The following is a 57,671-nucleotide window of genomic DNA, read 5'->3' on the forward strand; positions in this document are numbered from 1 at the left end:
GCGCGACGGCCAAGTGCTATGGCAGAACGAATTCCTCAGCGGCGAGGCGAACATGTGCCACAGCCTCGCCAACCTCGAATATCACCACTTCAAATACCGCCAGTTCCTGCGCCCGGGCGATGTGCACATTCACTTCTTCGGCACCGCGACCCTGTCGTTCGCCGATGGCATTCGCACCCAGCCGGGCGACGTGTTCGAGATCAGCCAGGCCGAATTCGGCGCACCGCTGATCAACGGCATCGCCCCGGCAGCAGCGGCTTTTCAACCGGACAGCATCGGCACCCTTTAAGGAGCTCCCATGACTCAGATTCTCGGCCACAACTACATCGGCGGTCAGCGCAGTGCGGCGGGCGACGTGAAACTGCACAGCGTCGACGCCACCACCGGCGAACAGCTGCCTTACGCTTTCATCCAGGCCACGCAGCAGGAAGTTGATGCCGCCGCGCAAGCGGCTGCCGCTGCGTACCCGGCGTATCGCAGCCTCAGCGCCGAACGCCGCGCGCAGTTTCTCGATGCGATTGCCGATGAACTGGATGCGCTGGGCGATAATTTCGTCGCCGTGGTCTGCCGCGAAACCGCGCTGCCAGCGGGGCGCATTCAGGGCGAGCGCGGGCGCACCAGCGGGCAGATGCGTCTGTTCGCCAAAGTCCTGCGTCGCGGTGATTTCTACGGCGCGCGGATCGACCTGCCGCTGCCGGATCGTCAGCCATTGCCGCGACCGGATCTGCGCCAATACCGCATCGGCCTCGGCCCGGTTGCGGTGTTCGGTGCAAGCAACTTTCCGCTGGCGTTTTCCACGGCGGGCGGTGATACGGCTTCGGCGCTGGCCGCCGGGTGCCCGGTGGTGTTCAAGGCGCACAGCGGTCACATGGCTACAGCAGAACTGGTCGCCGATGCACTGATTCGCGCCGCGGAAAAAACCGCGATGCCGGCTGGCGTGTTCAACATGATCTACGGCGGTGGCGTCGGCGAATGGCTGGTCAAGCATCCGGCGATTCAGGCGGTGGGCTTCACCGGTTCGTTGAAGGGGGGGCGGGCGCTGTGCGACATGGCCGCAGCGCGGCCGCAACCGATTCCGGTGTTCGCCGAGATGTCGAGCATCAACCCGGTGATCGTCCTGCCACAGGCACTCGCCGAACGTTCGGAAACCGTTGCTCGTGACCTGACTGCCTCGGTGGTGCAGGGCTGCGGTCAGTTTTGCACCAATCCCGGTCTGGTCATTGGTATTCGCTCGGCGCAATTCAGCTCCTTCGTGCAGCAAGTCGCCGGGCTGATCGGCGATCAACCGGCGCAGACCATGCTCAACGCCGGCACCCTCGGCAGCTACGGTAAAGGCGTGCAGAAGCTGTTGGCGCATCCCGGCATCGAACATCTGGCGGGTAACCCTCAGCAGGGCAATCAGGCACAACCGCAATTGTTCAAGGCAGATGTCAGCCTGTTGATCGGTGGTGATGAGGTGCTTCAGGAAGAAGTCTTCGGCCCGACCACAGTGATTGTCGAGGTGGCGGACAAGGCCGAGCTCAGCGCGGCGTTGCAGGGCCTGCACGGGCAACTGACGGCGACGATTATCGGCGAGCAGGCGGACTTCGAACGCTTCCCGGAACTGACGCCGTTGCTCGAGCAGAAGGTCGGACGGATCCTGCTCAATGGTTACCCGACCGGTGTCGAAGTGTGCGATTCGATGGTGCACGGTGGGCCGTATCCGGCGACGTCCGATGCGCGCGGAACGTCGGTGGGGACCCTGGCGATCGATCGTTTCCTGCGCCCGGTGTGCTTCCAGAACTATCCCGACAGCTTGTTGCCGGAACCGCTGAAGAATGGCAATCCATTGCGCATCCAGCGCCTGGTCGACGGCAAGCCATCGCGCGACGCGTTGTAACTGACAGTCAATATCCCTGTGGGAGCGAGCCTGCTCGCGAATGCATTCTTTCAGTCAGCCTTTCATGGCCTGACACACCGCATTCGCGAGCAGGCTCGCTCCCACAAAGGTTCCCATAAGGCCTCTGCAGCACATTGAGCTATCATTGGCCCTTTCCCCCTAAGAAAGACTGTTTGCCATGACTGCCCAAACCCTTCTCAACGTCCTCGAACACTGCGATATGGTCGAAATCGATGGCTTGCACGCCTTCGAATTCGCCCTCGACGAAGACGACAACCTGCACATCGAATGCATGGATGGCCGAGCGGCCAAGCATTGGGAATTCACGCCGGCGCAGGTCGCAGCAGCAACTTTTGATAACGACCTGCAGAGCTGGTTGATCGTTGGTGATTCTGGCGAACACCGCCTGGTCTGCCTCGATGCCTTCGGCGGCAGCGACGACGAGGACGAAACCGATGAGCATGCGTAAATTCTGGCCGCTGCTGATGGCCGGCAGCGTCGGTGCGATGGGCCTTTCCACGGCCTCTGCCGAAAGCTTCCAGTTGCTGGTGGGCTCCTACACTGCGGGGACCAGCCAGGGCATCTATCGAATGAATTTCGACAGCTCCACCGGGCAGATCGACGCCAAGCCGCTGCAAGTGGTGAAAAGCGAAAATCCGTCGTGGCTGACCCTGTCCAAAGACCAGCATCGGCTGTTCGTGGTCAACGAAAACGGCCCCGGCCAGAAGGACCCGGTCGGCCGCGTCAGCAGCTATTCGATCGATCCCAAGACCCACGCCCTGACCCTGATCAATCAGGTGCAGAGCCTGGGCAACGAGCCGACCCATTCGAGCCTGAGCGGCGATGCCAGCCATCTGTTCGTCAGCAACTATTCGGTGGTGGAAGATCCGGGCGGCACCCTCGCGGTGTTGCCGGTCGGTGCTGACGGCAAGCTCAAACCGGTGGTGCAGATGAGTGCGCACCCGGCGAGCCGGGTCAATCCCGAGCGTCAGGCGTCCAACCACGTGCATTCGACGGTGTCCTCACCGGACGGCCGCTACGTGTTCTCCAACGACCTCGGGGCGGACAAGGTCTTCATCTACCAGTTCGACCCGAAGGCCAACCCGGACCTGCCGCTGACCCCGGCGAAAACCCCTTCGGTATCGTTGCCGGCCGGCAGCGGGCCGCGCCATCTGTTGTTCAGTGCTGACGGCAAGCATGCCTGGCTGACCATGGAAATGAGCGCGCAGGTTGCGGTGTTCGACTACCACGACGGCGTGCTGACCCAGACGCAAATGGTCGATCTGGCGGCGGGTCAGTCAACATCGGACAAAGCCGCCGCCGCGCTGCATGCGTCGGCCGATGGCAAGTTCCTCTACGTCAGCAACCGAGGCACCGCCAATCAGCTGCTGGTGTTCAGCATCGATCCGGCGACCGGCCAGCTCAAAGAGCTGCAAAAACGTTCAGTGGAGGGCGATCACCCGCGTGAGTTCAGCCTCGATCCGAGTGGTAAATTCCTGCTGATCGCCAACCAGAAGAGCAACGAAATTGTCGTCGTCGAGCGCGATGCCAAGACCGGTCTGCTCGGCAAAACCGTACAAAAACTGCCGATGGACGCCCCCAGCGACCTCAAGTTTCTAGTGCGACAATAAGCCACAGGCCCCGATTTACGGGGCCTGTCTCTTTGTATTAATCGCGCTGATATCCGGTAATGCTACAAAGCATTTCAAGCGATCAACCCTCGAGCGTTAAGTTTGCTTCACGGCCCAACCGGGCAAAGCAAGCCAACCGAACACGAGGGTTACCGCCATGAACTTCAATCTCTTCTCCGTCATCGCCGCTTCCGCCATCTCCGCCACCGTGGTTCTGCCAGCCAGCGCCAACGTTGAAATCAACAGCAAAAAATCCCACACCCAGAGCTATACCCAGAAATACCTGCAACAGAGCGCCAACTTCTACGCCGCGCTGGATCACAAAGCCCAACACTGAAATGCCCGACTTGCGCGACTCCCTGTAGGAGCTGCCGAAGGCTGCGATCTTTTGATCTTGTTTTGAAAAGCAAAATCAAAAGATCGCAGCCTTCGGCAGCTCCTACACGTGTGCGTGTGTTTTTCGCAGCCTGATAGGTTTCTTGAACCGCGCAAATAGACCGGCTAAATAATCAACGAAGCTGATGTTCACTATGGAAAACCCTGAGTGGTTGCTTCGGCTTTTTTGATCGATCCTGACGGCACTGAAACATGCCCACGGAGAACATCATGGCCAGTTCCATCATTACCTCAGCCAAGCGCGGCGCCTACCTGGCCATCGGTCTTTACCTGGCCCTGGTGTTGTTCGTCAGCATCGCCGCGCAGACTCAACACCACTTCGACGCGCCGATCCAGGTCGCACACCCCGGCATCCAGTTCGAACACCGCGCAGACAGCGTGCTGGCCGATCGGGCGGAACTCGCAGGGGTAGGCGGAGCATGAAAGGCTACAGACTCTGGGTCATCGCCGGTCTGGCACTGATGACCAATGGCGCTGCGTTACTCGGCTTCGGTCAGGGTTCGGTCGGCGCACTGGCACGGGCCATAGAGGCCAATCACACCATCGCGCACAACATCGAACGGGCAAATACCCTGGGGCTGATGGCCGGCAATCCACCGGTAAAAGTCTCGGCCGATTTTCTCGGCCCCTTCGAAGTGGATTGCATGGCACTCGGCATGTGCAACGCACTCGCCTAAACACCACGAACCACTGTGGCGAGGGGATTCATCCCCGATGGGCCGCGAAGCGGCCCCAGACCCGGCAAACCGGATTGTTCTGATACACCGAGGTTTCTGATTTCAGGGCAGCTTCGCCGCCCATCGGGGATGAATCCCCTCGCCACAAGGTGTTCGGTAGCAGGAATTCGGGGTTACTTCTTCATGATCGCCGTAAACAGCTCGGATTCGAGCAAGCGCTGCAACCACGCTTGCAACCGCAGATAAGGCGTCTGCGCAAACCACTCGCGATCCACATGCGCAAACTGCCGCACGAACGGCAGCAACGCCACATCCGCCAGACTCAAGTGATCGGTCAGCAAGTAATCACGATCGGTCAGCAACTCCTCCAGCCGCTGCAAAAACAACGCCCCTTCAGCCCGATAAACCTCCATCGGCTGCTCGGGATAACGCTCGGCGTATTTGTAGCGATTCAAATGCACCTTGAATGCCTGATCGTTGGCTTCGATCAACTCGGCAATCCGTGGATCACCCCCCAGTAACCAACCCTGCGGATCATGCTGCGCCAACGCCCAGCGCATGATCTCCAGGCTCTCGTCGATTACCCGGCCATTCGCATCCAGCACTGGCACCGTGCCCTTGGGCGAGATCGCCAGCATCTCGGCGGGTTTGGCCTTGAGGCTGACCTCGACGATCTCCACCGGCACCCCCGAATAGCGCAGGGCCATCCGCGCGCGCATTGCATACGGGCAGCGGCGGAACGAGTACAGCGTGTTCATTTCACCTCCAGCGTGCTCAAGCCGTTGCCCTGGCGTTGTACCTGAATCTGCACCGGAATCCGTTCGTGCATTTCCTGCACGTGGGAAATCACCGCGACCTTGCGCCCCTGCGCCTGCAAGCCGTCGAGGGCGTCCATCGCCAGTTGCAGGGATTCCGGATCAAGGCTGCCGAAGCCTTCGTCGATAAACAGCGATTCGATCTTCAGCGTGCTTGAGGCCATCGATGCCAGTCCCAGCGCCAGCGCCAGCGACACCAGGAACGTTTCGCCGCCGGACAGCGAATGCACCGAGCGCAATTCATCACCCATCTCGGTGTCCATCACCAGCAGGCCGAGCATGCTGCCGCCGCGTTTCAAGCGATAGCGTTTGACCAGTTGGCGCAACTGCACGTTGGCGTGATGCACCAGCAGGTCGAGGTTGTAGGCCTGGGCGATCTTGCGGAAGGTGTCGCCGGTGGCCGAGCCGATCAACGCATTCAGCCGCGCCCAGCGCTGATACTCGGCATAGGCGTCGGCGATCTGCTGCGCCAGCGCCTGATTGGCGTTTTGCCGGCGCTGATCTTCAGCCTGTTCAGCGCGCAGTTCGGCGCATTGCTGCTCGCTGAGGTTGAACTGGTGTTGCAGCTCGGCGAGGGCGCTGGCCAGTTGCTCGGCGTCGAGATTGCCATTGTGCTGCGCCTGATGTTCGGCCAGACGCTGGTCACGCTCCTGCAGCAGCACCTTGGCCTGTTCAATGGTTTTTTCGTTGTGCTGCAAGCGCTGGCGCAGTTCGCTGACCTGAGCGTCATCGACGCGCAGCAGGTCTTCGAGGCCGCCGTCATCCAGCTCCGGATGACGCGCGCGCCAGTCGGCAATCTTCTGCGTCAACTCGTGGTCTTCGCTGTGCAGCGCCTGCAAGCGTTCTTGCTGAGCCTTGAGTTCGGCGCCAATCTGCACCCGTTGCGTACGCACGTCCTGCAGTTCCTGCGCCGTGCTGGTTTCGGCGTTGCGCGCCTGCTCCACGGTCTGTTCCAGTTGCTGCTGCCAGTGCTCGGCGCTGTGGTGCTCGCCCAGCAGTTGCGCGAGTTGCGCCTGACAGGCCTGTTGCTGCTCGGCCAGCGCGCTGAACTGCTGCTCGGCGCTTTGCAGCTGCTGGACGCGGCCGAGCTGGCGGTCCTGTTCTTTCTCCAGCGTCTGCTGGCGTTGTTGCTGTTCGGCCAATTCTTCCTTTTGCTGCTCGACCTGCGCCAGGCGCTCGGCAATCTGCCGATCCAGCTGCATGAAGGTCGCTGCTGGTTCGATGCGCAAGGCTTCCAGGGTCTCGGCCGGCAGCAGGCTGGCGAACGCGGTGAGTTCTTCGTCGAGGCGCTGACGGTCGCTGCTCAGTTCGCGTTGTTGGTTGCTCAGGTGCTGCGCCGCTTGCTGATGCGCGGTTTCGGCATTGCGCAGTTGCTGGGTCAGGCGCGCTGCGTCCTGCTGCAGGGTGAGCAGGGCGCTCTGGCGTTGTTCGTCCTGAATGATGCTCTGGTTCAACTGATCGTTTTGCCGGGTCAGCCAGGCGTCGCGCTTGTCGGCGTCCTGATTGAGTAACTGAGCGGCCAGTGGATGCGCCTGCAGGCTCGGCGCCAGTGCCTCAAGCTGAGCATTCAATTGTTCCTGCTGTTGCAGCAGCTCCTTCTGCCGGGCGATCACGCCACCGACTTCGGCGCGCAGCTCGGTGAGTTTTTCCTTGAGCTGATCCACCGCTTGCTGGGCGCGGGCCTGCTCGGATTCATCATGACGACCGAGGCTTTGCAGCAGCGCTTCCGGCTGATGATACGGGTGCTCGTTGCTGCCGCAGACCGGGCACGGCTGATCGTCCTGCAACTGTGCGCGCAGTTCTTCGACACTGGCGCTGCGGGCCAGACGCTGGCGTTCGAGCAGTTCGCGGGTGACGTTGAGGGTTTGTTCGGCGACGCTGAGCTCGGCTTTGCTTTTCACCCCGTCCTGGGTCAGGCGTTCGCGTTCCTGTTGCGCATCGAGCAGGCGTTGTTGCAACTCGGCGCCGCGTTTTTCCAGCTCTTGCTGGCTGGCCCAGAGCCGCGTCAGGTCTTCGATGGCGCGCAGCTGTTTGCGATTGTCCTGCAGCAGATTGCCGAGAATGCCGATCTGCTCGGCGACCGCATCCGGCTCGGCGCCGGCCTCTTTGAACAGCACTTCCAGTTGCTGCTTTTGCGTGGCCAGCGCTTCGGCGCTGTGCGCGGCGTTCTGTTCGAGGCTGGCGAGTTCGGCCTGACCTTTGTTCAAGCGATTGCCGATCAGCATCAGCTGTTGCAGGCGATCGCGGTAGGCATTCCACGCATCGCTCAGCGGCGCCAGATCGGCGCTCTGTTCCAGCTCGGCGGCGATTTTCTGCAGGCGTTCAGCGACCTCGGCCTGTTTCGCCTGCAACGCTTGAATGGCGCTCTGGCCTTGGGTGCACGCCTGTTCGGCAGACTGTCGGGCCTCGGCGCTGAGGGCGGTGTCCTTGGCAAGGCGGGCGAGGGTGCTTTGCTCTTCGAAAGCCTGACGCAGCAACGGCGCACTTTCGCTGTGCCGCTGCTGGGCGTCGCTCAGGGCGACTTTCGCCGCATCGAGCGCCTGTTCCAGTTGCGTCTGGCGTTCGCCGAGTTCGCCGTGTTGCTGGGTGTGCGCGGCAATCTGCGCCGCCAGCGGCGTCAGTTGCGCGTCGAGTTCAGACTTGCGCGCGAACTGATGACGTTGCGGCGCGAGTTGTTCCAGGCGCGTCAGCTTCAGGCGTTCGCCGGTTAGAGCTTCCCACTGTTGCTGCGCACTGTGCAGTTGTTCGGCAGCCGCTTGTTGCGCGTCCTGCAACTGGCGCAAATCCTTGAGCCAGCTGTGCTGCTGCTCCAGTTGCTTGAGCTGCGCCTGCTGCAACTTCAACTGTTGCTGGGCGGCGTTGAAGCGTTCGTCCAGTTCGGCCCGCGCCTCGGGCGCCAGCGGAGTGACGCCGGTGGCCTGATCCTGCAGCAGCTTGTGCGCTTCGCGGGCCTCTTTGGTCTTGTCGAATGCGCGGCGGCCGAGGCGGGTGTAGAGCGCGGTGTCGGTGAGTTTTTCCAGCAGTTCGCTGCGGTCGTTGTCGTCAGCCTTGAGGAACGCGCTGAACTCGCTCTGGGCCAGCAGCACGGCGCGGGTGAACTGTTCGAAGTTCAGGCCCAGTGCGGCTTCCAGTTGCGTTTTGTACTCACCTTTCTGGCTGGCGAGCAGTTGATCCTGATCAATATCACGCAGGCTCTGTCGGCTGGCCTGCAACTTGCCGCCCGCCTTCTCGCGGGCGCGGTTGGCTTCCCAGCGCGCGCGATAACGCCGGCCATCGACGCCGACAAAATCCACCTCGGCATAACCTTCACCGGTGCCACGGCGCAGCAAGGTGCGTGGGTCGCCGGTGGCGATTTCGCCGTCGGCGTCCGGGACTTTAGCGTCACGGCCAGTGTTGTTCAGACGCGGCACCGCGCCGAATAAAGCCAAGCACAAAGCGTCGAGCAGGGTGCTTTTGCCGGCCCCGGTCGGGCCAGTGATCGCAAACAGGCCAGCGCTGGCCAACGGCTCAGCAGTGAAATCAATTTCGAACGGCCCGGCCAGCGAGGCGAGGTTTTTCAGGCGAATGGCGAGAATCTTCATGGCTGCTCGCCCTCCAGTTGTACGTCCTGCAGCAGTTCGGCGAAGTCCTTGAGCGTCTGTTCGTCGACCTCGTTGCCATAGTTGTCGAGCCAAGCGCGGCTGAACAATTCCTGCGGGGTGAGTTGGTCGAGTTCGATCAGCGCGGTGCCGTCCTCAACGCCGTCAGCGCCCCGGTTGCCGGCGTACTCGGCGGCGATCCGCACCAGGCGCACGGCTTTGCCTTGCAGGGCGCTTTCCACTTGGTGGCGCAGGTCGGGCTGCGGTTCGTCGAGGGTCACGCGGACTTCCAGCCACGGCTGGCGCTGGGTTTCGGCGAGCAGATCGATGTTCGGCAGGTCCGCCAGTTGCAGCAGAATCTCGGCCAGCGGCGCCGGGCCGATCCGTTGCAGGTTGACCGAGCGCGGGATCAGTTTCGGCTCGACGCTGACCAGGGTTTCACCGTCGAGCGTGATGTCGAGAATCTGGTGCTGATAACCGATCTCCGAGAACGACAACGGAATCGGCGAGCCGCTGTAGCGGATGCGTTCTTCACCGTTGACCTTCTGCGGCTTGTGCAAGTGGCCGAGGGCAACATAGCTGATGCTCGGCCCGAACAGGCTGGCGGGCAGGGCTTCGGCATTGCCGATAATCAGGCTGCGCTCGGAGTCTTCCGAGACCGAACCGCCGGCCATGTGCGCGTGACTGATGGCGACCAGCGCCTGACCCGGTTGGCGCTTGGCATTGGCGGCTTCGATCAGCCATTCATGTACCTGACCGATGCCGCGCAAATAGTTGTCGCCCAGATGTGCACCGGTCACCTCTGCCGGGCGCAGGAACGGCAGCGCCAGACACCACGCGGCGATTTCGCCTTTGGCATTCGGCAGCGGCAGCAGCAGACGTTCGGCATCGAGTTGGCCGTCATCCAGCCACAACACCCGACCCAGCGCATGGGTGCGCAAACGGCGCATCAATGGCGCGGGCAGCTCGATGCGCGAGCCGGAATCGTGGTTGCCGGCGATCATCACGATGGTCAGCAATGGCTGCTGCTCGTGAGCGCTGACGATGAAGTTGTAGAGGCGTTCCTGGGCTTTGACCGGCGGATTGACCGTGTCGAAGATGTCCCCGGCAATCAGCAGCACATCCGGCTGCGCCAGTTGCAATTGGCGCAGCAGCCATTCGAGAAAGCACGCATGCTCGAAATCGCGCTCCTGGCCGTGCAGGTTTTGCCCAAGGTGCCAGTCGGAGGTGTGAAACAGACGCAAGGTGGACTCCGCTACATATAAAGAGGTGATGGCCGCGTGGAAATGAGCGGCGGCGAAAGAGAGGGGAGTTTACTGGCAAATGGGGGGGCTTGCCCAAAGGCTTGAAAATCAAAAGATCGCAGCCTGCGGCAGCTCCTACACATATCTCTGTAGGAGCTGCCGCAGGCTGCGATCTTTTGCTTTTTACTTCGGATAAAGCGGCGGCAACCCGCTGTCACCGACCGGGTCCTGCACCCGCTCCGCCGCTGGAATCGTGCGGATCGCCCGCCACAAATCCTCACCCTGCCAATGCTGCCCCGTTTCGCTGTACAGCGCACCGTTGAGCCCATCCAACGCATCTGACAACGGCACAAACCGCGCCGCCATATCCGCCAGCGTCTCCGGTTGCTGCCGCGCCCACGCATCCAGCGCCTGCCGCGTCGCTTGCGGGTCATTCGCCTGGCTCGCCCGTTTGATGTCATCCAGCAACGTGCGTGGGCTCGGGCCGGTTTGTGCGGCGCGGTGGATTGCCGGTTGCCAGCGCGCACGCCACCACAGGCCGAAGCCGAGGAGGGTGGTGCAGGCGAGGATCAGGGTGCTGAGTTTCCACCACCACAGCACATCGTTATCGACGACGCTCGGTTGCAGGTTGCCGGCCGGGGTGTCGACCTGCAGGCTCGGGTTGTTCGCCACTTGCAGGGTGCGCGCCGGCAGGCTGGTGTGTTCCAGGTGATCTTCGAAGGTGTTCCACCAGACCACGTCGACCGTTGGCAACTCGATGCTGCCGCTGCGGCTGGGCACCAATGCTTCGCGTTCTTCACGGCTGCCGATCAGCCCGCGCTCACCGCTCTGGTTGCTCAGCACCGGTTGATCCGGGTAGCGACGCAGGCCGCTGACCTCGGTGGCGGGCAGGGCGGGCAATTGTGAGCTGGCCAAGCCTTCGACTTTCAGGGTCAGGCTGCGGGTCAGGGAGTCGCCGACCTGGGTGTTATCCGGCTCCGGGTTCCAGCTTTCGCTCAGGCTCAGGCTGCGCGCGGGCAGCCACGGCGCATCGGCCGGGTAGGTCAGTGGTTTCGGTTTGACCGTCAGCGGGATTTCGGCGGAGTTGACGTGCAGCAGCTTGCCCGGTTTCGGCCCCTGTGCGGTGGCGTCCTGGCTGGGCTGGGTGTCGACCAGCGTGGCGCTAAAGGTTTGCGGGGCGATGGTCAGCAGGCCGCTGTGCTGCGGATAGATCGCGTAGCGCATCTCGATCACGCCATGGCGCACGCCGTTGATGTCTTTCTCGTAGGTGCGTGTGTCGCCCAGTTGCTCGATCCGCGCATCGTTGATTTGCAACGGGGTCAGGCTGCTGTCGTCGTACAGCGACACCGAGTGGTAGATGCGCAGGGTCAGGATCGCCTGCGCCTGCACGTACACGCTGGTCTGGTCGAGGCTGGCCTCGATGAACACCGGGGCCGGGTTGTTTTTCTCTTCGCGGGTGTCGCTCTCGACCACTTGCAAGGTGATCGGCTGACTCTGCACATCACCCAGTTGCAGCGCCGGGATGACCACGCTGCCGTTCTCTTTTGGCAGCAGGGTGATGATCCAACGCGTGGTGGCGCGGTTGTCGCCACTGAGGGTGTTCAACTGGTTGACCTGGCGGGTACCGCGCACCTCGAACAAAGGGTCCAGCGGGGTCAGGTCGGGTTTGCCGAACTGCGTGACGTCGTTGGTTTCGAGGGTGAGTTCGACCGTCTCGCCGGAGTTCAGGCGACTGCGATCCACGCTGGCCGTCAGCTCGGCCGCGTGGGCGGTGGCCGTGCAGATCAGCAGGGGCAGCAACAGAGCGGTGAAACGGGTCATCGAGTTTTTTCCTGATCCTGATGTTGTTGCTGTTCGTACCAGAATTTGCGTCGCAGCAATTCCCCGGGATTGTCCGGAATCTTGCCCAGCCATTGTTCCAGTGCCTGACGTTGCTCGCCTTCGAGGTTGTCCTCGCTCGGGCGCAGCGTCGGCACGGTGTCCGTTTCTTCCGCCTCATCAATGCCCGGGATTTCGTTGGGGCCTGGCTGCGGCGGGGTGGTCGGCGGCGGTTCGCTGGCCGACTCGGCCGGTTGCGCCTCGCTCTGGGTTTCACTGTTGGCCGTCGGTGGCGGTGCGGTCGCGGGTGGCGGTTCATCGCCGGGCAGGCTTTGTTCGCTGGGCTTGCTTTCCGGCTCGGCGGGCGGCGGGTTTTTTTTCTGCTTCAGCAGGTTTTCCACCAGGGCCTTGTTGGTCAGCGCCGGGCGCAGGTCCGGTTGCAGTTCCAGCGCTTGTTCATAGGCATCGATGGCCGCTTCCAGCTCGCCGCTTTTCGCCAAAGCGTTGCCACGATTGTAGTGGGCGCGGGCGTCGCTGCCCTCGGCAAAACGCTGAGCGGCGCCACTGTAATCGCCGGCCTCGTACAACGCCACCCCTTGCCACTGGTGATCTGCAAAGTGTTGGGCCGCTTCGGCCGGGCGTTTCTGCTTGAGCAAGTGCAGGCCCTGTTGGTCAGGGCGCAGCCACAGGTCTTCGAAGTCAAAAGCGTAGCTCGGCTGCGGCAGGCACAGCAGCAGCGGCAGGCAGAACAACCAGCCACGCCGTCCGGCGCAGGCAGCCAGCAGCAACAGCGGCAACAATAGCCAGTAACCCTGATCCGCCCAGGTGTCGAGGCGCACGGTCTGGCCATCGTCGCGCAGGCTGCGCGGGCCGTCGAGCAGGCCGAGCGCACGCAGGTCGGTTTCGTCCAGCCGCGCGCTGTGGTATTCGCCGCCGACGCTGGCGAGAAACGCGCCGAGGCTCGGACTGTCGAGTTGCGGCACGCGGATCGCGCCTTGTTCGTCCTTGAGGAAACTGCCGTCCTCCTGGGCAATCGGCGCACCTTCGGCGGTGCCGACGCCGAGCATCAGCAGTTGCGCCGATTGCTGACCGAGGGCGCGGCGAATGCCTTGGCGTTCTTCTTCCGTCAGCGAGGAGCCGATCAGCAGAATCCGCCCCTGACCGAGCGCGCCTTGCTTGAGCAACGCCAGCGCCTTGTTCACGCCGAGGTCGGCGCGGTGGCCGCTTTCCGGCATCAGCGACGGCTTGAGGGCGTCGAGCAGATTGCGACTGGTCGCCAGGTCATCCGACAGCGGCACCAGCGTGTGCGCGCTGCCGGCGTAGACGACGATCGCGGTCTGCGCATCGCTGCGTGCCTGCAACAGGTCGAACAGCTTGCGCCGGGCCTGTTCCAGTCGGGTGGGCGGTGAGTCGGTTGCGAGCATTTCCGGGGTCAGCTCCAGCACTACCACCAACGGGTCGGCAGGTTTCTGGCTGGTCTGTTCGACGCGCTCCCAGCTCGGCCCGAGCAGCGCGACGAGGGTCAGCAGCCAGGCGACGCCGAGGGCGACCCACGGCAGCTTGCTGTCGCGGCCGTTGCCGCCGCTGAGCAGCGTTGCGTGGAACGCCGGCGGCAGAATCATCTGCCAGCGCCCGGCGCGTTTCTGTCGGTGCCAGAGTTGCCAGAGCAGCCAGCCCATCAGCGGCAGCAACAACAGCCACCACGGGCGAAACCAGTGCGGCCAGAGCGCGATCATCGGCGCCTCCGCAGACGCAGGCGTTTGAGACGCTCACGCCAGTCAGGCAGCGGACTTTGCAGATACAGCTCCTTGGTGAACAGGCGTTGCAGCGGGTTGTCCGGCCACAACTCGCGGACGACCAGCAACAGGCTCAGCAACAAGGCCAACGCCAGCGGCCATTGATACAAGGCTTGCGCCGGGCGCGCCTGGGTCGGTTGCTGGGTCACCGGTTCGAGTTGATCGAGGGTGTCCTTGATCGCTTGCAGCTCCTTGCCGTCGTGAGCACGGAAATATTGACCGCCGGTGGCAGCTGCAATCGCTTTGAGTGCCGGTTCGTCGAGGTCAAGGCTCGGATTGACCCCGAGCAGGCCGGTGCTGCCGCTGTCTTCCGGGTCGGCACCGATGCCGATCGGGTAGATTTTCACCCCTTCGCTGGCCGCGAGTCGGGCTGCAGTCAGCGGATCGATTTCGCCGCCGTTGTTGGCACCGTCGGTGACCAGAATCAACACCCGGCTTTGCGCCGGACGCATGCGCAGGCGTTTCAGTGCGAGGCCGATTGCATCGCCAATCGCGGTGTTTTTGCCGGCGATGCCGATGCGCGCTTCATCGAGCCAGACGCGCACGGTGTGGCGGTCGAACGTCAGCGGTGCCTGCAGATAGGCCTGACTGCCGAACAGAATCAAACCCACCCGGTCGCCGTCGCGGCTTTCAAGAAAGTCGCCGAGCAGGTGCTGGACCAGCGACAAGCGGCTGACGTCCTCGTCCTGCCACTGCATGTCGGGGAAATCCATCGAGCCGGACACGTCCACTGCCACCAGCAGATCACGCCCGCTGGCGGCAATCGGCAGTGGTTCGCCGAGCCATTGCGGGCGTGCGGCGGCGCTCAACAGCAACAGCCACAGCAACAGGAACGGTGCTTGCTGGCGCCACGCCGGCAGGTTGGCCCGGGCGCGTCGACGAGCAAGGCCTTCGAGATCGGAAAGGAAACTCACGCGTAATGCCGGCTCGCCGCTGTCGGCCACCGGCAGCACCAGGCGCATCAGCCATGGCAGCGGCAGCAGGACAAAGATCCACGGCCAGGCGAACTCAAACATGTTTGCGAATCCAGGTTTCAACGGCTTGGGTCAGGCCGGCAATGGCTTTGTCGTCGAGTTTGCATTCGGGTTTGTAGGCGCCTTCGACCAGCACCATCCAGCGCGTCAGGCCGGCGGCCGGGCAGCGGTTGTCGAGAAACGCCAGCCATTTGCGGCCATTGAGCGTGTGGCTCTGACTGTAGGGGTAATGGTTGCGGCACAGGCGTTTGAGCAAGCCGTTGAGCTGCTGCAGCCAGGCCCCGGCCGGTGCGCCGTCGTAGGGTTTGGGCATTTGTGCCAGTTCGGCCAGCGCAGCGATGCGCACCGGATCCAGCGGCTGTTCGGCGCGCACGATCGGGCGTTTGCGGGTCGGAATGAAGCGGCGCAAACGCCACGCAGCGAAGCCGAGCAGCGGCAGCAATAACAGCAGCAGCCACCAACCCGGCGCCGGTGGCCAGAAATCGATTGGCGGCGGGGAGATCAGCGGTTGCAGTTGCTCGAGGCCGTTCATCGGCTGCTTCCCGGGCGCTGCGGATTGAGGAACTCGCGCATCTGCTCGACCATTTCACTTTGCGTGCTCAATGGCATCAGCAGCACCCGCAGTTTTTGCGCGAGCAATTCCCAATGGGCGATGCGGGCTTCGGCCTGAGCGCGATAGGTCTGGCGCAGGTCGAAATTCAGCGTGTCGAGTTCCAGTTGGGCGCCGCGCTCCGCGAACCTCAAAAGTCCGGCGGCAGGCAGCGCATGATCCAGCGGATCGGACAGCGGTAACAGCAACAGATCGCAATGACGCGACAGCAGGCTCAGTTGCTGCTCGGCGCTGTCGGTCAGCGCCCGCTCATCGCAGATCACGATGACCAGACTGCCCGGGCGCAACACTTCCCGCGCCCGGCGCAGGGCCACGCCGAGGGAGTCACGGTCCGGCTCGCGTTCGCTGTGCAGCGACTGGTTGACCTTCACCAGACGGTTGAGCAACTGCAACAGGCTCTGTTTGCTGCGACGCGGTTTGATTTCGTAATGCTCGTTGTCGCCGAACACCAGCCCGCCAACGCGGTCGTTATGGCCGAGCGCGGCCCAACCGATCAGCGCCGCCGCTTGCGCCGCCAGCACCGATTTGAACATCAGCCCGGAGCCGAAAAACAGCCGCGTGCTTTGCTCGACCATGATGAAAATCGGCCGTTCGCGTTCTTCATGGAACAGCTTGGTGTGCGGCTCCTGGGTGCGCGCGGTCACGCGCCAGTCGATGGTGCGCACGTCGTCGCCGGCCTGATAGACCCGCACCTGATCGAAGTCGACCCCGCGCCCGCGGAATTTCGAGTGATGCAGGCCGATCAGCGGGCTGCGCTGGCTCGGTGTGGAAAACAGCTGCACTTCGCGCACACGGTGGCGCATCTCGATCAGGTCGGTGAGGCTGATGCGGATGCCCGGTTCGGACGGCAGGGGGGCGTTCATGGGGGTCAAGCGACGGCTACGACGTCGAGAATCCGCTGCACCACCCGGTCCTGATCGATGCCGGCGGCTTCGGCTTCAAACGACAGAATGATGCGGTGACGCAACACGTCAAACAGCACCGCCTGAATGTCTTCGGGGCTGACGAAGTCGCGCCCGGCCAGCCAGGCGTGGGCACGGGCGCAGCGGTCGAGGGCGATGGAGCCGCGCGGGCTGGCGCCATAGGCGATCCACTCGGCCATTTCCGGATCGAACTTGGCCGGCGTGCGCGTGGCCATGACCAGCTGCACCAGGTATTCCTCCACGGCGTCGGCCATGTACAGACCGAGGATTTCCTTGCGTGCGGCGAAGATCGCCTGCTGGCTGACCCGGCGCTCGGGCTTGGTCTCGCCATTCAGCGCTTCGCCACGCGCCTGCTGGAGGATGCGGCGTTCGACGGCGGCGTCCGGGAAACCGATTTTGACGTGCATTAGGAAACGGTCGAGCTGCGCTTCCGGCAGGGGATAGGTGCCTTCCTGCTCGATCGGGTTCTGCGTGGCCATCACCAGAAACAGCGGCGACAACTCATAGGTGCTGCGCCCGACGCTGACCTGGCGTTCGGCCATGGCTTCGAGCAGCGCCGATTGCACCTTGGCCGGGGCGCGGTTGATTTCGTCCGCCAGCACCAGGTTGTGGAAGATCGGCCCTTGCTGGAACACGAAACTGCCGGTTTCCGGGCGATAGATCTCCGTGCCGGTGATGTCGGCGGGCAGCAGGTCCGGGGTGAACTGGATGCGATGGAACTGGGCTTCGATGCCCTCGGCGAGTTCTTTGATCGCTTTGGTCTTGGCCAGACCCGGAGCGCCCTCGACCAGCATGTGGCCGTCGGCGAGCAGGGCGATGAGCAGGCGCTCGATGAGTTTTTCCTGGCCGAGAATCTGCGTTGAAAGAAAGGTTCGCAGCGCCAGCAGCGCTTCACGATGTTCCATCGGTGACTGTTCCTGGAAAGGGTGGCCGCAGGCGTTCGGATAACGCCGGGGCTGGGGGCGTTACTTTAATCCATCGAGGGGGGTGGCGACTAACGGCATTTTGCGCAAAGTGCGGGAAATGACTGGGGGATTTGTTGGAATTTTGTAGCGGGAGAAAGATGCAGTGTTCTTTCGGGCCTCTTCGCGAGCAGGCTCGCTCCCACATTTGAACGGCGTACACCCGTCAATGTGGGAGCGAGCCTGCTCGCGAAAGGGCCCGCACGGATAACATCAAATCTGGCTGATATAGGTGCCAGTCCCGTCCAGAATGTTCTTCAGGGTTTCTTCGACTTCAGCCATATCCACCATATCCGGGTTGAAGCTGATCTCCAGCACATCATCCCCATTCAGCGCATCGGCATCCGCCGCCGCAATCTCGATCTTCAGCAGGGTCTTGCTCAGGGTGACTTTCACCCCGTCGAGGGTCGAAGGCTCGCCGTCCAGGGTGATTTCCAGCTCGTCCTCGTCCGGATAACGGCTCATCAGAAACATATCGCCCTTGTCGCTGTGGCAGCAGAGCATGGCCATGTTGTCTTCTTCGTCGTCGCACGGGTTGACGATCAGTAGGGCGGTGGTCATTTGCATGGGGAATTCCTGCCTCGGCGGGCGTGTTGGTCGCAATTGGGCGCGATTCTGCCAGCCCTCGGGAATTTCTGCATGTGAGAGTGTCAGAGGATGTGTCGTGAACGCGACACAGGTCAATGGTCGCTTCTGGCACAGATGTACCGTAAATACGGGCATTCAGGCCGCCGGTTTCCGCCATGACTGCTAGTGTTTATCGGTGCCAAATCCTTTGTTTACGTGCCAATGACCGAATATGTCGCAGCACCGCAAGCAGACACATTGTCGCACCCATTAAGCTGCGCAACGGATGAGCACCCGTAAAGGCATTGTCGGCAGCCCCGACAGTCGTTTTTGCAGATGCCCATTCAATGGAAGGTGAATGTGACCTGAGTGTCTCGTCCAGCTTCACCCACCTGTCCCCCTGTTTCCTCTGCCCGAGAATCAGGAACAGGGCGACACAAGCCCCGAAAGGGGTGTTGCACGCGACGCTTTCCATCAATAACAAGCTTAAGCGGAGTACCACAGATGGCGTTCTTCACCGCAGCCAGCAAAGCCGACTTCCAGCACCAACTGCAAGCGGCACTGGCGCAGCACATCAGTGAACAGGCACTGCCACAAGTGGCGCTGTTCGCTGAACAATTCTTCGGCATCATTTCTCTGGACGAGCTGACCCAACGTCGCCTCTCCGACCTCGCTGGCTGTACTCTTTCCGCGTGGCGCCTGCTTGAGCGCTTCGATCACGCGCAACCGCAAGTGCGCGTCTACAACCCCGATTACGAGCGTCATGGCTGGCAGTCGACCCACACCGCGGTCGAAGTGCTGCACCATGACCTGCCGTTCCTGGTCGACTCGGTCCGCACCGAGCTGAACCGTCGCGGCTACAGCATCCACACCCTGCAGACCACCGTGCTCAGCGTACGCCGTGGCAGCAAGGGCGAGTTGCTGGAAATCCTGCCAAAAGGCAGCACCGGCGAAGGCGTGCTGCACGAGTCGCTGATGTACCTGGAAATCGACCGCTGCGCCAACGCGGCCGAACTGAATGTGCTGAGCAAAGAGCTGGAGCAGGTGCTCGGTGAAGTGCGCGTCGCGGTCGCTGATTTCGAGCCGATGAAGGCCAAGGTGCAGGAAATCCTCACCAAGCTCGATCACAGTGCATTCGCCGTCGATGCCGACGAGAAGACCGAAATCAAGAGCTTCCTGGAATGGCTGGTGGGCAACCACTTCACCTTCCTCGGCTACGAAGAGTTCACCGTTGTCGATCAGGCCGATGGCGGCCATATCGAATACGACCAGAATTCCTTCCTCGGTCTGACCAAACTGCTGCGCACCGGCCTGACCAACGAAGACCGTCACATCGAAGACTACGCGGTGAAATACCTGCGCGAACCGACCTTGCTGTCGTTCGCCAAGGCTGCGCACCCGAGCCGTGTACACCGTCCGGCCTACCCGGACTACGTGTCGATCCGTGAAATCGACGCCGACGGCAACGTCATCAAGGAACACCGTTTCATGGGCCTGTACACCTCCTCGGTGTATGGCGAGAGCGTGCGGGTCATCCCGTTCATCCGCCGCAAGGTCGAAGAAATCGAACGCCGTTCCGGCTTCCAGTCCAAGGCTCACCTGGGCAAGGAACTGGCACAGGTGCTCGAAGTGCTGCCGCGTGACGACCTGTTCCAGACCCCGGTCGACGAACTGTTCAGCACTGTGATGTCGATCGTGCAGATCCAGGAACGCAACAAGATCCGCGTGTTCCTGCGCAAAGACCCGTACGGTCGCTTCTGCTACTGCCTGGCCTACGTGCCGCGCGACATCTATTCCACCGAAGTGCGCCAGAAGATCCAGCAAGTCCTGATGGAGCGCCTGAAAGCCACCGACTGCGAGTTCTGGACCTTCTTCTCCGAGTCCGTGCTGGCCCGCGTGCAGCTGATCCTGCGCGTCGATCCGAAGAACCGCATCGACATCGACCCACTGCTGCTGGAAAAAGAAGTCGTACAGGCCTGCCGCAGCTGGCAGGACGACTACGCCGCACTGACCGTCGAAAGCTTCGGCGAAGCCCACGGCACCAACGTGCTGGCAGACTTCCCGAAAGGCTTCCCGGCAGGTTACCGCGAGCGTTTCGCGGCGCATTCGGCCGTGGTCGACATGCAGCACCTGCTGAGCCTGAACGAAAAAAATCCGCTGGTGATGAGCTTCTATCAGCCGCTGGGCCAGGTCTCCGGCCAGCGCGAGCTGCATTGCAAGCTGTACCACGCCGACACCCCGCTGGCACTGTCCGACGTCTTGCCGATTCTGGAAAACCTCGGCCTGCGCGTATTGGGTGAATTCCCGTACCGCCTGCGTCACACCAACGGCCGCGAGTTCTGGATTCATGACTTCGCGTTCACCGCTGCCGAAGGCCTGGACCTCGACATCCAGCAACTCAACGACACGTTGCAGGACGCGTTCGTCCACATCGTCCGTGGCGATGCCGAGAACGATGCGTTCAACCGTCTGGTGCTGACCGCCGGTCTGCCATGGCGCGACGTGGCACTGCTGCGCGCTTACGCCCGTTACCTGAAGCAGATTCGTCTGGGCTTCGACCTGGGTTACATCGCCAGCACCCTGAACAACCACACCGACATCGCTCGCGAGCTGACCCGGTTGTTCAAGACCCGTTTCTACCTGGCGCGCAAGCTGGGCAGCGAAGATCTGGAAGACAAGCAACAGCGTCTGGAACAAGCGATTCTGACCGCACTGGACGACGTTCAGGTGCTCAACGAAGACCGCATCCTGCGTCGTTACCTGGACCTGATCAAAGCCACCCTGCGCACCAACTTCTATCAGACCGATGCCAACGGCCAGAACAAGTCGTACTTCAGCTTCAAGTTCAACCCGCACGCCATTCCAGAACTGCCGAAGCCGGTACCGAAGTTCGAAATCTTCGTTTACTCGCCACGCGTCGAAGGCGTGCACCTGCGCTTCGGCAACGTCGCTCGCGGTGGTCTGCGCTGGTCCGACCGTGAAGAAGACTTCCGTACCGAAGTGCTTGGCCTGGTAAAAGCCCAGCAAGTGAAGAACTCGGTCATCGTGCCGGTGGGTGCGAAGGGCGGCTTCCTGCCGCGTCGCCTGCCACTGGGCGGCAGCCGTGACGAGATCGCGGCCGAGGGCATCGCCTGCTACCGCATCTTCATTTCGGGTCTGCTGGACATCACCGACAACCTGAAAGACGGCGCCCTGGTGCCGCCGGCCAACGTCGTGCGTCATGACGACGATGACCCGTACCTGGTGGTGGCGGCGGACAAGGGCACTGCAACCTTCTCCGACATCGCCAACGGCATCGCCATCGACTACGGCTTCTGGCTGGGTGACGCGTTCGCCTCCGGTGGTTCCGCCGGTTACGACCACAAGAAAATGGGCATCACCGCCAAGGGCGCGTGGGTCGGCGTACAGCGCCACTTCCGCGAGCGCGGCATCAATGTCCAGGAAGACAGCATCACCGTGGTCGGCGTGGGTGACATGGCCGGTGACGTGTTCGGTAACGGCCTGTTGATGTCCGACAAGCTGCAACTGGTCGCGGCCTTCAACCACATGCACATCTTCATCGACCCGAACCCGAACCCGGCGACCAGCTTCGTCGAGCGTCAGCGCATGTTCGACCTGCCGCGTTCGGCCTGGACCGACTACGACACCAGCATCATGTCCGAAGGCGGCGGTATCTTCTCGCGCAGCGCGAAGAGCATTGCCATCTCGCCGCAGATGAAAGAACGCTTCGACATCAAGGCCGACAAGCTGACCCCGACCGAACTGCTGAACGCCTTGCTCAAGGCACCGGTGGATCTGCTGTGGAACGGCGGTATCGGTACTTACGTCAAAGCCAGCACCGAAAGCCACGCCGACGTCGGCGACAAGGCCAACGATGCACTGCGCGTGAACGGCAACGAGCTGCGCTGCAAAGTCGTGGGCGAGGGCGGTAACCTCGGCATGACCCAGCTGGGTCGTGTGGAATTCGGTCTCAATGGCGGCGGTTCCAACACCGACTTCATCGACAACGCCGGTGGCGTCGACTGCTCCGACCACGAAGTGAACATCAAGATCCTGCTGAACGAAGTGGTTCAGGCCGGCGACATGACCGACAAGCAACGCAACCAGTTGCTGGCGAGCATGACCGACGAAGTCGGTGGTCTGGTGCTGGGCAACAACTACAAGCAGACCCAGGCTTTGTCCCTGGCGGCGCGCCGTGCCTACGAGCGCATTGCCGAGTACAAGCGTCTGATGAGCGATCTGGAAGGCCGTGGCAAGCTGGACCGTGCCATCGAGTTCCTGCCGACTGAAGAGCAGATCAACGAGCGCGTTGCGGCAGGCCATGGCCTGACCCGTCCCGAGCTGTCGGTACTGATCTCGTACAGCAAGATCGACCTCAAGGAACAGCTGCTGGGTTCGCTGGTGCCGGACGACGATTACCTGACCCGCGACATGGAAACGGCGTTCCCGCCGACCCTGGTCAGCAAGTTCTCCGAAGCCATGCGTCGTCACCGCCTGAAGCGCGAGATCGTCAGCACCCAGATCGCCAACGACCTGGTCAACCACATGGGCATCACCTTCGTTCAGCGACTCAAAGAGTCCACCGGCATGAGCCCGGCGAACGTGGCCGGCGCTTACGTGATCGTGCGTGACATCTTCCACCTCCCGCACTGGTTCCGTCAGATCGAAGCGCTGGACTACCAGGTCTCCGCTGACGTGCAACTGGAGCTGATGGACGAGCTGATGCGTCTGGGCCGCCGCGCTACGCGCTGGTTCCTGCGTGCCCGCCGCAACGAGCAGAACGCTGCCCGTGACGTCGCGCACTTCGGTCCGCACCTGAAAGAGCTGGGTCTGAAGCTGGACGAACTGCTGAGCGGCGAAATCCGCGAAAACTGGCAGGCGCGTTATCAGGCTTACGTCGCGGCCGGTGTGCCGGAGTTGCTGGCGCGTATGGTGGCGGGTACCTCGCACCTGTACACCCTGCTGCCGATCATCGAAGCGTCCGACGTGACTGGCCAGGATCCGGCCGAAGTGGCCAAGGCTTACTTCGCCGTGGGCAGTGCGCTGGACATCACCTGGTACCTGCAACAGATCAGCGCGCTGCCGGTTGAAAACAACTGGCAGGCTCTGGCCCGTGAAGCGTTCCGCGATGACGTCGACTGGCAGCAACGTGCGATCACCATCTCCGTCCTGCAACAGGGCGACGGCACTCAGGACGTGGAAGCACGCCTGGCGCTGTGGATGGCACAGCACGAAGGCATGATCGAGCGCTGGCGCGCCATGCTGGTGGAAATCCGTGCTGCGAGCGGTACGGACTACGCCATGTATGCGGTTGCCAACCGTGAGCTGCTCGACCTAGCGTTGAGCGGGCAAGCGGTGGTGCCTGCGGCTGCTGCGAATGCCGAGCTTGAGCTGGCCTGAGTAGTGGTTGAATGAGAAAGCCCCGGTGTCGTGAGATGCCGGGGCTTTTTTGTGCCTGAAGGATTGGTGTTTTCTGGTCTGGCCCCTTCGCGAGCAGGCTCGCTCCCACAGGGGGAATGCATTTCAAATGTGGGAGCGAGCCTGCTCGCGAAAGGGCCCTTCCATTCAATATAATTTTTGATCCTGTTTGTTATCGAGCATCGACACTTTATCTGTCGGCCTGGTCAATAAATTACTCAGCGATTGATCAAACTTCTGCAACGCCCGAACTTGTACATCCTGCTGCTGGTTAATATCCGCCACGATCTCTTCCGAAAGTTTGAAGTCCGCCCACACCGGCGTCAGTTCTTTCGCCTCGGAACCTTTCGCCGTCCCGATGTAGTTCAACTTCGCATCATAAAAGTCCGCACTGACATCGGCCTTGATGTCGGAGCTGCGCGAGGTGATCAACTGGCTGTGGGTGTCGACGATTGCCACCACGTCGGGGTGTGCCGCACGCAGGCTCTGCATGTCCGGGTAGACCGTGACCGAGCCGAACTGCCGCTGCAACGAGGCCTTGACCCAATCCACCGCCATGTCGGGTTTCGAGGTGTTGACGTAGGCGTCGTGGATCGGCTGCACCAGCAGGCTCTGGCCGAAACCGGTGCCGGCGTTGGCCTGGTAGTTGCGCAGGTATTCGCGATTGGTCTGGGTGCTGGGGCTGTAGACCACGCCCAGCGATACGCCGGGACCGCTTTTCACCTGGGCGGCGCTACTGCGGCCGACCGGTTGGGTGAACAGCGTGTCGAGGGAGGAAACCGCCTGCGGTGCGGTGGGCACCGAACAGGCGGACAGGGCTAAAACCGATACCGCCAACGTACTGGCAAACGCAAGTTTCATGGTGAGTCTCCCGTGAGGCCACTTCAGTCGGAAAGTCTGAGTTGTCGCGGCGCTGTGTACCGGGCGCACGACAGTTAATTCAGACTAAACCCGCCAAGCTGTAAATAAGCTGACAATTTTCCTGGTTAGGGCGATGCAATAGTTTTATTTGCTGTAAGGCCAATCGGTTAATGACCACGGGAAATAAAAAGGCGCAAAACATGGTTTTGCGCCTTTTTATTTATGGCTGTGCAAACAACCATCAGTTTTTCAAGGGGATCAACACTTGCTCGTCCGGCGCCAGCACCATGAACACCAGCAACTTCGCCGGTTTGGTTTTGCTGGCGTTTTTCGACACCAGATGTTCCGAGCCGGCCGGTTCGTACCAGAACTGGCCTTTCTTGTAGGTGATCGCCTGTTCGCCCTTCACTTGGGAAATCACCTCGCCCTCCAGTACGTAAGCCATGGCGGTGCCGTCGTGTTTGTGGGCGATCGAGGACTGCCCGGGTTTGTAGTCGACTTCGATCATCATGGCTTTTTTGCCGGGGGCATTTTTCAGCATCTGGTCTTGCAGGACCGTGACTTTTTCCGATGGGTCATGGGCCAGCGCAGCGGCGGACATGGACAGGGCGAGAGCGGCGGTGAAGAGGTGCAGGGCTTTCATGGCGGATCACCAGTTGGGGGAGGGGTGGTGACCACAGTAGTCTGCGGGGCGGGGCGTGCAAACGGCCAATATTCGGGAAGATCGGGTGACCAATTGGCGGTGGCCAAAAGCAAAAGATCGCAGCCTTCGGCAGCTCCTACAGGAAACGCATCCCACTGTAGGAGCTGCCGAAGGCTGCGATCTTTTGATCTTGCTTCTAAACGATAGGGAAACTGTTGAAATCCACACTATTGGCCAGGCGGCTATCGATCAGGTCAATAAACCCCTGGGCCTCAGGCCGGTTGAAGTGCGCTTGCATCGCCGCTTCCGACTGCCAGCGTGCGCTCACCATCCAGCGGTGGTTGTCTTCGGGGCAGCGGTCGACCATGTAGGCGTCGCAGCCCGGTGTTTTGCGCAGGGTGTCGACGATCTTCTGCAACTGCCGGCCGAGCTCTTCCGAGCGGCCGGCGGCGGCGCGCAACTCGACGGTGTTGATCACTTCGTTGGACATTGCTCACACTCCTGAATCAGGCCGGACGAATCCTGCTCATTGAGGGATAACGCCTGTGCAGAATAGGCCTGCCCCCCTTGAACACCAATAACCAATCGGCGGCTAATCGCCCAGACCAATTATTCAGGCAACTTGTTGCAGGATGTCGCGCAGGCGATCCAGGGCGATGTCGATGTCCAGCGTCTCGATGGCGCCGAAGCCAAAATAAAGGCCGCTCTTCACCGGTTGCTGGTAATGGAAGGTGTCGATGGCATACAGCCCGACCTCGACCTTTCTCGCCAGCTCGATGACCAGCGGCAGGTCGATTGGCACCTTGCACAGCGCCGCCATGTGGAAGCCTGCGGCGGCCGGCACCACCTCAAACCAGGGCGACAGGTCGCCCGCCATGCGCGCCAGAATCCGTTCGCGGCGCTGGGCGTAAATCCCGTGGCAGCGGCGGATGTGCTTGAGCAGGCAACCTTCGGCGATGAACTTGGCCAGCGCCCATTGCGGCAGGGTCGAGGCGTGCAGATCGGTGAGCTGTTTGGCGCGAATCACCGCTTCGAGAATAGCTGGCGGCAGGATCGCGTAACCCAGGCGCAGCTCTGGCAGCAGGGTTTTCGAGAACGTGCCGATGTAGGCAACGATGCCGCGCTGATCGAGCTTGTGCAGTGAATCGGTGGGACGTCCTTCGTAGCGGAATTCGCTGTCATAGTCGTCCTCGATGATGATCGCGCCCAGTTCATAAGCCCGGGCCAGCAAGGCCTCGCGACGCGCGTGGCTCATCGGCATGCCCAGCGGGAACTGGTGCGACGGCGTGACATAAATCAGCCGCGTGCCCTCCGGGATTTGCTCAACCACGATGCCTTCGGCGTCTACCGGTACGCCGACCACTTCGGCGCCGTGGGTGCCAAACAGCAGGCGCGCCGGCGGGTAGCCCGGGTCTTCCATCGCTACTCGGCTGCCGGGGCTGATCAGCACGCGGGTGATCAGGTCCAGCGCCTGTTGCGCGCCGTTGCACACCACGATGTCTTCGTCCTGGCAGTTGATCCCGCGGGAGAACGCGATGTGCCCGGCAATCGCATGGCGCAGCGCCGGCAGGCCTTCGGGCACGCTGTAGAAGCCTTTCGACCCGGCCATCTGACGCATGGCATGGGAGACGCAGCGGCGCCAGTCGTCATGGGGGAACTGGCCCTTGCTGGTGGCGCCGCCGATGAAGTCGTAGCGCAGCGAGCCGTCCAGCGTCGGATGCCGGAGAAACACCGGCAGGTTGCGCCAACGCTCGATGAGCTCGGCGCTGGCCAGTTCGGTGTGGCTTTGCTTGCGCTGAACCTGCGCCGGGCGGGCGTTGACGTAAGTGCCTTTGCCGATCACCCCGGTGAGGAAATTTTCGTAAGTCAGCTGCGCGTAGGTGTCGGAAATGGTCTTGCGCGAGATCCCCAATTGCTCGGCCAGCAGGCGACTCGGTGGCAGCTGCGTCCCCGCCGCCAGACGCCCGGACTCGATGGCGCCGCGCAGCTGGTTGTACAACTGACCGGCCAGGTCCTTGCGGCCATTGATCACGACGTGAAGTTCCATACCGACGCGGCTCCGGGGGTGATTGAAGTGTCGGTCAGATTAACGCTGTTGTTTGATTGGCAATAGTTGCCTACCCGAAAAACCCGAAATTGGCCTCAATCCCCTGTAGGAGTGAGCCTGCTCGCGATGACGGTGGCATATCCGACAGCAATGTTGCCTGACACACCGCTATCGCGAGCAGGCTCACTCCTACAGGGATTTGTGCTCGGCTGATGGTTATTGGTGTAGCGGTTTTCCGTGCAATTGGGGCTGTAATGCATCGCTGTCGGCGTTTACGGTGAAGTCATTATTCCGTCTACCGAGAACTGCCATGTCCCCGCGTCTGGATTACTACAACGCCTCGCCCAAGGCGATGAAAGCCATGCTCGCCATGGAGGCGTTGACCCGCGACCTGAGTATCGAGGCGCCGCTGTTGCAACTGATCAGGATCCGCGCCTCGCAGCTCAACGGCTGCGCGTTCTGTACCGACATGCACTCGGTGGACGCGCGGCGGGCCGGGGAGAGTGAGCGGCGCTTGTATGCGCTTGCGGTGTGGCGCGACAGCGGCTTTTTCAACCCCCGCGAGCGGGCCGCGCTGGGCTGGGCCGAGGCGGTCACGCTGTTGGCTGAAAGCCATGTGCCGGACGATGTCTACCAACTGGCCAAGGCGCAATTCAGCGAGGCCGAACTGGTGGATTTGACCATGGGCGTGAGCGCCATCAACAGCTGGAATCGGTTGGCGGTGAGCTTCCGCCAAACCCCAAGCGACTGACGTGCACATAACCTGTGGCGAGGGAGCTTGCTCCCGCTCGGCTGCGCAGCAGTCGCAAAACCTTTGCATGCGGTCTGTCAGTTAAAACCGGTTCGGCAGGTTTAAGGGCGCTGCGCACCCCTGCGGGAGCAAGCTCCCTCGCCACAAAGTTTGCTCTGCAGTTCGGTGGGCGGTGAGCTTTCGCCAAGCCCAAAGCGACTGAAGATCAAAAGATCGCAGCCTTCGGCAGCTCCTACATGGGATCGAATGTAGGAGCTGCCGAAGGCTGCGATCTTTTGACTTTGATGTTTGCCTAATTCGGCGGGCGCTGCGGTTTGACTGACGTCCCGAAGGTATTGCCCATCCGCGTACCGGTCGCCGCCGGTGTCGCCAGCCCGACCTGATTCGGTGGCCGCTTGTTCACCGGCACATTCAGCGCTTCCTGGTTCTTTGCCGCCGCCGCTGCGCCTTCGGGGTTGTTGCCCATCTGCTGGCTCAGGCAATCGTAATTCGGCGCCTTGTAGCCGCCCACGGTGACGTCCACGCAGCCCAGCGGTTGCTCGGCTTGGGCGTTTACGAATGCACTCAACAACAGCCCGCCAAGGGCGATTTTCCACAGTGATTTCATGCAGGCCTCCTGGCCGGCCCGAAGGGGCCGTTCTACGCAAAGAGTCTAGTGCAAGCCCCGCGCAAATCCCGTGATGGTTTTTTTGCACCGCCCGTCACACCAGATTCATAAACAGCCATCAGGATGACGGTTTTCAGGGGTACGTCAGCCGTGCAGCGAGGCAGTTCCAGGGACGGTCTTCAGCGTTCAGCGACTCTTGTGCACCGGCTGGGTCTGGGGCTGCTGCTTGGCTGCTTGAGCGGCGGCGTGACAGCCGGACCGATGCCGGCGGACTTGCGCATGACGCTGCACATTCCGGCGCAGGACCTGGCCCGAGCGCTGGATCAGTACAGTCACGCCACCGGGGTGGCGGTGCTGGTCGACAGTCAGTTGAGTCGCGGCCGACGCTCATTGGCGGTCGATGGCGAATACACCGCCGCCGACGCCTTGCGCCGTTTGCTCGGCGGCAGTGGCCTGATGGCGCGTTATGCCCGCGACGATGCGTTCACCTTGCAGGTGGCGCAGGTCGAGGACGTGCCGTCGGCCGTGGACAAACCCACGCCGGCCAGCGCCGCCGTGAGTCGCAGCTACGCCACCGCGGTGCAAGCGGCGATCGAGCGCAACCTGTGCCGCTCGCCGCTGACCCGTCCGGGCAGTTATCGCGCGGTGTTGCAGGTCTGGGTCGGGCGGGACGGCGTGGTGCAGCACAACCGGTTGGTCACCACCACCGGTGATGAACGGCGCGATACGGCGCTGGTGGAGAGCTTTCGCAATCTCAGGATCGACCGGCCGACGCCCAGCGCGTTGCGTCAGCCGGTCACGTTGCTGTTGTTACCGGAGTCGTCAGGGAAACGCATGGAATGCACCAAATGGGAAGGAGTTTCCGGGGGATGAAAGACACCGGACAAGGTTCGATGGTCCAACTGTTCCTGACGTCCTATGAGGACTTTCGGGTGCGCTTGCGACGCCGTCTCGGCTCGGAAGACCTGGCCAACGACGTGCTGCACGAAACCTACCTGCGGGTCGACCGCATGGAAACGCCGCCGAACCTGTTGCGGCCCAATGCCTACCTCTATCGCATGGCGCTGAACATCGCCGCCGACCGCCGTCAGGCCGATGCGCGCCTGCTCACCGGCAGCGAAGTCGAAGAGCTGCTGCAGATCGGCGACGAGGCCCTGGACCCGGCGCGAGTCGTGGGTGGGCAAAAGGAAATTCAGTCACTGCTCAGCGCCTTGTACGAACTGCCGGCACGCCGTCGGCGGATCTTCATTGCGGCGCGTCTGGAAGAGGCGCCGCACCTGGAAATCTCCCAGCGTTTCGGCATCTCCACGCGCATGGTCGAGAAGGAAATCAAAGCTGCCTTGGGCCACTGCGCAGCGAAACTGGAAAGAAAAGTGTTTCAGCGGTTCGGTCGCGGGGCCGGAAAACCGTCTTGTGAATGAAGCTGGGTAAAAAGTCCCGATTAATCCGTTGAGAATCTGCGCGTTTGAACATCTTTCGTCTGACACCTGCCGAGCCTTCAGCCGCCGAGCGTCTGCACAGCGAGGCCCGCGACTGGTTGATCTTGCTGACCTCGGGCCGCGCCACCGTCGCCGACGCCCGCGCACTGCGCGAGTGGTGCGCACAGAGCCCCGAGCACGCCCGTGCGTTCGAAGACGCCAAGCGCTTGTGGCATCAACTGCAACCAGCGGCGGAGCAATTGCAGGCACCGCGACGCTTCGGTCGTCGGGCCTTTCTTGGCGGTGCCATCGCGGCATCGGCAGCCTTCCTGCTGGTGCGCGGCACGATTCCCGGTGGCTTCGAAGGGCTCGGCGCCGATTACATCACCGAAGTCGGCCAGCAGCGGCGCTTCGAACCGGCGGATGGCGTGAGCCTGGAACTCAACACGCAAACCCGCATCAACCAGCGCGCTGGCGACGACGGTGTGCAGGGGTTTGAGCTGGTCAGCGGCGAAGTCGAAGTGCAGACCGCGCGCCTGCCATTGGCGATGCAGGCCGGGGGCGGCTGGTTGCGCGCGAGCCAGGCGCGGTTCAATTTGCGCAACACCGATCAACAGGTGTGCGTGACATGCCTTGATGGTTCGGTGGACGTTAACGTCGATGGCCGCAGTCTGCGTTTGCAGCCGGGCGAGCAATTGACCTATGACGGGCGGCAGGTGGGGGCGGTGCAAAGCGTCGACACGGTGGCGGTGATGAACTGGCGCCAGCAAGTGCTGGTGTTCAACGGCGCGACCCTGAGCCAGATGATCGACGAGATCAACCGCTACCGCCCCGGCATGTTGCTGCTGCTCAACCGCGAACTCGGCCAACGCCGCGTCCAGGCCCGTTTCAGCCTCGACCAACTCGCCGGCGTCGCACTGCTGATCCGCGATGCCTACGGCGTCAAATGCACCGAACTACCGGGCGGCGTGGTCGTCCTCAGCTAACCCAACACCACCAACCCCTGTGGAAGCTGGCGTGCCAGCGATGACGCCCTAACAGCCAACCACCCCCCAACTGACCAAACCCAATCCCAATGTAGGAGCTGCCGAAGGCTGCGATCTTTTGATTTTGCCTTTAAGGATCAAAAGATCGCAGTCTTCGGGCAATTCCTGCACGTATCACTCCAACGGCCCCATCACCTGCCGATACCGCTCCACCCCCTGCGCCGTCTCCCGCGTCAACCGAACCTCCAACCCCAACGGATCCTCCCGCCGATTCCCACTCAACTGCCGCCAACCCTCATCGACTTCCCAAACCCGCACCTGCACATCACTCACACCGTCCAACACCGCCACCCCAGCCCCCGGCGCCGGTAACGGATACCGACTGCGCGCCTCAGCCACCGCCCGAAACAACGTGTCGCCCTTGACCCACCAACGCACCCGCTGCAACGCCCCAGGCTGATCCGCCGCACTGCGAATAATATCCAGCCGAAACCCTTTGCTATCACTGCTACGCACAGTAATCGCCGGCGGCGCCGTCGGCAGCTCATCATCCACGCCCACCTTCTTCGGCTCGGTCAACTCAATCCCCGCGCGCATCTCCACATCCCGCTGCAACTGATTCAACGCCCGCAACAAACGGTCACTCTGCTCACTGCTCGCCTGCAAATGACTGTCCGCACGCGTCACACTGTCCAGCCCGCGCCACGCAATCAAACTGACCACCGCCATCAGCAGAATCGCGACCATCACCTCGATCAGGGTAAAGCCCCGTTGATCGCTCATTGCACACTGATCCTGCCACTGGCATCACGCAGCACACTCAGCCGATTGAGCCCATCAGACAGGGTCAACTGCAGCGGCGGATTAATCCACTCGGCGTTGAGCACCACCTTTTGCTTCGGCTCCACCCGCACCTCCAGCTTCGGACTCTGCCAAGTGCGCAGCCGCAACTGCGGATCATCCTTGAAATGCTCAAAACCCCGCCCACTGTCAATGCGCCGACTGAACCAAAACCCCTTGCCATCGCTCAGCCACACAATCGGCCGACCATCCGCGCGCGCTTCGGCCTGCGCCACCTGCAGCAACTGCGCCACACGCTCGGCGTCCTTGCGCAGCAATTGCAGCGGATCCGGCTTGATACTCAGGCTGATCGCCGCACTGGCGATCCCGATGATCACCAACACCACCATCAACTCGATCAGCGTAAAGCCCTGTTGCTTGCCCACATTCATCGGTTGCGCACTCCTTCGCGTCCAGCCCCGTCCCAAAAAACCATCCTGCACGGCCAACATGTAAGGCGTGTGAAATAAAACCGTGAGAATTGCCGCGTAGCCTGTCAGCAGGGACTAAAAGGAGATTCAGCCCATGATGCTCACCACCCGCATTTCCCCCCCGCAAACGGTCCAGGCCCTCGCACTGCTCGCCGCCCTGGTCGGCGTGGCAACCTGGTCGTCGCTACTCCTGACCTCCGCCGAATCCCACACCCCACCAGCGCCCCCACAAATGCTCGCCGCGCGCAGTGACAGCCCGGCGTTGCAGTGGTTTTCCAACAAGACGGCACCGGTGGACATCAAGGTGAGCGGGGTGATGGCGGGGAGTCGCGGGGCGGTGGCGATACTGAGCTTGAACGATGGCCCGCCAAGGAGTTTTTTGCAGGGGGAGAGGGTGGGGCCTGGGGTGAAGTTGGTGGCGGTGGAGGGGGATGGGGTGGTGATTGAGCAGGGTGGGGAGAGGGTGCGGTTGGGGGTGGAGAGGTTGGCGGAGGGGCCGATTTTGCCGAGCCTTACGAGGCCCTGATCTGTAGGGTTGAAGTCGTTATTTTTGTCGTTTAGTTGAATGCCGGTTCAAGGGCCTCCAAAAGCAGGGAGCCGAAACGCAAGCGAGTGCTTGTTGTCGCTCCCGGCCTGATGCGGGTAGTCGAGAATGTCCGCTAACGGCCAGAAGCGGACGCTCACTAAGGAGCGTTTTCAAGCATTACTTTTACGGTAAAGAAAAATCAAGTAAAGTGATGATGTCTCATCGCTATCACGCACTGCAAAGATACCCCTAACGTAATAAATTCGATACAAGGAATTAACGGATGGATTTTTTCGAAATTGATGAAGGCACGGATTCAAACCTACTCCATTTCAAATTTAATGAACTGAATAAGCAGTTTGGTTACGCCGGCGCCAAAGAGGTTGTTTCTTCCTGGGGGAATGACTTCTATGATCGCGACAAAAAGGCTAAAAAGGAATTTCAAACAACTTTTCATTCAACTTTTTGGGAACTCTATCTTCATGCCGCGCTGCGGGAAATGAATTTTAAAGTCAGCGAAAAGCACAATCGACCTGACTTTATCGTTGAATCACCCACTTCAATGTACATCGAAGCGGTAGTGTCAGAGATAAAAAAAGATGGCACTTCTGAAAAACTACGGTCGATAGAAGATGTTGAGGCCAACCTACGGCCGATTCAAACCAGGCGTGAGTTTTCAGATATTATCGATGAGGCAATATCGAGACACTCTAACTCTATAAAGTCAAAGCTAGAGAAATACACGGGATACGCGCGCAAAGATAAAGCGCCTGCTAAAGGTTATGTCGATTGTGATTGGGTTTCGCCTAGGACTCCATATGTCATAGCCCTGTCCTCCCATGATCAAATTGCCTACGGCAGAGAATTTATTTATTCAATGTTTGCTTTGCTATATGGGCACTATTACGACCCAGAAAAAAAAGCATACATCAACAGGAAGACCATTACAAAGCCCGGTACGGACACGGAGTTAGATATTGGAATTTTTCTGAATCCTTCGTTCAAAGAAGTTTCAGCTATCTTGTTTTGCAACACTCTCACACTGGGTAAGGTTTCGTCGCTACACAAATCAGAGAACATGAGTTTTGATGCGGTTCTAAATATTAGATATTTGCAAGATGAGCCGCACTTTCGCGTGCATGAGGTGACGCCCGAAAATCCTGAAAAATTACTTGATGGTCTATATGTGTTTCACAATCCGTTTGCTACAAATAAATTAGAGGTCGACACGTTTGATAAGTTGGCACAATTTTCCATGGATGAAGCTGGATTACATCAAATTGGCAATTATCCGTTAATTGTTTCTAGATACCACACTAATATGTTGCCTGGCGCAGTAATCCAAAGCGTAAAGGCTGATGCTTTTTTTAGCTACAACCCCGAGTATTGTGCGCGAGAGCTCAAAAAAGAGAGCGGTCTTTTAAATGGCGCTAAAAAAGAAAGTGTCAAGCAGAAGAAGAAAAATAAAAATAAAATCGCGAAGGTATCCCGAAAAAAGAACAGATAAAAACACTTAAAATTATTTTCGATAACGGAACCAGTAAAGGGGGGATTTAGTTTCTGAGAAATAAATCAGTCCCCTTTTTCGCTTTTTCGGTCCTTTTTTCTGATGCATTGATGCAGTTTTGATGCGGCCTTTAAGATGGTCAAACAGCTTTTCGAAAGTAGATCAGCCAACTTCTGCTCCCCTCCAGAGGCATAATAAAATGAGTCGTAACTTTAAAGCGTTAAAGCCTGAGATTTTAGAAAAATTCAAGCACCAATGTGCTTACTGTGGAGTCAAACTTTACGATCCGTTAATGGCGGATATCGAGCACTTCTATCCAAAATCCACCTACCCGCATCTAGCCCTTGATAAAGACAATATGCTTATTGCGTGTCGAACATGCAACATGATTAAAGGCGCGAGATTTCCTGTTGCCGATGACGGACGACCGTTACTACTAAATCCGTTGCATGATGATTTTTCACAGCACATAAAGCAGAATGAAAACGGATATTTGGAAGGCGTCACGGAACAAGGAGAGGTAACGATATCGGTATTGCAATTAAATCGACCTTCGCTCATAGAGCAACGCATACTAGAAGTTATCGAAAATAGGTTCTCTGGTGGTAAGGTATTGTCAGAGCACGATGTCTATATGACATTTACAAGCAGTATGCAAAATGTCATTGAGCTCAATGGTATTAAGTTGGATGATGGCAAAAACCTGCAAAAACAAATGGCGTACATGCTCTATGCAAATGTAATTACCTCTTTGGAAACATATCTGTGCGATCGGTTTATATCGCTCGTTCAAGGTGATAAGGGTAATCTCCGAGCTTTCGTTGAGAGCTTCAATGACTACAGCCAAGAAAAATTTCTTATTGCTGAATTGTTCAAAGTGCACGAAGGGATAGAGGCAAAAGCAATTGAGTCAATGAAAAGCGTTTTGTACCACAATTTGCCAAAAGTAAGTGGCATGTACAGGGATACATTTGGGCTTGATTTTCCTGTTTTTACAGAAGTGTTTAAAAGTGTATTGATTCGGCACGATCTGGTTCATCGAGCTGGTAAAACGAAAGCTGGCGACTTTCATGATCTAACCGCTGAGTCAGTCGAGACAGTTGTTAGCGAATGCTCAAAGTTTGTAGAACAGTTGGAAAAGGAGCTGAGGTCCAATACTTGAATGTTTACTGTTCGGTCCAGGAGAAATGGGGACCGATTTAATATCTCGAATTGTGGCTTCTGGCCGAAAGCTGCCATCCTCCATAGCAGCTTCGGTCAACGCTTATTCCCTCTATCGCTCCGAACTAGCCGGACACCAAAGAGGGCAAACGTTTAGCTCTTCACCTCAACATGATCCAACGCCTGATTCACCGCCAATTCACTCAACATCACTAACTGCGCAATCCCGATCACAGTTTTGCGATGAGCAGGCTCCAGCGTGGCCACAAAGTTATTGAGCATTTCGCTCGCTGATTCCAGTGATTCGCTGGCCAAAAAGAGGATTGATTTATTTTCTGAAAAATAAATCAGTCCTCTTTTTTGATTAGTCCCCTTTTTTGATTCGAGTTTTTTAGCCGCTTTAGATACCCCCGAAACCGAAAAGCCAGAAAAGTAAAGCTCTGCCTCTATGCCCCTCATACTCCGATTCACTATCAAGCTGTTTTAGACAATAAAACAAACTGATAATGGCTGGGATAAACAACAAAGTGAGCAACCATTGAAACGCAACTGTTGATTTCAAGGTGATCGCCAAAAGTAAATTAATTAGAGTCATGCCAATAATGAATAAGTTGTATCTAATATGTCGACGCTTCATTGAAGCAAAGCTTTCCCAATCATAAATCAGCCAGTCGTGGGAAAGGTCGTCGCATTTAGGACACCTAAGGCTTGGCGGAAGCTTGTCTGCGATATAACCGCAGCTAGGGCATCGAACTTTCATGACGCTATCCTGACACTCTCTCATTAGTTGACATGCCATGTCGTGGTAAGCGCGAGATCTATCGAGGGATAACGCGATAGGGATGACGGCAAGCCCGACTACGATAAAGAGGGTAGCAGGACACAATCCATTTGCCCGTAGTCTGTCCACCGACTGCTGTTGGCCGGTTAGCGACCCTTTCTCTGGTCAGCCATCCTTGTCCTTCGACACGTGGAGGACTCGTCATGAACATCTTCGCTACCTGCAGCCGCCAGCCTTGGAACAAAGGAAAACTGGTCGGGCAGAAAGCTCCACTCAGACTGAGAGATATCTGGGCCATCCGGGTAAGGCTTCAAATTGCAGAACGAACCCGTGATCTTGCGCTCTTCGATCTGGCCATCGACAGCAAGCTTCGGGCCTGCGACTTAACCAAGCTTCGTGTGCGCGACGTCGCCCATGGCGAGCACGTATCACCACGCGCCATGGTGATGCAGCAGAAAACGCTGCGGCCAGTTCAGTTCGAGATCACCGAACAAACACGGTTTGCTATCGCGGCCTGGATAAACCAGGCCCAACTCCGGAGCGAGAACTGCCTTTTTCCGAGCCAGCTGCATACCTCAGACCATCTATCAACACGTCAATACGCACGTATCGTCAAAGGCTGGGTGGAAGCAGTCGGCCTTGATCCAGCCATGTATGGCACTCACACAATGAGGCGTACGAAGGCATCGTTGATCTATCGCAGGACGAAGAATCTGCGAGCGGTTCAACTGCTGCTTGGCCATTCGAAGCTTGAGAGCACCGTTCGATATCTGGGAATTGAAGTCGACGACGCCTTAGAGATGGCGGAACAGACCGAGGTTTGAATAAGCATAGCGACGGTCGAGCCCTGACCGTCGCTAACCGGCCAGAAGCAGACGCCGCAGAAGGATTGAAGTAGGATCGTACGACGCTCGCTACGCAATCTTCATCCGTGTCACCTTCTGCATTGTTTTTCCTCGCCGTCGCGCTAATCTGAGTTCATCCAGAGCCCAGCACATAAAGGATTTCATCCATAGGAGCAACAATGTCAAAACCTCGTGTCTTCATCGGCTCATCCGTTGAGGGGCTCAGTGTCGCCTATCCGGTACAGCAGAACTTATTGCACGAAGCGGAAGTCACCATCTGGGACCAAGGCGTTTTTGAGTTATCTCAAACTACGATGGAGAGTTTGACTAAAGTCCTCTCGGAAAGTGACTTTGCTATATTCGTATTTTCACCGGACGATTTGATCCGGATTAGAAATTTAACTGCACCTGCAGTAAGGGACAATGTACTTTTTGAGTTCGGCCTTTTCATCGGTAAACTGGGACGAGAGCGAGTATTTTTCATTCTGCCATCGGATGGTGATCTACATATCCCTACTGATCTTTTAGGAGTTACGCCTGGTAGATATGAGTCAACACGCGAAGATGGCAGCATGCAGGCGGCTACCGGCTCTGTGTGCTACCAAATCCGGCTCCAGATGAAGAAGCTCGGGATTGCTCCTGGTCGGATTATCGTAGAGGAAAGCACAGAAGGCGGCGTAGTAGAGGATTTGGAAAGACGCGATTGGTTATTCGACTTTGTGGAAGAAAAGTATGATCAAGCCAAGGCTACGCTCCAGAGTGAAGTAGATAGCATATCGGGAGAAGCTGCGCTTACCAGAAAAGCTTGGATTCTTTACTGCGAGTTCAAGCTAAGCAACGATGACAACATCGATGCATTAATAAACTACGCCAACGAGCACTTTGAGTTCTCAGGTGTTCAGTCCATTGTCGCAACATTCCTTCGCTGGGAAGGCAACGCCAGCAAAGCAATCGAACTCTTGTCTGCCGTCCAGGAAAAAAGGCCGAAGGATTCCGAAATTGCTATGGCGCTTGCGCTGTGTCATTCGGATGAAACTGACAGTGCTAATGCAATCGCTGAACTGCAGCGTATTGGACCGGATGATTTTCCTGAAGTAGCCATCCGTTTGGCTGAGACCCTTGAGCGAGAGGAAAACACGAACGAAGCTTTGTCAGTTGTTCTGCGTTGCTACGCGAAGCACCCAAGCCACAAGGGGCTTCGATTCAAGTACGCCCGCTTGGCTCAGGAGCTTGGCCAAGACCATATTGGGGCGCACTTACTTGATCGCCTGACATATGAGGACCCAAGCTCAATTGAATATTGGGGATATCTTGGAAACTCCTGTCTCCAACTCGATCTATACGATAAAGCGCTATACTCCTATCGTAGAGCAGAAAAGCTAATGAATGCAGAGAGCCCTTCGCAGTGGATAACCGCTAACATAGGTAACTTGCTGATTAATAAAGACCTGCCAACTGAGGCATGTGAATACTTGGAGCGAGCAGTCAAGTTTGAGCCTCACTCTGAGTACGGCCATGAACGATTAGCTTCTGCGTTAAGAAAAAAGGCTTCCGAGGCTAAAGAGTTCAGGAAGAAATGCACCGAAGGACAACGCCAGGTGCGTGAAGCGATAACGAACGCTCTCAATCCTTCGACTATTGAATCCGATGCCCCGCGCGGCCTGTTGAGCAACTTGCTTCTGACTAGCCCACCTCCCTCAAAATGACTGCTCTGGGTCGATTGCTGCTCTCCTGATTGACCGCAATTGGCCGATTACCATCGCCCACGATTGACTGCTTTCGGCCAGAAGCGGCCAGTCACAGGTTGGTGGAGAGTAGGCATTGTTCCATTCACAAGGCTCCAAGGTCCGCATAGGGTGGGAAGTCTCAGAACGTTTCCATTAAATGCTTATCCAAGTCACCTTGCCTTTAAAACCTGTGTTCGGGGAGTAAACATGGACGACTACGAAGAATACGACGAAAAAATTCCTTACCAGAACCCTGAAGAAATTGGTCAGACGGCAATTTACTCGGCTCTAAGCAGCCTGGTGCTCTTCGCAAACAATCTCGACTTTAGCAACCAAGCGATGAATCTCACGATTGTGGATGAGTTCATCATGGATCTTGAATACGGATACCTTCGTAGTAAATTCGACGAGACAAACACGCCTTACCAGTCGATATTCCTGTCTGCGCAGTCACAGATGTGGATTTTTTCTGCTTACGAGCTGATGCGCACATGGCGCGAGAAAATCAGTAAGTACCTCAGAGCAGCAGACAATGGCGGGCTGCCGCTCAAGCTGAAAGAACTGCAGAAGCCCATAGGCTACGAGAACTACACGATCCAAAAACGCATCGAGGAAATCAACCTGCTCATCGAGAATCCAGATCTCGTTGAGACGATGAGGGATGACCTAAGACGAACTCAAATGCTGTTCGCTCAGATTGAGCTCCTGCGGATGTCGCTCGCAAAACACCAGATGAGAAAGCGGCCCAGCGCAGCCGTCCTGACACCTACTGTGGGGTACATGAATCGCTGGTGTGGCTCCTTGGAGTACCAGATCAACAGCGGCCAGGTGATCATCTGCAATCTGAGCCGCAGAGACATTGCGGATGGGATTCGAGCAATACCAGCAATGACTGTCCCCTCCGACGAAGACCTCAACTCATTCGAAATTGCTATGCGCGGGCCTAGTGATGATGAGCTGAAGTCAATGTTCTAATAGAGTGTCCTGCAGCAAAATGCCTGAACAGAAATGCCTCTCTTAGCCAATTTGTCGGATCTCAACGACTGCAAGGGGTCGACTGCGGCCCTTCGTAGGGGGCAGCAGACAATCAAGGTATCGACTATGCTGAGGTCTACTCAGGGTGTAATTTTTGCATCAAATATAGTCTATGGCTTTAGCCATTGTTCAGATTAATACTGGAGATATTAATGGCAGCGGAGGCGCGAAGTATCTCAAGAAAAATTAGGGAAGTCTTACTGAATGAATCTAATGGAAAATGTGCCAACCCAGGTTGCAACAATTCCCGCGTTGAAATTCACCACATTCGTCAATGGAGTATTTATAAAGCTCATGATAGCGAGCATATGATTGCCGTATGCCCTACTTGCCATGACGCTTGTCATAACGGCACTTTTAAAATAAGTGATGAGTTGCTATACCGATGGAAGGGCTTAACCAAGGAGCGCACCTATACTGAAGCCAATATTTTTGTTCCATCTGCTGAGGTGACTAGGCTAAGCATGGGAACCATTACCCTGCAGCAAGCAAAGGAGAGGGAGACTATAGTCTTTAATCTATCAAGTGAAAACAAGTTGAGCTTCTCCGTAAAAAGCAATTGGTTAAAAGTAAGCGCAAAGTTTGTCGACAATGAAGGCCGCACAATTCTTGAAGTTACAGATAATAATCTCAAGCTGCATCGAGACCAAGACGTGCTTTTAGAGCAAAGGCCTGGCAGGTTCAGGGTTACAGCTCCCGTAAAAAAATTTTATTTGCCAGCCACTGCACTGTTTCTCATGAAAAGAGCGGAGCCTCTTTATGCGTCAGACGGAAGGGTTACAATGCTTGACCTGGAAGTGATAAAAGAAGGGCAAGTAAGAGTTCAGGGCGTTTGGCCGTTAGGGAACTCTGCAATTGTAGTTACTGAGCGCGCGATCAATATGTGCGATTCCGACGTTTTAAACAGCATCGAACCTAGGCCGTTAGTAATGACTGGTGCAGGTGACGAGACTGTTTTAATTTTTGCCGGCCCGATAGATGTCCCTATGTTTCGCTTTGAATAAAGTAAATGCTCCCGGATTTTTTCACGAAACTGAACGGCTTATTTTGGCCGAATGCGGTCGTAAGTGCGTGGCAGCTTTCGGCCAGAAACAGACATTCATGATGCGTAATTACCGACCTATAGCCTCAGAAAACAGCCTCATCTGTGGATCGACAGCGGTGGGAGTCCTTTACAACTCACAAGCGACGCCATCGTCGTCGAAGTAGTAAATGTTTTCATGCTTGTAACCCCACTTACCGTCTCTGATTCGGATATGTGGCTCGAATGTGAAGCACGCCACCTCGCCCAGCTTTCGTTTGTTACCCAATTCAATGTAAAGCCTTTGATCACGCTGCTCGCAGATGCTGTGACCAACGTTGCCAAGAAAATCGAGATTTTCGAAACCGATATCGATTATCGACTCATTCGCCAACTCAAACAATTCATTGAAAGTGGTTTCAGGACTGACCGTTTGTAGCATGAGGGCATGCAGACTGCGCTCTGCTTCATACCCACGAGTGAATTCATCTCCGAGCGGCACCGAACGACACACACCATCCTCGACATAGAATGAGCGTGCGCAATCGCCCCAAGCACTCCCTGATCGGGGGCTGAGGTCGACGGTCACAAGATTATTCAGACCAACTTTTTCGCTGCTTGGTTGATAGTCTCGACCTGACACAGAAATCGAACTACGCGATCCGAGTAGCACGAATGCCGGACAGTCGTAATACCAGGTATCGGGAAAACCTGCCTGGGTCAGTAAATCAGCTGCAATTCTCGCGATTGAAGACTCGGTCAAGTCTGGCTTTATTTGGTCAACGAGCTGCGCGAGGACGGATTTCGCTGCTGCCTGTACAAGTACGTTGCGTGGTGCTGGCATAAAGTGAAGCCTCTATCATCCTTGGTTGATGGCGCAGGCGTTTGAGCAAAACTGAACGTCAGCTAATGGCCGAAAGCAGCCACCGGGTGTGAAATTTAGCTCAACACACGCAAGTCAGCTGACCCGATGATGGGATGGATCTATTTAGGGGGAGATTTTCCGCTTTAAGGTCTCGGTAAACATCAGCGTTTAAAAAGACATCTCCAGACACTCTCTCAGGCTACACATCCTTGCGCCATTGCCTACAGCTACGCCAGAATCCGCCGGCTTGTGTGCCTTGGGGGCGGGTTCTATTGTGGTTCGGTCGCTGACGAATCAGTGATCGGATTTGACCGTCCGCCCCATATCAAGGCGCGCCAGCGTTCTGCACGTGTTCAGGCATTGTCTGAAATCATGTCGCGGTGGCTGTGCGTGGGACACCTTCGGGTGTGCCGGATTCCTTGATGTCCGGTCGGTCAACCCGCGTACAGCTGCCACCCTGTTTGTTTGACCGCGAACGGTGGCGGCTCTAATCATCAAGGAGCTTCACTATGAAAAAACCCACACCCAACCCACCCGAATCCGACGCCACATCCCCCTACGAATCCCTCGACTCCAAAAAGCTCCACGAAGCCGCCGAACGCGCGCTCGATCATTACCTTATTCCACCCGCCGTCCAGCCGCCTCGCCAATCCAGCACGATGTTCATGGTCGCGCCAAACACCAGCACCGAATCCCTGCTGGCCAATGCCTGCGAATCCATGGCTTCGGCCAGTGTGATGCTCAGTGATTTTGCCGGGCTGCTTGATACGCATTATCGCCACACGGTGTTGGGCATTGCGCAGGTGGTGATGCTGGGGGAGTTGGCGGTTAATAAGGCGCTGGATAATCTGGAGTTGTCGGGTTAGCGCTGGCATTGGTTTTTTGGGGCGCTTTGCGGCCCATCGGGGATGAATCCCCTCGCCACAGGTTTAGGGGCGTCAGAGCGTCAATGGATTTACCTGTAGGAGTTGCCGAAGGCTCGGGCCGCGATGGACGATCTTTTGACTTTTAGAAGCAAGATCAAAAGATCGCAGCCTGCGGCAGCTCCTACAGGGGGCGATTCAACAGAGTTTCCAGGCGGGCCAGGGGCGGGGCGTCCTGGTTGCGGTCGAAGACCTGGATGGCGACTTTGAGTAATCGGCCGTTCTCCGCTGGTGTGATCACTTGGTCGCAACGCAGTAGCAGGCGGCCTTGATCACATTCTTGTGCCTTTACTCCTATCGGCAATCGACCTTCCAGTCGCAACTCAGCCATGCGTGTCTGCGCCGCAATCATCGCCACCGAACGATCCCTCAAAACCCCACTGCTCTGCGTCATCAACCCCGCCACGCGCACGGCCGCCGACATCGCCACGGCGATGATCGCCAGCGCCACCAGCACTTCAATCAGGGTGAATCCGCTTTCTCGGGAACGCGTCGGCATAACAGGCCCAAAACCCAAACTCAGCCCTCGACCCTAACCCGCGTCCTTGACGGCTTGACGACCAAAACACCCGAGGATTTTCAACATCCCTGACATATCTTCTTGCAACACTGCGCGTCGAATCGAATCAAGCCAAGGGAATGTCGAGATGGATATCGCGCAGTTCAAACAGCCCAAACGACCGAGCCGGATGCCCCGTGGGCAGCAGGGTTTTACCCTGATCGAGATCATGGTGGTGGTGGTGATTCTCGGGATTCTTGCCGCGATGGTGGTGCCCAAGGTGCTCGACCGGCCGGATCAGGCGCGGGCCACGGCGGCCAGGCAGGACATTGGCGGTTTGATGCAGGCGCTGAAGCTGTATCGACTCGATCATGGCAGTTATCCGAGCATGACTCAGGGTTTGAAAGTGCTGGTGGAGCGTCCGGCGGATGCGAAGAACAGCAATTGGCGTTCGTACCTGGAGCGTTTGCCGAATGACCCGTGGGGGCGGCCTTATCAATACCTCAACCCCGGCGCGAATGGCGAGATCGATATCTTTTCCCTCGGTGCCGACGGTCAGCCTGACGGCGACGGTGTGAACGCCGACATTGGTTCGTGGCAGCTGTAAGGCCGGTGATGAACAGCCAATCGAACCAGCAGGGGATGGCGATCATCAGTGCGCTGTTGATTGCGGCGGTGGTCGCGGTGATTGCGGCGGGGATGTTGACCCGGCAGAGCGTTTCCACCCGCGCGCTGGAGGCGGATCAGCAGCGCGTGCAGGGGCGCTGGTTGTTGCACGGTGGCCTGGAGATCAGCCGGCAATTGCTGTGGGATGCGCGGCAGCGTGATCCGTTGACTCGCCTCGATCAGCCGTGGGCGCAGCGCTTGCATGCGCAAGGTTTCGAGGGCCGGCTGGAGGATGAGCAGGGCAAGTTCAACCTGCGCAATCTGGTGGCGAATGAGCGCGTCGATGAGGCGCAGGTGCAGGCGTTTCAGCGGCTGTGCGAGTTGATTGGCATCAGCGCTGGATTGAGTCAGCGCATCAGTCAGCGGGTGATCGGCTCTTATCCGTATCTGTTGAATCCGCAGATTGTCGAAAACACCGCGAGCAAAAACGGCTTTGACAGTGGCCGCGCCACTTCGCCGAATGCTTCGCGCAAGCCACAGAATCCGAAGTTGCCGATGCTGCGCAGTGTCGATGATCTGCGCAGCGTCGAGGGCGTGAATGATGCGGTCATTGGCAAACTGGCGCCGTACCTGACGGTGATTCCGGCGACCACCTGGCTCAACGGTAATACGGCCACCGCGCCGGTGCTGGCGGCGTATGTGCCGGGGTTGTCGCTGGAGCGCGCGCAGGCCCTGATCAATGAGCGTGACGCCGGGCGCTGGTTCATCAATCGCGGCGATTTCGTCAACCGTTTGCGCATGCCGAATCTGGAGCTGACCAGCGTCAAGGTCGGCATCACCAGTGACTGGTTTCGTCTGCGCGGCGAGGCGCGTCGCGAGCAGCGTCGGGTCAGTCTCGACGCGTTGTTGCACCGCAGCGAAGATCGTCTGCCGCAAGTGATCTGGTCGCGGGTGGGCGCATGAGCCAGTTGCGTGTGAGTTTGCCGCCATTGGCGCAATTGAGCCTCGACAGTGAATTGGACTGTGCATGGCTGGACCGTCAGGGTCAGGTCAGTCGGGAGCAGCGCCTGACCGTTGCGCAACTGGGCCAGTTACCGAAGCAGCCACCGCTGAGCGCTTTTCTGCACCCGGCGGACAGCCTGCTGGCGAGTATCGAGCTGCCACCGTTAGCGGCGAACAAGACCGCCGCGGCGGTGCAATGCGCGGCGCAGGCGTTGATGCTCGGCGACAGCCACGACATGCACATCGCTCACAGCCCACGGGATGCGGCGGGGCGGGTGCAGATTGCCTGGGCGCCGCGACAACCGTTGCTGCAACTGGGGCAGATGCTCAAGCAGGCCGGGCTGAACCTGCGCGGTCTGTACCCGGCGGCGTACAGCCTGCCGGTGCTGCCGGGCACGGTGGCGTGTCGGCAGGACGGTCATCTGTTGCTGCGCGAAAGCGTGCAAGCGGCGCAGGTGCAGCCGCTGTTCGACGAGGATCTCGGCGAGGGTCTGCTGGCGTGCGGCACGCCGTTGCACTGGATCGGCGCGGCACCGCCGCCGGGCGCCGAACTGCCGATGGCCGAGGCGCAGCGCTGGACCGGGCCGTTGCCCGGTTGGGGTCTGCACGGCGCGGTGCAACAGCAGGGCACTGAGCATCGCGGCTGGGGCCGGGCGCTGGGGCTTTGTGCATTGGCGGTGGCGGTGTGGGTGATCGGCTTGAACCTGTATGCCGCTCGCGAGGCCAGTCAGGGTCAGCAGCTCAAGGCGCAGATGAATCAGCGGGTGAAGCAGGCGTTCCCCGAGTTGCCGGTGATCCTCAATCCACTGCAACAGGCCCGCCAGCAATTGGCGGCGCGGCAGAAGGGCGCGGCAGAGGATCCGACGCAGGCGTTCAATCGGCTGGTGTTGCAGGCCGGCAGCGGCATGCCGTTCATGGCTGGCAGTGTCGAGCGCCTGACGTTTGTCGACGACACCTTGCAGCTGAGTCTGCTGGCCGACGCCCGGCGCAGCGGCAATGACCAGGACTGGCAAGGCACGCTGGCGCAGGCCGGGATCCGTGCGACGGCCAATGATGACGGCTGGCTGCTGCAACCGAGCGATGACGTAACCCCCACCGACGAAAGCGCTGACGACAGCGGAGCGGAAGATGAATAAGGCAACGCTGTTGGTGTATCGCGCGCGTGGGCAGCGTTTCAGCGCGCAGCTTCAGGTGCGCTGGCACGCGTTGGCGCTGCGTGAAAAACGCCTGGTCGGCGGCATGGCGGTGGTGCTTCTTTCGCTGTTGGTGTGGGTCGCACTGATTCAGCCGCCGCTGAAAAAAATCAGCTATTGGCAAGGCGAAACCCCGAAGTTGCGCGCGCAGACCGAAGCCCTTGAAGTGCTGTTGCGCGAGGTCCGCGTGCGCCCGGACGGGCAGAACATTGAGCAGTCGCTGCAGCAGACCCTGCAGGCCAGCGGTCTGGCCGGGCACTGTCAATTGCAAGCCGGGGCGGGCGGCGCGTGGCAGTTGAGTTTCGATGCGGCGCCGGCCGACGCGGTGCTCGACTGGCTGCTGAGCACCCCGGCACAACTTTCTCTGCAAGTGGTCGAGGCCCGTTTGCAACGCGCAGACACCGCTTCGACCGAGGTCACTGCCGGCACATTGTCAGGCACCGTTCGCATGGATCAGGCGCTGGGCGCTAAGGAAGCTTCATGAAGGGGTCAGGATCCAAACCGGCGCGCATGGCGTTGCCGATGCTGCTGATGGCATTGAGCGCGTGCAGCAACACCACCACGCCGCCGAACCAGCCGCCGTTGCTGGTGGACAGCGAACTCGGCCGGCCGCTGGCCAACACCCAGCGCAGCGGCGATGCGGTGCTCGACCGCGAGCGCGCACAGGCTCAGGCGCGACCTGCGCCCAAGCCATTGCACAACATCAGCCAGCGTGCGCGCAGCGGTTCAGCGTCCTCGGGCATCGCCTTGCCGAGCAACCCATTGGGCGATCAGCCGGTGACGCTGAATTTTGTCGATGCCGATATTCAAGCGGTGGTGCGTGCGCTGTCGCGTTCGACCGGTCAGCAGTTTCTGGTCGATCCTCGGGTGAAGGGTTCGTTGACGCTGGTCTCGGAAGGTCAGGTGCCGGCGCGGCAGGCTTACGACATGTTGCTGGCGGCGTTGCGCATGCAGGGCTTCAGCGTGGTCGATGTCGGTGGCGTCGCCCAGGTGGTGCCGGAGGCTGATGCGAAACTGCTCGGCGGGCCGATCTACAGCGCCGACAAACCGGCCGGCAACGGCATGCTCACGCGCACCTTTCGCCTGCAATACGAGAATGCGGTGAACCTGATTCCGGTGTTGCGCCCGATCGTCTCGCCGAACAACCCGATCAACGCCTACCCGGGCAACAACACCATCGTCGTCACCGATTACGCCGAGAACCTGACCCGCGTTGCGCAGTTGATCCAGACCATCGACAGCCCGAGTGCGATCGACACCGATGTGGTGCAGATCCAGAACGGCATCGCTGCCGACATCGCGCCGATGGTCGCCGATTTGCTCGACGCGCCGGGCAACGATCCGACGCAGAAAATCGCCGTGATCGGTGACCCGCGCTCCAACACCATCATCATCCGCGCCGGCAGCCCCGAGCGCACCGAGCTGGCGCGCAACCTGATCTACAAACTCGACAACGCGCAGAGCAACCCAAGCAACCTGCACGTGGTTTATTTGCGTAACGCGCAGGCGGCGAAACTGGCGCAGGCCCTGCGCGGCCTGCTCACCGGCGAGAGTGACAGCGGCACCAGCGACAGCGCGCGCTCGGTGCTCAGTGCGATGGGCAGCAACGGTAACAATGCGGGGTCGAGCGCGCAGAGCGGCACGCAAACCAGCGGCACAACCTCGACGACCTCCAGCAATGGCAGCACGGGCGGCAGTTATGCGCAGGGCAGCAGTTCGACCGGCAGCGGCGGTAATCAGGCCAGTGAGCAGAACGTTGCGTTCAGCGCTGGCGGGGTGACGATTCAGGCCGACGCCACCACCAACACCTTGCTGATTTCCGCGCCGGAGCCGCTGTACCGCAACCTGCGCGAGGTCATCGACCTGCTCGACCAACGCCGTGCGCAAGTGGTGATCGAAAGCCTGATCGTCGAAGTCGGCGAGGACGATGCCAGTGAGTTCGGCGTGCAGTGGCAGACCGGCAACCTGGGTGGCAACGGCGTGATCGGTGGGGCGAATCTTGGCGGTTCCGGGATCAATCTCAGCGGCAAGACCAGCCTCGATGTGCTGCCGCAGGGTTTGAACCTCGGCTACGTCAACGGCACGGTGGACATCCCCGGCATCGGCAAGATTCTCGACCTGAAAGTGTTGGCTCGGGCGTTAAAGAGCAAGGGCGGCACCAACGTGCTGTCGACGCCGAATCTGCTGACCCTGGACAACGAGGCGGCGAGCATTTTTGTCGGCCAGACCATCCCGTTTGTCAGCGGCAGCTACGTCACCGGCGGCGGTGGCACCAGCAACAACCCGTTCCAGACCGTGACCCGCGAAGAGGTGGGCTTGAAGCTCAACGTGCGGCCGCAGATTTCCGAGGGCGGCACGGTCAAGCTGGATATCTATCAGGAAGTCAGCAGCATCGACGAACGCGCATCCACCAGCGCGAGAGCGGCGGGCATCGTCACCAACAAACGTGCGATCGACACCAGCATCTTGCTCGACGACGGCCAGATCATGGTGCTCGGCGGCTTGCTGCAGGATGGCTACAGCCAGAGCAATAATGCGGTGCCATGGCTGTCGACCCTTCCCGGGATCGGCGCGCTGTTTCGCAATGAACGCCGGGCGATCAGCAAGACCAACCTGATGGTGTTCCTGCGCCCGTACATCATCCGCGACAGCGATGCAGGGCGCAGCATCACCCTCAACCGCTACGACTTCATGCGCCGCGCCCAGGGCGGGCTGCAACCGGAACGCAGCTGGGCGATGCCGGACATGCAGGCACCGCAGTTGCCGGCGGCGGCGCAAGGTGTGCCGGCCGTGGCGCCCACATCAGGCCCACGCGCAACCATCAAAGCGGTGCCAATTGAAGGGAGCACACGCTTTTGAAGCCGGTCCTCAATCTAAAGTGCACCCCTGTGGCGAGGGAGCTTGCTCCCGCTGGGCTGCGCAGCAGACCCAAAACCGGCGACCCCATTCTTCCAGATACACCCTGCATGCCGGATTTACGGGTGCTTCGCCCCCGAGCGGGAGCAAGCTCCCTCGCCACGGAAGTCGGGGACAATACCGCACCTGTAGGAGCTGCCGAAGGCTGCGATCTTTTGATCTTTAAAAGCAAAAGATCGCAGCCTGCGGCAGCTCCTACAGGGGATCGCATTGTCCCAGGGATTGGGAAGCACACGCTTTTGCACAGCATGATGACTGTGGCGAGGGAGCTTGCTCCCGCTGGGCTGCGCAGCAGACCCAAAACTGGCTACCTCATTCTGCCAGATACACCTTGCAGGCCGGATTTACGGGTGCTTCGCCCCCGAGCGGGAGCAAGCTCCCTCGCCACGGAAGTCGGGGACAACCCCGGATCTGTCGGTGCTGCCACAGGGATTGGGGAGGGCATGAGATGAGTGCGTTGCCCTACGCGTGGGCCAAGGCCCAGCGCATTCTGCTGTGCGACGGGGTGCTGACCGTGTGCCCATCGACGCCGGGCTGGTCGATCAGCGAGGTACGGCGCCAGTTCGGCGCGACCTCGGTGCAGCGCGTGCGCGACGATGAACTCGATGGCCTGCTCGCCACGGCCTACGCCGACACCGGCAGCGCGGCGGCGGTGGTTGGTGCGGCGGAGAACGAAGTCGATCTCGATCGCCTGATGCAGGACATGCCGGAAATCACCGACCTGCTCGACACCCAGGACGGCGCGCCGGTGATTCGCATGATCAACGCCTTGCTCACCCAAGCCGCGCGCGACGAGGCCAGCGACATTCACATCGAGCCGTTCGAAACCCATTCGGTGGTGCGCTACCGGGTCGACGGCACCCTGCGCGACGTTGTGTCGCCGCGCAAGGCGCTGCACGGCGCGCTGGTGTCGCGGATCAAAATTATGGCCCAGCTCGATATTGCCGAAAAACGTCTGCCGCAGGACGGTCGCATCGCTTTGCGTGTGGCCGGGCGGCCTATTGATATTCGTGTATCCACCGTGCCCACCGGGCATGGCGAGCGAGTGGTGATGCGCTTGCTCGACAAACAGGCCGGGCGCCTGCACCTCGAAACCCTTGGCATGGACGCGCAAGTGCTGGCCAAACTCGATCAGCTGATCCGCCAGCCCCACGGCATCGTGCTGGTCACCGGACCGACCGGTAGCGGCAAGACCACCAGCCTCTATGCCGCACTGGCGCGCCTCGATGCCAGCACCAGCAACATCCTCACCGTGGAAGACCCGGTGGAATACGACCTGCCGGGGATCAGCCAGATCCAGGTCAACGCCAAGATCGACATGACCTTCGCGCTGGCGTTGCGGGCGATCCTGCGCCAGGACCCGGACATCATCATGATCGGCGAGATCCGCGATCTGGAAACCGCACAAATCGCCGTGCAGGCTTCGCTGACCGGGCACCTGGTGCTGGCGACGCTGCACACCAACGACGCGGTGTCGGCGGTCAACCGCTTGATCGACATGGGCGTCGAACCGTTTCTGCTGGCCTCGTCGATGCTCGGCGTACTCGCGCAACGCTTGGTGCGACGCCTGTGCAATCAGTGCAAACAGGAAGACCCGGCGACACCGGGGACGTGGCGACCGGTCGGCTGCGCGGCGTGCAATCACACCGGCTACAGCGGCCGCACCGGCATTCACGAATTGTTCTGCATCGACGACGACATCCGCACCCTGATTCACCAAGGGGCAGGGGAGCAGGCCTTGCGTGCGGCGGCGAGCAAGGCCGGGATGTTCAGCCTGCGTGAGGACGGTGAGCGCTGGATTCGCAGCGGCGCCACCGCCCCGGAAGAAATCCTCCGTGTGACCCGGGACGCCTGATGAATCGCTATCGTTTTGAAGCCGCCGACGCCACCGGCAAGATCGAATCCGGGCATCTGGAAGCCGAGAGTCAAACCGCCGCGTTCGGCGTGTTGCGCAGCCGTGGCCTGACCGCGTTGTCGGTGCACAAGGAAAGCAACGTCGCCAGTCATGGCGGTGGCGGATTGTTCAGCGCCAAGCTCTCGGACAACGATCTGGCCTGGGCCACGCGGCAACTGGCGAGTCTGCTCGGCGCCAGCCTGCCGTTGGAAGCCGCGTTGAGCGCGACGGTGGAGCAGGCCGAGAAAAAACACATCGCCCACACCCTCAGCGCCGTGCGCGCCGACGTGCGCAGCGGCATGCGCCTGGCCGAATCACTGGCCGCACGACCACGGGATTTCCCCGAGATCTACCGCGCGTTGATCGCTGCGGGGGAAGAGTCCGGTGATCTGGCGCAGGTCATGGAGCGGCTGGCCGATTACATCGAGGAACGCAACAACCTGCGCGGCAAGATTCTCACCGCGTTTATCTATCCGGGCGTGGTCGGGCTGGTGTCGATTGGTATCGTGATTTTCCTGCTGAGTTATGTGGTGCCGCAGGTGGTCAGTGCGTTTTCCCAGGCGCGGCAGGACTTGCCTGGATTAACCCTGGCGATGCTAAACGCCAGTGATTTCATCCGCAGTTGGGGCTGGCTGTGCGCAGGGATTATGGCTGCAAGTTTCTGGAGCTGGCGCCTGTATCTGCGCAACCCGGCGGCGCGCCTGAGTTGGCATCATCGGGTGCTGAAGTTGCCGCTTTTCGGGCGTTTCATCCTCGGTTTGAACACCGCGCGTTTCGCCTCGACGCTGGCGATTCTCGGCGGCGCCGGGGTGCCGTTGTTGCGCGCACTGGAGGCGGCGCGGCAGACACTGTCCAACGACCGCTTGAGCCTGAGTGTCAGCGACGCCACGGCCAAGGTCCGCGAAGGCGTGAACCTGGCGGCGGCGCTGCGGGTGGAGAACGTGTTTCCGCCGGTGCTGATTCACCTGATCGCCAGTGGCGAGAAAACCGGTGCGCTGCCACCGATGCTTGAACGGGCTGCGCAGACCCTGTCGCGCGATATCGAACGGCGGGCGATGGGCATGACCGCGTTGCTAGAGCCGCTGATGATTGTAGTGATGGGCGGGGTGGTGCTGGTGATTGTGATGGCGGTGTTGTTGCCGATCATTGAGATCAACCAACTGGTCCAGTAGTGATGCTGTTTCATAGGGCCTTATCGCGAGCAGGCTCACTCCTACATTTGAAATGCGTTCCCCTGTAGGAGTGAGCCTGCTCGCGATGAGGTCGGCTCAGGCAAAGAATCTGCAAAACTTTTATACCGCCTCTGACCATCACCCGACCCTCATTTCCCCCATCCTCGGGTTCTCCTTTCTGTCATCTGCAACCACCCGCCAACGCCTCCAGCCCGATTCAGCCAAACCCCTGATCCAGGCACTCCGCCGACCCGCGCAAACACCCGAGAAAACCCCGCTGAAAACACCGTTCAGCTCCCGAGGTTTTTTCCTTTATCTGTCACCGCAAGGTGCGAATTTCTCAATGCGACTTCACCCGGGCCAGCGCCAGGTGAGTCTTCCCAGTGTCATGCAAGCACCCTGAAAAACCTGTGTTCCCAACCCAGTTGAAAAGGAGATTCTTCATGTTCAAGCGCACTCTGATCGCAGCTTCCCTGACCGTCGCTGCCCTGGCTTCCGCCCAGGCCATGGCTGCCAACGTAACCGGTGGTGGCGCGACTCTGCCTGCCGCTCTGTACAAAGGCTCTAGCAACAGCATCCTGCCAGCCAACTTCAGCTACGTCGGTACCGGTAGCGGCACCGGCAAGACTGCGTTCCTGACCAACAACTCGGCGCTGTTCAGCACCACCGGTTCGGTTCACTTCGCCGGTAGCGACTCGATCCTCAGCGCTTCGGAAATCAGCACCTACAACGCCAACTTCGGTGCTTCGTACGGCCCGCTGATCCAGCTGCCATCGGTGGCCACTTCGGTTGCCATCCCTTACAAAAAATCCGGTCAGACCGCGCTGAACCTGACCAGCACTCAGCTGTGCGATGCCTTCTCCGGCGCCAAAACCACCTGGGGCGCTCTGCTGGGCACTGCCGACACCACCCCGATCCGTGTTGTATATCGCAACGTTTCCAGCGGTACTTCGGAAATCCTGACCCGTCACCTGAACTCGATCTGCCCGACCCAATTCGCCACCAACTCCACGTTCACCAGCGCTCGTCTGCCAGCCGGTTCGACCCTGCCTTCGAACTGGGTAGGCGTTGCCGGTACTGCTGACGTGGCCACTCAGGTCAACGCTGTTGACGGCTCCATCGGTTACGTCGGTCCGGACGGTGTGAACGCCGCCAGCAACGCAGTGGTTGCTCGCGTCAACGGCGTACAGCCAACCACCGCCAACGTTTCGCTGGCACTGGGTTCGGCTGCTCTGCCAACCACCCCTTCGAACCCTTCGCAGTGGGTACCGGTCGTTCCTAACCCGGCCAGCGGTTACCCGATCGTGGCTTACACCAACTTCATCTTCGGCCAGTGCTACAAGGACGCAACCGTAGCCGCTGATGTCAAAGCCTTCCTGACCACCCACTACAGCAACCCGGGCAACAACGCTGCCACCATCGCCCACAGCTTCACTCCGGTTCCAACCAACTGGAAAGCGGCGGTGACTGCCAACTTCGTCACCAACACCTCGGGCAACAACCTGGACATCAACAACGCCAGCGTCTGCAACGCTGTCGGTCGTCCTTTGTAAGCCTCGCTTCACGGCAATGAAATGGCAGCAGCCTTCGGGCTGCTGCCATTTTTTTTGGCCGATCTACTCCTCATTCATGAAGTTTGTGTGACATCCGTTCGGTCGCGGCCTTCGCCAACCGCCTATGTCGTAACAGCAGGGGCAAGCCGACCTGCGGCCTCGTGTGGCAAACAAAAAGGATCTCGTAGTGATGCTCGCTCGCCCATCCCGTCGCAGTACCCGTGTTCAGCCTCAGCAGCGCATGGCCGTCGATCCGGCGCTGTGGTTGCTCAAGCCCTTGGCCCAGGCGATTGCCTTGTGCCTGGTGGCGGGCAGTGCCGAGGCGGCGACCGCGTTCAGTTCGGGATGGTTTGCCGCCAAGGGGGCGGCGCAACAGGCCGCCGCCGCACGCCCGAGCGTGGGCGGATTGCCCGGGATGACGCCACCGCTGGCGCAGCAGCAAAAAGCCAACCAGCAGTTGCAGCGCTCGATTCAGACCCTGAACAACACCGTAGCTGCGATTGCGGCGCAACAGGCAGCGCAGGCGGCCGGTCGTGCGGCGGCACTGGGCACGGTGCAGTTTGTGCCTGACGGTCTGGGTGAGGGCGGCCTGAAGGTCGACAACAGCCTCACGCAAGGTTGGCAGAACGCCAAAGGCCCGCAGCAGACTCAGGCCGACGGCAAGACCACGGTGAAGATCGAGCAGACCGCCGACAAGGCGATTCTCAACTGGGAGACCTTCAACGTCGGGCGCAACACCACGGTCGAGTTCGCCCAGCAGTCAAACTGGGCGGTGCTCAACCGGGTCAACGACCCGAGCGCGCGGGCCAGCCAGATTCAGGGGCAGATCAAGGGTGACGGCACGGTGATGCTGATCAACCGCAACGGCATCGTGTTCAGCGGCACCAGCCAGGTCAACGTGCGCAACCTGGTGGCCGCCGCCGCCAACATCACGGATATCCAGTTCCGCGACCGGGGCCTGTATTTCGACAGCACCGGCAGCCAGCCGACGTTCACCGACGCGGCCGGCAAAGTGCTGGTGGAACGCGGTGCGTCCATCGAGACCGCGCGGCCGGCCCAATCAACGGATGCCGGCGGCTATGCCTTGCTGCTCGGCAGCGAAGTGCAGAACGACGGCAGCATCAACACCGCCAAGGGCCAAACCGTGCTCGGCGCAGGCGATCGCTTTTACATTCGCAAAGGCTCGGGCACTGAAGGCAACGCCTTTTCCACGACGTTCGGTAACGAAGTCACCCCGGGCTTGAAGACCGGCAGCGCTGCCGGCAAGGTCAGCAACAACGGTCTGATTCAGGCCGCAACCGGCGACATCACCCTGACCGGCCACGAGGTCGAGCAAAGCGGCGTGTTGCTGGCCAGCACTTCGGTCGCGACTCGCGGCACGATCCACTTGCTCAATCCGGCCACCGATAACCAGGGCAGCGTGACGCTGGGGCAGGGCAGCGCGACGGCGATCCTGCTCGACAGCAGCGACCTGACCGCCCTCGACAGTCAGCGTCAGGCCGCCCTGACCGGGGTTACCCCGAACAACAGGATTCGCAGCGATCAGTCGCGTATCGACATCCAGAGCGGCGGCAGCGTCGAGTTCCAGAACGGCTCGATCACCCTGGCCACCGGCGGCCAGGTAGCGGTGGCGGCGCAGCGTCGCAGCCTGGTGCGTGACGGCGCGATGATCGATGTGTCTGGGGCCATCGGCGTGAAAGTCGCGATGGAATCCAACAGCATCAAGATCAACGTTCAGGGCAACGAGCAGCGCGATGCCTCGGGCAACCGCGATAAAGGTGCGCTCAACAGCAATGATGTGTGGGTCGATGTGCGCGAACTGGTCTACGTCCCGGCCGGCACCAACGGCTACGCCACGGATCGCTGGTACACCGCGGGCGGTCTGCTGGAGGTCGGCGGCTATCTCGGCACCCAGGGCCACAGCATCGGCGAGTGGATGGCCCAGGGCGGCATGGTGAGTTTTGCCGGCAATGACGTGGTGACCGAGAAAGGTTCGCTGATCAACCTGTCCGGCGGCACGCTGGATGTACAGAGCGGCGAGATTCGCCAGAGCTGGCTGCGCGGTGCCGACGGGCGTCTGTATGAAATCTCCAGGGCCCCGGGAGATCTGCTCTACACCGGACTGTACAAGGGCTATGAAGACAGCAGTCAGCGCTGGGGCCAGACCAGTTATTACTACAGCCCGTTGATTGCGCCGTCCAAACGTCAGGAATCGGGTTACACCGTGGGTCGCGATGCCGGGCAGCTGGTGATCGGCACCCGCAACGCCGTGCTGGAAGGCCAGTTGCTTGGCGAGGTTTACCAGGGCGAACGCCAGACCCAGGCACCGCGTGCGGTACTCGATGGCTATGCGCAGAGTCAGACGGCGCTGGCGCGGCGCGGGCAGTTGATTGTCGGCAGTTACGACCCGGCGTACGTGGCGGCTTCCGGTGGCTTGCTCTATGGGCTCAATCCGCTGCTCGATCAGGTGCAGATTGGCGGTAAACGGCCGGTTGACGGCAATGATCGGGATCTGACCGCTGCGGTGTCCGAGGCGCGCAGCGGCAAGCTGTTTCTGGATGCCGGGCAACTCAGCGACTGGCAACTGGGCGCGCTGAAAGTGGCGGCCAGAGAACAGATCGATGTGCAAGGTGCCGTCACCGTCGACAATGGCGGCGACATCACCCTTTACGGGCCGGACGTGCAGGTCAAGGCCGACCTGACCGCGCGCGGTGGCAGCCTGCACCTGGGCAACGTGCTCAATCAGCTCAACACTGATCGCCTGACCGACACCCGGCTCGTCGCACCGACCGGCAAGGCCACCCGCGTGAGTGTGGCCGAAGGGGCGCAACTGGACACGCGCGGTCTGTGGAGCAACCTGCGGACCAACCCGGATGATGCCGCGAGCCTGGCCTATCTGGACGGTGGCATGGTGTCGATCCGCAGTAGCGGTGATATCGAAATCGGTGCCGGCAGTCTGCTGGACGTGTCTTCCGGCGGCGCGATTCTGGCCAATGGCAAGACTCGCGGTGGCAAAGGCGGTGATCTGACGCTGGAGTCCAGCGCCTTGTCTGCGCCGGGTGATAGCCACCTGACCCTGGACGGCCAACTGCGCGGTTACGGTGTGTCCGGCGGCGGTCGATTGCTGATTCAGGCGGGCGACATCCTCATCGGCCAGTCCGATAAACCCCTTGCCGACAACACGCTGCAACTGCAACCGGATCTGTTCGACAAGGGTTTCTCTGCCTACAGCCTTATCGGCCTCAATCGTCTCGACGTTGCGGACAACACCCGCGTTGACGTGTTGATGCCGGTCTACCGTTTGGGTGACGCGGCAGCCAATCTGCTCAGTGGTACCGCGCCGCAGCAGGCGATGGAATTGTGGACGCCCCCGCTCTATCAGGAAAACCCGCTCAAGGCGCAACTGACCCAGCGTGGCGGCGCCAGCCTGACTTTGCAGGCCGGTTCCAGCGAGATCGCTTTAGTCGATCCGACTCGTAACACCCTGACCCTTGGGCAGGGCTCGCGCATCAGCGTCGATCCGGGGCAGCGCATCAATCTGCGCAGCGCCGGTCAGCTCACGGTCGATGGCGAGTTGAATGCGTGGGGCGGCACGATCGATATCCGTCAGCAGCAGTTCGGCTCGATCAATGTCGCCGACTCCTCGCAAACGGCAGACAAGCACGCTCACAACCGTTCGATCTGGATCGGCGAGCACGCGGTGCTGGATGTGGCCGGTCGTGTGGCCACCGGCATCGATGCGCTGGGAAGGGTGTATGGCCAGGTCGGCAAGGGCGGCTCGATCATCATAGGCGGCGAAAGCGATGCGAAGAAAGCCACGGCCACGTCGGCCGACGCCTATGTGATCGTGCGAAACGGTGCGCGCCTGGAGGCCTCCGGCGCACAAGCGATGCTGGATATCGCCGGACAGGGACCGACGCGGGTTGCCACGGATGGCGGGCGAATTTCGCTCAGTTCCTACAATGGCCTGTTCATCGAAGGTGACCTGCGGGCTGCGGCCGGTGGTGCGGGCGCGGCGGGCGGGCGACTGGACATTGCGCTGGAAACCCCGAGCTATCTGCGCAGCGATGCGAGCAACGACGTTCGCGTGCCGCGCGAAATCGTCATCGGCCAGGAGGCCGGCCCGTCGCTGTTGCCGGCCAGCCTGCAAGCGGGGGAAGCCGCGCCTGAGTTGCAATACGGTCGTGCCCGTCTGGGCGCCGATCAGTTGATGTCCGGCGGGTTCGATAACCTGAGCGTGCTGAGCAACGGTCTGCTGTCGTTCGACGGCAACGTCGATCTGCACATGAATCAAAGCCTGAGCCTGTATGCCGGGGCCTTGTCGCTGGCCGACGGCTCGCAAGAGCGCGCACGGATCAATCTGTCCGCGCCTTACGTGCGCCTGTCGGGGACGGGCAAATATTTCGATGCCCCCGGCAATATCCGACCACAGGTGATGAACAATCCGACCACCGAAGTGGCGCTGGCACACTTCACCGCCACGGCAGACCTGCTGGATCTGGGCAACAGTCTGTCGTTCGGCACGGCCGGGTCAATCGTGCAACTGAGCGGCCCGGCGCTGGAGGTCGGGCGG

General features: G+C 60.0%; 49 protein-coding genes (2 of these 49 running past the window's edge). 29 read left to right on the forward strand and 20 right to left on the reverse strand.

From position 1 onward, the window contains the following. From araD1 to HBN98_RS22460, 7 genes are all read left to right on the forward strand, one after another. Nucleotides 1-289: the final stretch of an AraD1 family protein gene (araD1, locus tag HBN98_RS22430; RefSeq protein WP_083368871.1), read on the forward strand. Its footprint begins 704 nt before the window's first position; the window shows 289 of its 993 coding nt (coding positions 705-993); its start codon lies off the left edge, out of view; it ends in the stop codon at nucleotides 287-289. A gap of 9 nt (nucleotides 290-298) precedes the next feature. Continuing rightward, nucleotides 299-1,879, forward strand: coding sequence for an aldehyde dehydrogenase (NADP(+)) (locus HBN98_RS22435; protein WP_083368872.1), 1,581 nt, complete (start codon nucleotides 299-301; stop codon nucleotides 1,877-1,879). A gap of 178 nt (nucleotides 1,880-2,057) precedes the next feature. Beyond that, the gene (locus HBN98_RS22440; protein ID WP_064587869.1) at nucleotides 2,058-2,348 is read left to right on the forward strand and encodes a DUF5629 family protein; all 291 of its coding nucleotides are present in this window, start codon (nucleotides 2,058-2,060) and stop codon (nucleotides 2,346-2,348) included. After that, nucleotides 2,335-3,510, forward strand: coding sequence for a lactonase family protein (locus HBN98_RS22445; RefSeq protein ID WP_083368873.1), 1,176 nt, complete (start codon nucleotides 2,335-2,337; stop codon nucleotides 3,508-3,510). Before HBN98_RS22440 ends, HBN98_RS22445 begins: the two co-directional genes overlap by 14 nt. Before the next feature lie 157 nt (nucleotides 3,511-3,667). Then, nucleotides 3,668-3,847 carry a hypothetical protein gene (locus HBN98_RS22450; RefSeq protein WP_007917967.1) on the forward strand — a complete coding sequence of 60 codons (180 nt, stop codon included), beginning with the start codon at nucleotides 3,668-3,670 and terminating at the stop codon, nucleotides 3,845-3,847. A gap of 269 nt (nucleotides 3,848-4,116) precedes the next feature. Beyond that, nucleotides 4,117-4,329: a hypothetical protein gene (locus tag HBN98_RS22455; RefSeq protein WP_083368874.1), complete on the forward strand. Its 213-nt coding sequence runs from the start codon at nucleotides 4,117-4,119 to the stop codon at nucleotides 4,327-4,329. Further along, entirely contained in the window at nucleotides 4,326-4,583 is a 258-nt protein-coding gene (locus HBN98_RS22460; RefSeq protein ID WP_083368875.1) for a hypothetical protein, read from the forward strand. The genes HBN98_RS22455 and HBN98_RS22460 overlap by 4 nt, the downstream gene beginning before the upstream one ends. 173 nt (nucleotides 4,584-4,756) lie before the next feature. Here HBN98_RS22460 and HBN98_RS22465 read toward each other — a convergent pair whose 3' ends face one another. The 10 genes from HBN98_RS22465 to HBN98_RS22510 all read right to left on the reverse strand — a co-directional run bounded on the left by HBN98_RS22465 (nucleotide 4,757) and on the right by HBN98_RS22510 (nucleotide 17,870). Beyond that, nucleotides 4,757-5,341 (reverse strand): glutathione S-transferase, encoded by a 585-nt coding sequence (locus tag HBN98_RS22465; protein ID WP_064587865.1) that lies wholly within the window; start codon nucleotides 5,339-5,341, stop codon nucleotides 4,757-4,759. Further along, complete coding sequence (locus HBN98_RS22470) at nucleotides 5,338-8,979, reverse strand: AAA family ATPase (protein WP_083368876.1); 3,642 nt, start codon at nucleotides 8,977-8,979, stop codon at nucleotides 5,338-5,340. The genes HBN98_RS22465 and HBN98_RS22470 overlap by 4 nt, the downstream gene beginning before the upstream one ends. Next, nucleotides 8,976-10,220 carry an exonuclease SbcCD subunit D C-terminal domain-containing protein gene (locus tag HBN98_RS22475; RefSeq protein WP_083368877.1) on the reverse strand — a complete coding sequence of 415 codons (1,245 nt, stop codon included), beginning with the start codon at nucleotides 10,218-10,220 and terminating at the stop codon, nucleotides 8,976-8,978. Before HBN98_RS22475 ends, HBN98_RS22470 begins: the two co-directional genes overlap by 4 nt. A 183-nt stretch (nucleotides 10,221-10,403) precedes the next feature. Continuing rightward, nucleotides 10,404-12,041 (reverse strand): BatD family protein, encoded by a 1,638-nt coding sequence (locus tag HBN98_RS22480; RefSeq protein WP_083368878.1) that lies wholly within the window; start codon nucleotides 12,039-12,041, stop codon nucleotides 10,404-10,406. Further along, nucleotides 12,038-13,774: a tetratricopeptide repeat protein gene (locus HBN98_RS22485; protein ID WP_083368879.1), complete on the reverse strand. Its 1,737-nt coding sequence runs from the start codon at nucleotides 13,772-13,774 to the stop codon at nucleotides 12,038-12,040. Before HBN98_RS22485 ends, HBN98_RS22480 begins: the two co-directional genes overlap by 4 nt. After that, a complete protein-coding gene (locus tag HBN98_RS22490; RefSeq protein ID WP_064587859.1) occupies nucleotides 13,771-14,850 on the reverse strand; it encodes a vWA domain-containing protein in 1,080 nt (359 codons plus the stop codon). Before HBN98_RS22490 ends, HBN98_RS22485 begins: the two co-directional genes overlap by 4 nt. Continuing rightward, on the reverse strand, nucleotides 14,843-15,340 hold the full coding sequence (locus HBN98_RS22495) for a DUF4381 domain-containing protein (protein ID WP_064587858.1): 498 nt from the start codon (nucleotides 15,338-15,340) through the stop codon (nucleotides 14,843-14,845). The genes HBN98_RS22490 and HBN98_RS22495 overlap by 8 nt, the downstream gene beginning before the upstream one ends. Continuing rightward, complete coding sequence (locus tag HBN98_RS22500) at nucleotides 15,337-16,281, reverse strand: DUF58 domain-containing protein (protein ID WP_083368880.1); 945 nt, start codon at nucleotides 16,279-16,281, stop codon at nucleotides 15,337-15,339. Before HBN98_RS22500 ends, HBN98_RS22495 begins: the two co-directional genes overlap by 4 nt. A gap of 5 nt (nucleotides 16,282-16,286) precedes the next feature. Continuing rightward, on the reverse strand, nucleotides 16,287-17,246 hold the full coding sequence (locus tag HBN98_RS22505) for an AAA family ATPase (protein WP_003218556.1): 960 nt from the start codon (nucleotides 17,244-17,246) through the stop codon (nucleotides 16,287-16,289). 270 nt (nucleotides 17,247-17,516) lie between these two features. Further along, nucleotides 17,517-17,870: a hypothetical protein gene (locus HBN98_RS22510; protein WP_083368881.1), complete on the reverse strand. Its 354-nt coding sequence runs from the start codon at nucleotides 17,868-17,870 to the stop codon at nucleotides 17,517-17,519. Between the two features lie 504 nt (nucleotides 17,871-18,374). Between HBN98_RS22510 and HBN98_RS22515 the strand changes: the two genes are divergently transcribed. Further along, nucleotides 18,375-23,270 carry an NAD-glutamate dehydrogenase gene (locus HBN98_RS22515; protein WP_083368882.1) on the forward strand — a complete coding sequence of 1,632 codons (4,896 nt, stop codon included), beginning with the start codon at nucleotides 18,375-18,377 and terminating at the stop codon, nucleotides 23,268-23,270. A gap of 165 nt (nucleotides 23,271-23,435) precedes the next feature. Here the strand turns inward: HBN98_RS22515 and HBN98_RS22520 are convergent, their stop codons facing one another. The 4 genes from HBN98_RS22520 to pdxR form a co-directional block, all read right to left on the reverse strand. Continuing rightward, a complete protein-coding gene (locus HBN98_RS22520; protein WP_083368883.1) occupies nucleotides 23,436-24,149 on the reverse strand; it encodes an ATPase in 714 nt (237 codons plus the stop codon). Nucleotides 24,150-24,390: 241 nt separating this feature from the next. Beyond that, entirely contained in the window at nucleotides 24,391-24,792 is a 402-nt protein-coding gene (locus tag HBN98_RS22525; RefSeq protein WP_064587853.1) for a cupin domain-containing protein, read from the reverse strand. Between the two features lie 196 nt (nucleotides 24,793-24,988). Continuing rightward, the gene (locus tag HBN98_RS22530; protein WP_083368884.1) at nucleotides 24,989-25,282 is read right to left on the reverse strand and encodes a putative quinol monooxygenase; all 294 of its coding nucleotides are present in this window, start codon (nucleotides 25,280-25,282) and stop codon (nucleotides 24,989-24,991) included. Between the two features lie 123 nt (nucleotides 25,283-25,405). Next, a complete protein-coding gene (gene pdxR / locus HBN98_RS22535; protein WP_083368885.1) occupies nucleotides 25,406-26,839 on the reverse strand; it encodes a MocR-like pyridoxine biosynthesis transcription factor PdxR in 1,434 nt (477 codons plus the stop codon). Nucleotides 26,840-27,149: 310 nt separating this feature from the next. On the opposite strand from pdxR, the gene HBN98_RS22540 reads away from it, so the two are divergent. Next, nucleotides 27,150-27,590, forward strand: a complete 441-nt coding sequence (locus tag HBN98_RS22540; protein WP_083368886.1) for a carboxymuconolactone decarboxylase family protein — start codon at nucleotides 27,150-27,152, stop codon at nucleotides 27,588-27,590. Between the two features lie 292 nt (nucleotides 27,591-27,882). On the opposite strand, the gene HBN98_RS22545 is transcribed toward HBN98_RS22540, so the two are convergent. Continuing rightward, nucleotides 27,883-28,197: a hypothetical protein gene (locus tag HBN98_RS22545; RefSeq protein ID WP_083368887.1), complete on the reverse strand. Its 315-nt coding sequence runs from the start codon at nucleotides 28,195-28,197 to the stop codon at nucleotides 27,883-27,885. Nucleotides 28,198-28,404: 207 nt separating this feature from the next. On the opposite strand from HBN98_RS22545, the gene HBN98_RS22550 reads away from it, so the two are divergent. Genes HBN98_RS22550 through HBN98_RS22560 form a run of 3 tightly spaced genes read left to right on the forward strand, consistent with a single transcriptional unit; the run spans nucleotide 28,405 to nucleotide 30,601 of the window. Beyond that, nucleotides 28,405-29,070, forward strand: a complete 666-nt coding sequence (locus HBN98_RS22550) for a secretin and TonB N-terminal domain-containing protein (RefSeq protein WP_083369432.1) — start codon at nucleotides 28,405-28,407, stop codon at nucleotides 29,068-29,070. Next, nucleotides 29,067-29,618 (forward strand): RNA polymerase sigma factor, encoded by a 552-nt coding sequence (locus tag HBN98_RS22555; protein ID WP_064587847.1) that lies wholly within the window; start codon nucleotides 29,067-29,069, stop codon nucleotides 29,616-29,618. The genes HBN98_RS22550 and HBN98_RS22555 overlap by 4 nt, the downstream gene beginning before the upstream one ends. Before the next feature lie 44 nt (nucleotides 29,619-29,662). Next, the gene (locus HBN98_RS22560) at nucleotides 29,663-30,601 is read left to right on the forward strand and encodes a FecR family protein (protein WP_083368888.1); all 939 of its coding nucleotides are present in this window, start codon (nucleotides 29,663-29,665) and stop codon (nucleotides 30,599-30,601) included. A gap of 174 nt (nucleotides 30,602-30,775) precedes the next feature. Here the strand turns inward: HBN98_RS22560 and HBN98_RS22565 are convergent, their stop codons facing one another. Continuing rightward, nucleotides 30,776-31,384 (reverse strand): prepilin-type N-terminal cleavage/methylation domain-containing protein, encoded by a 609-nt coding sequence (locus tag HBN98_RS22565; protein ID WP_083368889.1) that lies wholly within the window; start codon nucleotides 31,382-31,384, stop codon nucleotides 30,776-30,778. Further along, a complete protein-coding gene (locus HBN98_RS22570) occupies nucleotides 31,381-31,833 on the reverse strand; it encodes a GspH/FimT family pseudopilin (protein ID WP_083368890.1) in 453 nt (150 codons plus the stop codon). The genes HBN98_RS22565 and HBN98_RS22570 overlap by 4 nt, the downstream gene beginning before the upstream one ends. Before the next feature lie 133 nt (nucleotides 31,834-31,966). Between HBN98_RS22570 and HBN98_RS22575 the strand changes: the two genes are divergently transcribed. The 3 genes from HBN98_RS22575 to HBN98_RS22585 all read left to right on the forward strand — a co-directional run bounded on the left by HBN98_RS22575 (nucleotide 31,967) and on the right by HBN98_RS22585 (nucleotide 35,067). Further along, nucleotides 31,967-32,398 carry a type II secretion system protein N gene (locus HBN98_RS22575; RefSeq protein ID WP_083368891.1) on the forward strand — a complete coding sequence of 144 codons (432 nt, stop codon included), beginning with the start codon at nucleotides 31,967-31,969 and terminating at the stop codon, nucleotides 32,396-32,398. Between the two features lie 283 nt (nucleotides 32,399-32,681). After that, entirely contained in the window at nucleotides 32,682-33,905 is a 1,224-nt protein-coding gene (locus HBN98_RS22580) for a hypothetical protein (RefSeq protein WP_083368892.1), read from the forward strand. 199 nt (nucleotides 33,906-34,104) lie between these two features. Further along, nucleotides 34,105-35,067, forward strand: a complete 963-nt coding sequence (locus HBN98_RS22585) for an HNH endonuclease (protein ID WP_083368893.1) — start codon at nucleotides 34,105-34,107, stop codon at nucleotides 35,065-35,067. A 152-nt stretch (nucleotides 35,068-35,219) separates the two neighbouring features. On the opposite strand, the gene HBN98_RS22590 is transcribed toward HBN98_RS22585, so the two are convergent. Further along, entirely contained in the window at nucleotides 35,220-35,525 is a 306-nt protein-coding gene (locus HBN98_RS22590) for a DUF6124 family protein (RefSeq protein ID WP_083368894.1), read from the reverse strand. A 525-nt stretch (nucleotides 35,526-36,050) separates the two neighbouring features. Here HBN98_RS22590 and HBN98_RS22595 point away from each other — a divergent pair. From HBN98_RS22595 to HBN98_RS22610, 4 genes are all read left to right on the forward strand, one after another. Continuing rightward, nucleotides 36,051-36,671 (forward strand): tyrosine-type recombinase/integrase, encoded by a 621-nt coding sequence (locus tag HBN98_RS22595; RefSeq protein WP_083368895.1) that lies wholly within the window; start codon nucleotides 36,051-36,053, stop codon nucleotides 36,669-36,671. Nucleotides 36,672-36,871: 200 nt separating this feature from the next. After that, a complete protein-coding gene (locus tag HBN98_RS22600; RefSeq protein WP_083368896.1) occupies nucleotides 36,872-38,398 on the forward strand; it encodes a nucleotide-binding protein in 1,527 nt (508 codons plus the stop codon). A 228-nt stretch (nucleotides 38,399-38,626) separates the two neighbouring features. Then, nucleotides 38,627-39,394: a hypothetical protein gene (locus HBN98_RS22605; protein ID WP_083368897.1), complete on the forward strand. Its 768-nt coding sequence runs from the start codon at nucleotides 38,627-38,629 to the stop codon at nucleotides 39,392-39,394. 212 nt (nucleotides 39,395-39,606) lie between these two features. Next, the gene (locus tag HBN98_RS22610; protein ID WP_151101582.1) at nucleotides 39,607-40,458 is read left to right on the forward strand and encodes a hypothetical protein; all 852 of its coding nucleotides are present in this window, start codon (nucleotides 39,607-39,609) and stop codon (nucleotides 40,456-40,458) included. A gap of 168 nt (nucleotides 40,459-40,626) precedes the next feature. Here the strand turns inward: HBN98_RS22610 and HBN98_RS22615 are convergent, their stop codons facing one another. Next, nucleotides 40,627-41,319: a M24 family metallopeptidase gene (locus tag HBN98_RS22615; RefSeq protein WP_083368899.1), complete on the reverse strand. Its 693-nt coding sequence runs from the start codon at nucleotides 41,317-41,319 to the stop codon at nucleotides 40,627-40,629. A 530-nt stretch (nucleotides 41,320-41,849) separates the two neighbouring features. On the opposite strand from HBN98_RS22615, the gene HBN98_RS22620 reads away from it, so the two are divergent. After that, nucleotides 41,850-42,206: a DUF6124 family protein gene (locus HBN98_RS22620; RefSeq protein ID WP_083368900.1), complete on the forward strand. Its 357-nt coding sequence runs from the start codon at nucleotides 41,850-41,852 to the stop codon at nucleotides 42,204-42,206. 181 nt (nucleotides 42,207-42,387) lie between these two features. On the opposite strand, the gene gspI is transcribed toward HBN98_RS22620, so the two are convergent. Then, a complete protein-coding gene (gene gspI, locus HBN98_RS22625) occupies nucleotides 42,388-42,762 on the reverse strand; it encodes a type II secretion system minor pseudopilin GspI (RefSeq protein WP_156792143.1) in 375 nt (124 codons plus the stop codon). Nucleotides 42,763-42,910: 148 nt separating this feature from the next. Between gspI and gspG the strand changes: the two genes are divergently transcribed. The 9 genes from gspG to HBN98_RS22670 all read left to right on the forward strand — a co-directional run. Then, complete coding sequence (gene gspG, locus HBN98_RS22630) at nucleotides 42,911-43,369, forward strand: type II secretion system major pseudopilin GspG (protein ID WP_083368902.1); 459 nt, start codon at nucleotides 42,911-42,913, stop codon at nucleotides 43,367-43,369. Between the two features lie 8 nt (nucleotides 43,370-43,377). Then, complete coding sequence (gene gspK, locus HBN98_RS22635) at nucleotides 43,378-44,331, forward strand: type II secretion system minor pseudopilin GspK (protein ID WP_083368903.1); 954 nt, start codon at nucleotides 43,378-43,380, stop codon at nucleotides 44,329-44,331. Beyond that, on the forward strand, nucleotides 44,328-45,506 hold the full coding sequence (gspL, locus tag HBN98_RS22640) for a type II secretion system protein GspL (RefSeq protein WP_083368904.1): 1,179 nt from the start codon (nucleotides 44,328-44,330) through the stop codon (nucleotides 45,504-45,506). Before gspK ends, gspL begins: the two co-directional genes overlap by 4 nt. Continuing rightward, entirely contained in the window at nucleotides 45,499-46,047 is a 549-nt protein-coding gene (gene gspM / locus HBN98_RS22645; protein WP_083368905.1) for a type II secretion system protein GspM, read from the forward strand. The genes gspL and gspM overlap by 8 nt, the downstream gene beginning before the upstream one ends. Continuing rightward, a complete protein-coding gene (gene gspD, locus HBN98_RS22650) occupies nucleotides 46,044-48,422 on the forward strand; it encodes a type II secretion system secretin GspD (RefSeq protein WP_083368906.1) in 2,379 nt (792 codons plus the stop codon). Before gspM ends, gspD begins: the two co-directional genes overlap by 4 nt. Before the next feature lie 505 nt (nucleotides 48,423-48,927). Next, a complete protein-coding gene (gspE, locus tag HBN98_RS22655; RefSeq protein ID WP_083368907.1) occupies nucleotides 48,928-50,334 on the forward strand; it encodes a type II secretion system ATPase GspE in 1,407 nt (468 codons plus the stop codon). Further along, the gene (gene gspF, locus HBN98_RS22660) at nucleotides 50,334-51,545 is read left to right on the forward strand and encodes a type II secretion system inner membrane protein GspF (RefSeq protein ID WP_083368908.1); all 1,212 of its coding nucleotides are present in this window, start codon (nucleotides 50,334-50,336) and stop codon (nucleotides 51,543-51,545) included. Before gspE ends, gspF begins: the two co-directional genes overlap by 1 nt. A gap of 443 nt (nucleotides 51,546-51,988) precedes the next feature. Then, complete coding sequence (locus tag HBN98_RS22665; protein WP_083368909.1) at nucleotides 51,989-53,098, forward strand: substrate-binding domain-containing protein; 1,110 nt, start codon at nucleotides 51,989-51,991, stop codon at nucleotides 53,096-53,098. A 190-nt stretch (nucleotides 53,099-53,288) separates the two neighbouring features. Next, a protein-coding gene (locus HBN98_RS22670) for a filamentous haemagglutinin family protein (RefSeq protein WP_083368910.1) crosses the window boundary here: on the forward strand, nucleotides 53,289-57,671 show its 5' end (the start). 8,130 nt of this gene lie beyond the right edge of the window; the window shows 4,383 of its 12,513 coding nt (coding positions 1-4,383); it begins with the start codon at nucleotides 53,289-53,291; its stop codon lies off the right edge, out of view.

The sequence above is a fragment of the Pseudomonas koreensis genome (assembly GCF_012986595.1).
Classification (GTDB): Bacteria; Pseudomonadota; Gammaproteobacteria; order Pseudomonadales; family Pseudomonadaceae; genus Aquipseudomonas; species Aquipseudomonas koreensis.

Bases quoted from the DNA above. Each gene is read 5' to 3' on its own strand.
- HBN98_RS22435 (WP_083368872.1), top strand. From the start codon at position 299: ATGACTCAGATTCTCGGCCACAACTACATCGGCGGTCAGCGCAGTGCG.
- HBN98_RS22440 (WP_064587869.1), top strand. From the start codon at position 2,058: ATGACTGCCCAAACCCTTCTCAACGTCCTCGAACACTGCGATATGGTC.
- HBN98_RS22445 (WP_083368873.1), top strand. From the start codon at position 2,335: ATGAGCATGCGTAAATTCTGGCCGCTGCTGATGGCCGGCAGCGTCGGT.
- HBN98_RS22450 (WP_007917967.1), top strand. From the start codon at position 3,668: ATGAACTTCAATCTCTTCTCCGTCATCGCCGCTTCCGCCATCTCCGCC.
- HBN98_RS22455 (WP_083368874.1), top strand. From the start codon at position 4,117: ATGGCCAGTTCCATCATTACCTCAGCCAAGCGCGGCGCCTACCTGGCC.
- HBN98_RS22460 (WP_083368875.1), top strand. From the start codon at position 4,326: ATGAAAGGCTACAGACTCTGGGTCATCGCCGGTCTGGCACTGATGACC.
- HBN98_RS22465 (WP_064587865.1), bottom strand. From the start codon at position 5,341: ATGAACACGCTGTACTCGTTCCGCCGCTGCCCGTATGCAATGCGCGCG.
- HBN98_RS22470 (WP_083368876.1), bottom strand. From the start codon at position 8,979: ATGAAGATTCTCGCCATTCGCCTGAAAAACCTCGCCTCGCTGGCCGGG.
- HBN98_RS22480 (WP_083368878.1), bottom strand. From the start codon at position 12,041: ATGACCCGTTTCACCGCTCTGTTGCTGCCCCTGCTGATCTGCACGGCC.
- HBN98_RS22485 (WP_083368879.1), bottom strand. From the start codon at position 13,774: ATGATCGCGCTCTGGCCGCACTGGTTTCGCCCGTGGTGGCTGTTGTTG.
- HBN98_RS22490 (WP_064587859.1), bottom strand. From the start codon at position 14,850: ATGTTTGAGTTCGCCTGGCCGTGGATCTTTGTCCTGCTGCCGCTGCCA.
- HBN98_RS22495 (WP_064587858.1), bottom strand. From the start codon at position 15,340: ATGAACGGCCTCGAGCAACTGCAACCGCTGATCTCCCCGCCGCCAATC.
- HBN98_RS22500 (WP_083368880.1), bottom strand. From the start codon at position 16,281: ATGAACGCCCCCCTGCCGTCCGAACCGGGCATCCGCATCAGCCTCACC.
- HBN98_RS22505 (WP_003218556.1), bottom strand. From the start codon at position 17,246: ATGGAACATCGTGAAGCGCTGCTGGCGCTGCGAACCTTTCTTTCAACG.
- HBN98_RS22510 (WP_083368881.1), bottom strand. From the start codon at position 17,870: ATGCAAATGACCACCGCCCTACTGATCGTCAACCCGTGCGACGACGAA.
- HBN98_RS22515 (WP_083368882.1), top strand. From the start codon at position 18,375: ATGGCGTTCTTCACCGCAGCCAGCAAAGCCGACTTCCAGCACCAACTG.
- HBN98_RS22520 (WP_083368883.1), bottom strand. From the start codon at position 24,149: ATGAAACTTGCGTTTGCCAGTACGTTGGCGGTATCGGTTTTAGCCCTG.
- HBN98_RS22525 (WP_064587853.1), bottom strand. From the start codon at position 24,792: ATGAAAGCCCTGCACCTCTTCACCGCCGCTCTCGCCCTGTCCATGTCC.
- HBN98_RS22530 (WP_083368884.1), bottom strand. From the start codon at position 25,282: ATGTCCAACGAAGTGATCAACACCGTCGAGTTGCGCGCCGCCGCCGGC.
- pdxR (WP_083368885.1), bottom strand. From the start codon at position 26,839: ATGGAACTTCACGTCGTGATCAATGGCCGCAAGGACCTGGCCGGTCAG.
- HBN98_RS22540 (WP_083368886.1), top strand. From the start codon at position 27,150: ATGTCCCCGCGTCTGGATTACTACAACGCCTCGCCCAAGGCGATGAAA.
- HBN98_RS22545 (WP_083368887.1), bottom strand. From the start codon at position 28,197: ATGAAATCACTGTGGAAAATCGCCCTTGGCGGGCTGTTGTTGAGTGCA.
- HBN98_RS22555 (WP_064587847.1), top strand. From the start codon at position 29,067: ATGAAAGACACCGGACAAGGTTCGATGGTCCAACTGTTCCTGACGTCC.
- HBN98_RS22565 (WP_083368889.1), bottom strand. From the start codon at position 31,384: ATGAGCGATCAACGGGGCTTTACCCTGATCGAGGTGATGGTCGCGATT.
- HBN98_RS22570 (WP_083368890.1), bottom strand. From the start codon at position 31,833: ATGAATGTGGGCAAGCAACAGGGCTTTACGCTGATCGAGTTGATGGTG.
- HBN98_RS22575 (WP_083368891.1), top strand. From the start codon at position 31,967: ATGATGCTCACCACCCGCATTTCCCCCCCGCAAACGGTCCAGGCCCTC.
- HBN98_RS22580 (WP_083368892.1), top strand. From the start codon at position 32,682: ATGGATTTTTTCGAAATTGATGAAGGCACGGATTCAAACCTACTCCAT.
- HBN98_RS22585 (WP_083368893.1), top strand. From the start codon at position 34,105: ATGAGTCGTAACTTTAAAGCGTTAAAGCCTGAGATTTTAGAAAAATTC.
- HBN98_RS22590 (WP_083368894.1), bottom strand. From the start codon at position 35,525: ATGAGGGGCATAGAGGCAGAGCTTTACTTTTCTGGCTTTTCGGTTTCG.
- HBN98_RS22595 (WP_083368895.1), top strand. From the start codon at position 36,051: ATGAACATCTTCGCTACCTGCAGCCGCCAGCCTTGGAACAAAGGAAAA.
- HBN98_RS22600 (WP_083368896.1), top strand. From the start codon at position 36,872: ATGTCAAAACCTCGTGTCTTCATCGGCTCATCCGTTGAGGGGCTCAGT.
- HBN98_RS22605 (WP_083368897.1), top strand. From the start codon at position 38,627: ATGGACGACTACGAAGAATACGACGAAAAAATTCCTTACCAGAACCCT.
- HBN98_RS22610 (WP_151101582.1), top strand. From the start codon at position 39,607: ATGGCAGCGGAGGCGCGAAGTATCTCAAGAAAAATTAGGGAAGTCTTA.
- HBN98_RS22615 (WP_083368899.1), bottom strand. From the start codon at position 41,319: ATGCCAGCACCACGCAACGTACTTGTACAGGCAGCAGCGAAATCCGTC.
- HBN98_RS22620 (WP_083368900.1), top strand. From the start codon at position 41,850: ATGAAAAAACCCACACCCAACCCACCCGAATCCGACGCCACATCCCCC.
- gspI (WP_156792143.1), bottom strand. From the start codon at position 42,762: ATGCCGACGCGTTCCCGAGAAAGCGGATTCACCCTGATTGAAGTGCTG.
- gspG (WP_083368902.1), top strand. From the start codon at position 42,911: ATGGATATCGCGCAGTTCAAACAGCCCAAACGACCGAGCCGGATGCCC.
- gspK (WP_083368903.1), top strand. From the start codon at position 43,378: ATGAACAGCCAATCGAACCAGCAGGGGATGGCGATCATCAGTGCGCTG.
- gspL (WP_083368904.1), top strand. From the start codon at position 44,328: ATGAGCCAGTTGCGTGTGAGTTTGCCGCCATTGGCGCAATTGAGCCTC.
- gspM (WP_083368905.1), top strand. From the start codon at position 45,499: ATGAATAAGGCAACGCTGTTGGTGTATCGCGCGCGTGGGCAGCGTTTC.
- gspD (WP_083368906.1), top strand. From the start codon at position 46,044: ATGAAGGGGTCAGGATCCAAACCGGCGCGCATGGCGTTGCCGATGCTG.
- gspE (WP_083368907.1), top strand. From the start codon at position 48,928: ATGAGTGCGTTGCCCTACGCGTGGGCCAAGGCCCAGCGCATTCTGCTG.
- gspF (WP_083368908.1), top strand. From the start codon at position 50,334: ATGAATCGCTATCGTTTTGAAGCCGCCGACGCCACCGGCAAGATCGAA.
- HBN98_RS22665 (WP_083368909.1), top strand. From the start codon at position 51,989: ATGTTCAAGCGCACTCTGATCGCAGCTTCCCTGACCGTCGCTGCCCTG.